This window comes from Amycolatopsis sp. NPDC033938 (assembly GCF_055575975.1).
In genome coordinates, this window is record NZ_JBVIRO010000004.1 from 55329 (window position 1) to 111712 (window position 56384).

Sequence of the window (56384 nt, forward strand, 5' to 3'; positions counted from 1 at the left end):
CGGGTGTGTTTGCGGGGGGGGGTCTGGGGCCGGGGGGTGGGGGGGGGGGGCGGGTTTGGTGGTGTGGGCTTATGGGTTTACCAACCCGAATCGCCACTCACGACCAACCCAGCCCACCCCTTACCGGCGCCCGATAACCCCGCGGCATACCCGCCCGGGACTATCCCGCGCCGCGCCACGAGAGAGATCGTCGACGCATGCTGCCCCTCCCGGCGCTGCTCGCGCTGACGACGACGGTCTTCCTCGGCTGCCTCACCGAGGTGCTGCCCGCCGGTCTGCTGCTGGGCATGTCGGCGGATCTCGGGGTGTCCCCGTCGGCGACCGGCCAGCTGGTGACGGTCTACGCGATCACCACCGCGCTCACCGCGATCCCGCTCACCACGGCCACTCTCCGGGTGCCGCGCAAACAGTTGCTCGTCGCGCTGATCATCGGCTTTCTGCTGACCAATCTGGTGATCGCCGTGTCCTCGTCGTATCCGCTGATCCTGGCCGCGCGGATCGTCTCCGGCGCGTTGACCGGCGTGATGTGGTCTCTCGTCGCCGGATACGCGATGCGGCTCGTGCCGCCGGGACTCACCGGACGCGCGCTGGCCGTTGCCATGTCCGGCACCCCCATCGGTTTCGCCCTCGGCGTGCCAGCGGGTACCGCGCTCGGCGAACTGGCCGATTGGCGCTGGGCGTTCGCCGCGATGGGACTGATCTCCGTGCCGCTCTTGGCATGGGTGCTCGTCGCGGTGCCCACCGTGCCCGCGGATCCGGCGCGCCCCACCCGCCCGCTGGCCGCGTCACGGCTGCCGGGGATGCGTCCGGTGCTGGCGACGGTGGCGCTGTTCTCGTTGGGGCACAACGTCGCCTACACCTACATCGGCCCGGTCCTCGCCGGACTGGGCTCGCCGCGGATGCTGGGCGCGGCACTGCTGGTGTTCGGCTGCGGCACGGTCGGCGGGCTGGTCGCCGTCGGTGCCGCGCTGGACCACCGTCCGCGCGCGGTCTTGCTGATCTGCACTGGCGTGACAGCCGCCGCCATCGTCCTCATCGGACTCAGTGACGGCGTCCCCGGACTGGTGCTGGCCGCGGCCTGCCTCTGGGGCCTGGCCTTCGGCGGTGCCCCGACCGCTTTCCAGGCCGTCACCGCCCTGATCGCGGGCACCACCGCCGACGCCGCCCAGTCGCTCACGATCGCGGCCTGGAACGGCGCCGTCGCCGGTGGAGCGCTCATCGGCGGCCTGCTGCTGCCACTGGGAACGTTCCTGCTCCCTTGGTGCGCCGCCTTCGTGATCCTCTCGTCGTTGCCGTTCAGCCGGCGAGTTGTGCTTTCAGCGCCCGCGGATCGGTCCCGGGTCGCGTGAGCAGCGGCCAGACGTCGGAGCCGAGGAACCCGGTCTCGTCGGTCGCCGCGGTCGCGCCGCAGGCGTCGCGCTCGAGTCCGTGCCGGGCGGCGACCGCGGCGACGGCGTCCTTTGTGGACTGTCCGAACACGCCGTCGACGGGAACGCCGAAACCTCGCGCCCGCAGGAGTTCCTGGGCCGTCCGCACCCGTGGTCCGGAGTCGCCGGGTTTGAGCAACGGCCATTCGAGCAGGTCCACTTTCGGCGACGCCGAGCCCAGCAGCTTCCCGACCTCGGTCCGCAGTTCCGGAAGCCGGTTGTACAGCACGGTTCCCGGGCATTCGGTCGAGTTGAAGTCCCGGTGCCCCTTGATGAATTCCGGCTTGATCCCGTACTGCGACGCGATGTAGGCGACCATCTTCACCAGCGAGTCCCACAGCGCCGGCGTGACGTCTTCCTTGCTGTAAAGGCCCTCGTTCTCGATCCCGATGCACGTGCTGTTGTGGTTTCCCACGTTCGCGCCCAGTACGTGCCGCGTTCCGCCGCGAAGCACCTCCAGGCTGCGATGCCGTCCTTCGGTGATGTGCCCGCCGCGGCTGTTCGTGAACTGCTGGCCGCTGTCGACCCAGCCACGGGTGTCCATGTGGAAGTTCTGGATCGAGCGCGACGCCCAGAAGGCGTGTTCGAGCGTGTAGTCGGTGACATTGCCCGGATCGACCGTATGGTGCACGACGATGTACGTCGGTTTGTGGTCCTGCACCTCGATCGTTCCGTTCGGCGGACGGGCGCCCCACGCGGCCGTGCCGTAGATCTGCGGTTCCTGTACCCCGGTCGCCGCGGAAGCGGCGGAAGTCGTTGCTGTCCCCAGTAGCCCGACGGCGCTTACCGTCAGGCCTCCCTTGAGCGCGGTACGTCGGTCGAAGTCGGCCACGGGCGAGCTCCCATCATGCGCTTTGGCCGGAAAGCTAACCCGCCATCGCGCCGATGACAACCATTGACCAACTTTTGTCGTAATGCGTTAGTGTTCGCCAGGGAGCGCGAACAGGCCGTCCCCGGTCTGTTCGAGCAGACCGTCGACCAGCAGGGAGTCGAGACAGCGGTCGCGCTGCCCGGATTCGTGCCAGACGAGGTCGAGCCGCGCCTTCTCGACCGGACCTTCGGTACCCCGCAGGACGTCGAGCAGCAGCCCGCGCACCTGCCGGTCGGTCCCGGCGAACTTCTGGACCTGCTTCGCGGGCCCGGCGTAGGCGGGTTTGCCCGCGTGCTGCCAGGCGCAGTCGTCGTAGATCGGGCAGTCCGCGCAGCGCGGCGACCGGGCGGTGCAGACGAGCGCGCCGAGTTCCATCAGCGCGGCCGAGAGCTTCGCCGCGGGAGCGTCTTCGAGCGGTAGCAACGCTTCCACGTCGGCCATGTCGCGGGTGTTCGACGGCGGTCCGGCGTCACCCGCGCCGTGTACCGCCCTGGCCACCACGCGCCGGACGTTCGTGTCCACCACCGGCGCCCGTTTGCCGTAGGCGAAGGCCGCGACCGCGCGGGCGGTGTACGCGCCGATGCCGGGCAACGCGAGCAGAGTGTCCACATCGGACGGAACGACGTCGCCGTGTTCGGCGGCGATGACGGCCGCCGCGGCATGCAGTCGCAGCGCGCGCCGCGGGTAACCGAGTTTGCCCCAGGCGCGGACGACCTCGCCCTGCGACGACGCCGCCAGCGCCGACGGGACCGGCCAGCGGGCCATCCAGTCGAGCCAGATCGGCTGGACGCGCGCGACCGGCGTCTGCTGCAACATGATCTCGCTGACGAGTACACCCCAGGCGGTGCAGTCGGGCTCCCGCCAGGGCAGGTCGCGTCCCACCTCGTCGAACCACTCGCTCAGCACAACCGCGTCGACGCCCACGCGGCCAAGCTTAAAACCCTTACGCGACTTCGCTGAGGCGCCCCGTCTTCACGTCGTAGACGAAGCCGCGCACGTTGTCCCTGTGCGGCAGGAAGTCGCTGCGCCGCACACGCTGCACCGACCGGCGCACGCTGTCCTCGACCTCGCGGAACGCCTCGACCGACCAGGTCGGGCGCAGCCCGCTGGCGGCTTCGAGTTCGTCCTTGAAATCGTCCTCGGTGACCATGGACAGGCCGCAGTCGGTGTGCTGGACGATGAGCACCTCGCGCGTGCCCAGCTTCCGCTGGCTGAGCGCGAGCGAACGGATCGTGTCGTCGGTGACGACACCACCGGCGTTGCGCAGGATGTGCGATTCGCCCTGGATCAGGCCGAAGATCTCGAACACCCGGATACGGGCGTCCATGCAGGTCAGAATCGTCACGTGGAGCGATGGCCTCGGGGAGGAGCGGTCACCAGGGGTGACATCGCCCAGCTCCTGATTGCGCTTGAGCAGTACGTCGATGGAGGTCACCGGCCCATTGGAACCGGCTGAGCCGGTCGAGGGCAACTCTTCGGGGCTCATGTCACGGCCCGAACCAGCGTTCCTCGGCCGTGCGTGGCGGTGCCGACGTACGGCCGACGCGCAGTTCGGTGGCGAGGGTGATCACCTTCGGCCCGACCCGGTCGGCTGAGCTGAGCAGCAGCTTGCCCGCCGCCTTCCCCTTTTCGAGCACCGGCTGATGGACCGTGGTGAGGCCGGAGCGTTCGGCCTCGGTGATGCCGTCGAAACCGGTGACCGTCAGATCCTGCGGCACCCGCAGCCCGCGGCGTTCGGCTTCGGCCAGCGCGCCGAGCGCGAGGATGTCCGAGGTGCAGATCACGGCGGTGACCTGCGGGTACGCGTCGAGCAGCTGCCGCGCGGCCGACGCGCCGTCGTCCACCGTGTGGTCGAAGCGCTCGACCACCGGCACGGTCGCCCAGTCGACTCCGGCCGAGGAGAACGCGGCGGCCAGCGCCTCCAGCCGGATCCGCTGGACGTGGAAATGCGCGGCGCTCTGCCGCTGGATGGAGACGAAGTCGTCGTTGCGCTCGCGGGCCAGCCGCATGCACAGCACGCCGATCTGCCGGTGTCCCAGCGAGATGAGGTGGTCGGCCATGGCGGTGACCGCGGCCGCGTCGTCCGGGCCGACCCGGTCGACGCCGTCGACCCTCGGCTGGTCGACGATCACCGTCGGCACCGGGCGCTCCAGGACGGCGCCGAGGTGCGGGTCGTCGTCGGGCACCGAGTAGACGACGAAGCCGTCGACACCGGCGCGATGCACGGCCGCGACGTCCTCGCGGCCCGGGCTCGCCGGGACGAGGTGCAGGCCGACGCCCGCGTCTTCGCAGGCCAGCGCGAGTCCTTCGAGTACGCCGATGGCGGCGGGGTCACGGAACGCGTAGGAGAGGTTCTCGGTGAGCAGAAGGCCGACAGCGCCGGCCTTGCGCGTCCGCAGCGAACGGGCCACCGGGTCCGGGCCCGGGTAGCCAAGGCGCCGTGCGGTCTCGAGGACGCGACGGCGCAGCTCAGGGGACAGCTGGTCCGGTCGGTTGTAGGCGTTCGAGACGGTGGTCCTCGACACACCGAGCTCTGCGGCCAGCGACGCCAGTGTCGCCTGCCTCCTGGTGCGGATAGGACGGCCCATTCGCAAACCGTAACGGTTCAGAACGTTTTCCAGAAGCATCACCCGACGTGTGGCAGGTCTCGATTCAGAGTGACCCTGGGTACAGCGGACAGTGATCGATGGAGTGGTATCAGCCAGATGGGGTACAGTTGAATCTGACAACGGTTTCCATTACCCGGCATCTGGGACACCTGGCCTGGGCATCCGCAGGAGTGCAGTAGATGAATTCCCGCCGTACCAAGAGTGTATTCGCGGCTGTGTCCGCCTTGGCCGTCCTCGCCGTGGGCGCGACGGCTTGCGCGTCGGGCGACAAGGCGTCGACCGGCTCCGGCGCGCAGAACGCGTCCGCCGCGAACCCCGGCGCCGGTGACAAGATCAAGGTCGTCGCCTCGACCGACGTCTGGGGCAGCGTCGTGACCGCCGTCGGCGGCGACAAGGTCGAGGTCACCTCGATCATCCACGACCCCTCGGCCGACCCGCACTCCTACGAGACCACCGCCAGCGACGCCATCGCCGCGAAGAACGCGAAGCTGACGCTGTCCAACGGCGGCGGCTACGACGACTTCTTCTCGAAGCTCGCCGACCAGGCCACCGACGCCCAGAAGTTGGTCGCCGTCGACATCGCCGCGACGGGCAACGAGAACGAGCACGTCTGGTACAGCCTGCCCGGTGTCGAAAAGATCGCCGACCAGGTCGCCGCGAAGCTCGGCGAGATCCAGCCCGCGTCGAAGGACGCCTTCACCGCCAACGCGACCGCGTTCAAGGGCAAGACCCAGGAACTGCTGAAGAAGGTCACCGGGCTGGGCGCTTCGAACGCCAAGGTCGTCGCGACCGAACCCGTCGCGCACTACCTGCTCGACAGCGCGAAGGTCACCGACGCGACTCCGCCCGCCTTCGCCGAGGCCGTGGAAGCGGAGCAGGACGTGCCCGCCGCCGCGCTCAACGAGGTCAAGCAGCTGATCTCCGGCAAGCAGGTCAAGGCCCTGATCAACAACGCGCAGACCACCACCCCGGTCACCCAGCAGGTCGTCGGTGACGCCAAGAACGCCGGGGTCGCGGTCGTCGACGTGACCGAAACGCTTCCCCAGGGTGTGACCGACTACATTGCATGGATGACCAAGGAAGTGGACTCGCTGGCGGGAGCACTGAAGTAGTGAGCTCCGTACCTGCCGAGGCGCGCCCCGCGGTCCGTGTCCGCGGGGCGAGTCTCGCGTTCGGCACCAGAACCCTCTGGTCCGGGCTCGATCTCGACGTCGAGCCCGGCGAGTTCCTCGCGATCCTCGGACCGAACGGTTCCGGCAAGAGCAGCCTGCTCAAGGTGCTGCTCGGTCAGCAGGGGCTGCCGGAGGGCACGGTCGAGATCGCGGGGCGGCAGCCCGGCGGGCAGAACCGGCGGATCGGCTACATCCCGCAGCAGCGCGCCCTCGACGAGGGCCTGACGATGCGCGGGGTGGACCTGGTCGGCCTCGGCCTGGACGGGCACCGGTGGGGAACGGGGCTCTTCGGCCTCGCGAAACGACGGCAGCTGGTTTCGCGGGCGATCGAGTCCGTCGGCGCGCAGGCCTACGCGAAGCAGCCTGTCGGGCGGCTTTCCGGCGGCGAGCAGCAGCGGCTTCGCGTCGCGCAGTCGCTGGTCGGCGACCCCGAGGTCCTGCTGTGCGACGAGCCGCTGCTCTCCCTCGACCTCGCCCATCAGCGCGCCGTCAGCGAACTGATCGACGAGCGGCGGCGTTCGGCGAACACCGCCGTCCTGTTCGTCACCCACGAGATCAATCCGATCCTGTCCTATGTGGACAGGATGCTGTACCTGGTGAACGGCCAGTTCCGGGTCGGTAAACCGGACGAGGTGATGAACTCGGAGACGTTGTCCGAGCTGTACGGCACGCGGATCGAGGTGCTCAAGGTCGGCGGCCAGATCCACGTCGCCGGGGCGCAGAGCGCGCTGTGCGAGGACGAACCCCACCACATCGACGAACAGGCCAGCTAGCACCGTGGACAAGATGTTCGACTTCGCCCTCACCGGCGAGCTTCTCGGCCTCGACTTCGTGCAGACCGCGCTTCTGGCGGCCGCCGTACTCGGGCTGGTCGCGGGCGTGCTCGGCCCGCTGGTGGTCATGCGGCGGATGTCGTTCGCCGTGCACGGCACCGCCGAACTGGCCTTCACCGGCGCGGCGGGCGCGCTGCTGCTCGGCGTCGGCGTCGAACTCGGCGGCCTCGCGGGCGCGGTGATCGCCGCCCTGCTGATCGGGATCCTCGGCGGCCGTGAGTCCGAACGCGACTCCGTGATCGGCGTGATCCTCGCCTTCGGACTCGGTATGGGCGTGCTGCTGCTCTCGTTCTACGAAGGCCGCAGCGCCAACAAGTTCGGCATCCTCGTCGGGCAGATCATCACCATCGACTCGACCAACCTGAACCTGCTCGTCGGCGCCTCCGTCGTCGTGCTGGTGGTGCTCGCGGTGATCTACCGGCCGCTGCTGTTCGCCACGGTCGACCCCGCGGTCGCCGCGGCCCGCGGCGTGCCGGTCCGGCTGCTGTCGCTGATCTTCGCGGTGCTCGTCGGGATTTCGAGCGCGCTCGGCGTGCAGATCGTCGGCGCGCTGCTCGTCGTCTCCCTGATGGTGACCCCGGCCGCGGCGGCCGCGCGGGTCACGGCCAGCCCGTGGAAGGCGACCGTGCTGTCGATCGTGTTCGCGGAGATCGCGGCGCTCGGCGGGATCATCCTTTCGCTCGCGCCGGGAAAGCCGGTGAGCGCGTTCGTCACGACGATCTCGTTCGTGATCTACCTGGTCTGCCGCCTCATTGCGTGGCTGCGCGGCCGGAGCACCCGCGTCCGCGTCGAACCGACCGCGACGGCGCAACCCGCGCAGCCCGCCCTGCGCTAGCGGATCGGGTTCTCGGCGAGCGCCTTCTTGACCGCTTCCATGAACCCGGGGTCGATGAACGCCAGCTGACCGCCGGCGACACTGCGTTCCACGGCTTCGAGGACGACCACGTTCGCGTTCACGAAAGCGTCGACGGCTTCGGCCTGCGACGTCTTCTGGGTGAAGTGCGCCAGCATCGTCAGGTTCGTGAACGCGCCGGAGAGGTAGCGCGAAGACGCCTTCGTGAACGAGTCCCCGTAGATCAGGATCTTGTCGTCCACGGTCCCGATCAGCGGGCTGGCCGTGCGGTACACCGGCCGGTCGATGTCGCCGTTGGGTTCACCCGCGCGCTCGACCACGCCGTCGGGGCGGAGGCTGTAGAGCGTGTTCGTCTTGGTGCCCTGTTTGTTGATCAGCGGCGGCAGATCCGCGACCGTGTCGTACTGGCCGACGGGCACGCTGACCCAGGTCTGCGTGACGCCCGGTTTGATCGCGTTCGCGATGGCGCGCGTCATCACCAGCGCGCCCTCGTCGGCCCAGTGCGTGTCGTTGGACGGGTAGATCGGATGCAGCACCCGGCCCTCGGACGCGCGTAGTTCGGGCCGCAGGTCGATCGCGCGGGCGTCCTTGATCATCCGGTGCCAGGTGCTCGCCTCGGCCGAACGCGAGCAGTCCTTGCCGGGGTAGCTGTCGGGCAGGAACTGCGGGACCATCGTCGACTTGTCCGGCGCGACGACGAGTTCGAACCGGCGCCCGGACTGCTCGACCGCGCGCCGCAGCTCGTTGATCTTGTCGATGGTCTCGGGCAGCGGACGGGACGGATCGCATTTCGCGTCGGCGTCGTAGCCGTAGTACAGCCAGCCGTCGCGGCCCTGTACGACACGGCGATAGCCGGACGCGGCGTTCGGCGTCGGACCCTGGGTCGGCGCGGTCTTGGTCGGCGATGGGGCGGGCGGGGCGGGGATCGGTCCCGCTTGCTGCTGCGGTGGCGGCTGGTCGAGCGGGGCACCTTCGCCGAAGATCCCGCGGCTGATCGCGTCGGCGGCGGCGATCGCGCCCGGCCGGAACGACAGCTGGTCGATGGCCCAGGCCGGCATGTCGGTGAAGAAGCCCCAGCCGCGGTCCAGTCCGGGGAAACCCGCGAGCTTGTGGTTCTCGATCTCACCCGGCCGCACGCCGAACACCCACAGCAGAGCCGGGGTCGTGAAGAACAGGAGCGCGCTGATGAGCGCGGTCAGCTGCCTGCCGCCGTGGCGGGGCCGGTGCAGCGCGTGCTCACGCGGAAGCCACGCCTCGTGCACGGCTGGCAGTTGCTGGGGTTCGGACGCCACCCCACCACCGTAATCAACCCGTGTCGCGACCACGTGAGAACGCCCCACTTCACGGCCCCCGGATCGCGTTTAGCCCGCTAAAGGCGATCAGTCAGTGCAGCATGAGCAGGACCTGCAGCTCACCGACCAGGAAGCCGATGGCGCCGCCGACGGCGATGAGCTTCCACTCGTCCTGCCGGAACGCCGGCCGCAAGAGGCCCTCGAATTCCAGCGGTGTCAGCCCGAGCATCCGCCGCTCGACGATCTTCGCGACGTCCATCGCCTCGGTCAGATAGCCCTCGGCGTAGCGGATCGTCGGGGGCAGGTGCTCCAGCGCCTTCCGCGCGGCCGCCTGCTTGATCTCCTGTAGCCGTTGCCCGCCGACGGCCAGCGCCACCATCGGTCTCGCGGCGCTCGCCTGCTCGTCGACGGCGTTCGCCACGAGCCGTTCGACCAGCGCGTACAGCCGGTCCGACCGCGGCCCGCGCAGCACCGCGTCGAGCAGGTTCGGCACGGTGAGGATCTCGTTCGCGATCATCTCGCCGTACTGGTGCGCGACCTCGGCCCGCCGTCGCTGGAACTTGCCCTGCAGGATCACCCGGCCGACGCGCACCGGCTCGCGCGGCACGAAGATCAGCTTGATCGCCAGCCAGTCGGTGAACAGCCCGATGCAACCGCCGAAGATCGGCAGCACCCACGGTTCCTTCGTCGCCGCCCAGACGATCGCCTGCACGACGCCGAGCCCGAAACCGAAGTAGATGCCGGTGCGCGCGATGAACGCCATCTCCGGTCGCGACGTCTCGCGGATCAGCCGGACGAGCAGCTTCCTGTCCCTGGTGAGCCGCTGGACGGTCATGTGCTGGAAGTCGAGCACCTCGTCGAGGTTCTCGGTCATCTCCGTCATGAACTCGCGCACCAGCCGGGGGGTGGCCGCCTGGATCTGCTTGATCAGCAGTTCCTGGGCCATCGTCGGCATGACCTCCCAAAGCCTGGGATGGTGCTTTTCGAGCACTTCGCGGGCGACCTCGTCCACTGCCCGCAGCAGCGGTTGCTCGATCTCACGCGTGATGATCGCCGGGTCGATCCGGCGGAAGACCTCTTTGACGTCCAGCAGGTTCGACGTCAGCAGTTCGGTCGCGACGGCGGCCATCCGCCCGCCGTGTTTGGGCACCACGCCCTGCCAGCCGAGGAACGGCTTGATGCCGACGAACTCGAGCGGTTTGAACATCATCTCGATGGCGACGCGTTTGGTGACGTAGCCGATCAACGCGGCGATGAACGGGATCGCGGCGTACAGCCACCAGTGCCGGGCGAGGTCGTCGAGGACGGCGTCCATGGGACCTCCTCGCTCGTGCTCCGGCGGATGGGAAACGGTATCGGGTACCCGTCAGTGAAGCAGCAGGAGCACCTGAAGTTCACCGACGAGGCCGCCGATCACCGCGCCGACGGCGATGAGCTTCCACTCGTCCTGCCGGAACGCCGGGCGCAGCAACTGCTCGAATTCGAGCGGGTTCAGCCGCCGCATTCTGTCCACAATGGTGTTCCGGACGTCGAGGGCGTTGACCGCGTAAGTCTCGGCGTGCCGGATCGTCTCCGGGATCCGCGCCGCCGCCTTCGCCGCCGCCGTCTGCTTCATCTCCTGGAACCGCCTGCTGCCGACCGCCATCGCGACGAACGGCTTGACGACACTGGCCTGCGCGTCGATGGTCCGCTGCACCTCGCGGGTGATCATCGTGAACAGTTTGTCCGACTTCGGCCCGCTCAGCACGGCTTCGAGCAGGTTCGGGATGGTGATGATCTCGCGCGCGATCATGTCGCCGTAGTCGGCGGCCACCTGATCCTTCCGTTTCTGGAACACGCCTTGCCAGGTGTAGAAGCCGAAGAACCGTTTCGGCTCACGCGGCAGGAAGATCATCTTCAGTGCGATCCAGTCGGTGAACCAGCCGATGCCGATACCGAACAGCGGCAGCACGATCGGCGACTTCGTCAGTGCCCACACGAGCAGTTGGACACAGCCGAGGGAGAAGCCGAACACGATCCCCGACCGCGCGATGAACCGCATCTCCGGCCGTGAGATGTCGCGGATCAGGCGGTTCAGCAAGGCCTTGTCGCGCACCAGGTTCGTCACGACCATGTGCTTGAGGTCGAGGACGTCCTCGATGTTCTCGGCGATCTCGCCCATGATCTTCGTGATCGCTCGCGGCGCTTCGGCCTGCACGCGTTTGAGCAGCAGCTGCTGGGCGGAGTTCGGCAGCACCTCCCACAGCCGGGGCTGGTACTGCTCCATCACCTCGCGGGTGACGTCTTCGACGACGCGGAGCAGCGGCTGTTCGATCTCCTTCGCCACCTGAGCGGGGTCGAGCCTGGCGAAGATCTCCTTCGGGTCGACGAGGTTGCTCGTCAGCATCTCGGTGGCGGTGGCAGCCATCCGCTCGGCGTTCGCCGGCAGGACTCCCTGCCAGCCGAGGAACGGTTTGACGCCGACGAATTCCACCGGTTTGAACATCATCTCGATGGCGACACGTTTGGTGACGTAGCCGATCAACGCCGCGATGAACGGCATGGTGACGTATACCTGCCAGTGCTCGCCGAGGTCGGCGATGACGGCGTTCACTCGCAGCCCCTCCCGCGTCTCGCTTGAGGGGAACCTAGCCGCCGGTCCTCAATGGAGTAGTAGCAGGACCTGAAGTTCACCCACGAGCCCGCCGATCACCGCGCCGACCGCGATCAGCTTCCATTCGTCCTGCTGGAAGGCGGGTCGCAGGATCCCTTCGAACTCGAGCGGGGTCAGTTGCTGCATCTTCACGACGATCGTGTTGCGCACGTCGAGCGCGTCTGTGGCGTAGCTCTCCACGTGTTTCACCGTTTCGGGGAGGTACGCGATCGCCTTCTCCGCCGCGGCCTGCTTCATCTCCTGGTACTGCTTGCCGCCGACGGTCAGCGCCACCAAGGGTTTCGCGATACTCGCCTGCGCGTCGATGGTCCGCCGCACCTCGCGGGTGATCATCGAGAACAGCTTGTCCGACTTCGGCCCGGTGAGCACGGCCTCCATCACGTTCCGCACGGTGAGGACCTCGTCCGCGATCAGCGCGCCGTAATCGCGGGCGACCGCCTGACGGCGTTTCTGGAACATGCCCTGCCAGCTGAAGAACAGGAACCGGCGTGGCTCACGCGGATAGAAGATCATCTTCAAGGCCAGCCAGTCTGTGACGAAACCCGTGACGAAACCGAAGATCGGCATGATCAACGGCTGCTTCGTCAGCGCCCACACGATGAACTGGACCAGGCCGATCACGAAGCCGAAGTAGATCCCGGACCGGGCGATGAACCGGAGTTCCGGGGTCGCGACCTCCTTGATCAGGCGGCAGGTCAGCGATTTGTCCCGGACCATCGCGTTGATCAGCATCTCGTTGACGTCGAGGACCTCGTCGATGTTCGTCGACACCTCGCGCATCAGCCGGGCGACGACCTTCGGCGCCTGCACCCGGACCTGGTCGACCAGCATCCGCTGCGCCCGTGTCGGCAGCAGCTCCCACAGCCGGGGCTGGTACTGCTCCATCACCTCACGGGTGACGTCCTCGACCGCCTTGAGAAGCGGTTCTTCCAGCTCCTTGACCACCTCGTCGGGATCGAGCCGCGAAAAGATCTCCTGCGGATCGACGAGGTTCTTGGTCAGCAGGTCGACGGCGGTGGTCGCCATCCGGCGAGAGTTGGCCGGGATGACCCCCTGCCAGCCGAGGAAGGGTTTGATCCCGACGAATTCGAGCGGGCGGAACATCATCTCGATGGCGACGCGTTTGGTGATGTAGCCGATGAGCGCGGCGATGAACGGCATCGTGGCGTAGACGTGCCAGTGCTCCCGGATGTCGTCGAGGATCGCCGAGATGTCCAACCTGGCCTCCCCTGCTTACGACCTGTCAACAATGCAGGATGCCATGTGATCGACCGGTCGCGCGCCGAGTGCAGCCGTTTGGCGGTACTACTCGACTGGCCCCCGCTCATTAAGGTGGCCGCCATGGTCGCTCCTGAGAAGTCGGCGCCTCAGGCGCCCTCAGCGAAATCGCCCCAGTTCGCGGGCTCTGTCCGCGGCTACGACAAGCGTCAGGTCGACGAGCGGCTCGCCGAACTGTCGACCGAACTCAAGCAGCTCTCGCGCAACCGCGACGAGGCCGTGGCGACCGCCGCCGAACTCACCAAGGCGCTCGGCCACGCTCAGAAGGAACTGGACGAGACCAAGGCCGCGCTGGTGCGGATGAGCTCGAGTCCGTCCGGCGCCGGCGCGATGGCCGAGCGCGTCCGCATGATGATGCAGCTCGCCGAGGAGGAGATCGCCGACCTCAAGGCCGCCGCGGAAGCGGACGCCAAGTCGACCCGGGCCGAAGCGGACAAGTACGCGCACGAGACCCAGCGCGCCATCGACAAAGCGGCCAAGGACGCCCAGGCGGAGCGCGAGAAGTTGCTCGCGGACGCCAAGGCCGAGATCGAGCGGCTGAACGCCGAGGCGGCGCAGAAGCGCAAGGATCTGGACATGGAGAGTGTCCGGACCCGCGCGGCCGCGGACAAGAAGGCCGAGGAGGCTTCGGCGGCTCGTCGCGCGGAGGCGGAGAAGGCCTCTGCGGACAAGATCGCGGAAGCAGACCGGGTCTCGGCGGAAAAGCGTGCCGAAGCCGAGCGGATTTCGGCGGAGAAGATCGCCAAATCGGAGAAGTCCTCGGCCGAGGACATCGCGGCGAAGCAGGAGCAGGTCGCGGAGGCTCTCGCCGACGCGAAGACCCAGCAGACCGAGGCTCAGCAGGCCCGGAAGCTCGCGATGGAACTCCGGACGAAGGTCGCCGAACGGCTTTCCGCCACGGACGTCGCCGTCCAGGAGGCCATCCGGCTGCTGGCGCCCGCCCCCGACGCCGAAGCCGCCAAACCGGAGGCCGCGCAGAAGCCGGCCCCTACCGAGAACAATGGCCCACGCCCTTCCTGATCAGCGGTTTTCGAGGGCTCAGTGCTGGACGGCGGCGAACAGTTCGTCGTCGATCCAGCCCCGGGTGTGCAGTTCGGCGCAGAACCGCTGGTAAGACTCGGCGAGCGCGCCGCTCTCCCGTTCGTCGGGCTCGACGAGTGTTCCCTCGGCGAGCCCTTCGGACGCTTCGGTGAGCCCGCCCGGCAGGATCCCGGCCGCGGCGAGCAGCGCGGCGCCATACCCCGTTTCGGCCCGCGGTGAGACCCGCAGACCGAGCCCGGTGACGGTCGCCCTGATCTGTGTCCACAAAGGACTCTTGCTGCCGCCGCCCGCCGCCAGCAGCGGCTCCGTGATCGTGACCCCGAGGCGGCGAAGGTGGTCCAGTGCCAGCCGTTCGAGGAAGGCGACCCCCTCCAGCCGGGCCCGGTGCAGCTCGACCGTGTCCGGCTCGCCGGAGACGAATCCCTCCGCCTCCGCTCTGGTGAACGGGAAGCGTTCGCCCTTACGTCGCAACGGATACGCGATCGCTTTGGCCGGGCCCAGCTCGGCTGCCGCGGCGTCGAGTTCGGCTAGCCGCTCCTCTCCGGCCACGGCCTCGCCGCCGGTGTTCGACGCGCCGCCCGGCAGCCACCAGCCGTCGGGATGACGGTGGCTGTACAGCACGCCGGTCGGATCCGGCACCAACGTCTCGGTGACCCCCTTGAGCACGTACGTCGTGCCGAGGATCCCGACGAATCTGCCCGGGGTGACCGCCCCGGCCGCGAGCTGACCCGCACAGCCATCGGTCATCCCGGCCACGACCGGGCAACCCGCCGGGAGCCCGGCGACCGGACGGGTCACCGTGCCGAGCACAGTGGCCGGGGCGACCACCGGCGGGAGCAGGTGCTCCGGCACGCCCAAGGCGTCGAAAACCTCGGAAGGCCATTCGAGGGCGAGCGGGTCGTAGCCGCTCTTCAACGCATGCGACCAATCGGTCGCCACCGGCCCGCCGGTGAGTTTCGCGGCGATCAGCTCCGGTGTGTGCCGGATCCCGGCGACGTCGGGGACGTGTGCGGACAGCCAGGCGATCCGGCCGAGCGCGGCCGTGGCCGACACCCCGGAACCGAGCCGTCGCCAGCGATCCTCGCCGAGTTCGGCGGCCTCGCGGTTGAGGGCCGCGCCGCGCCTGTCGTCGTACATCAGCGCGGGCGTGACCGGCGCGCCCGAGGCGTCGACCCCGACGATCGTCCCCGACGTCGCGGCGATGGCCACCGCGGCGACCTCGCCGCCCTTGCCCGGCAGCTCGCCGGTGACCTTCGCCAGCACCGTCTCCACCGTCGGCCACCAGGACCGGGCGTCCTGCTCGCTGTACCCGCGGGAGTCGCGGACCGGTGCGGGCAGGGGCTCGGCGGCCGAGGCGAGGACGGTGCCGCCGCGCACCGCGAGGGCGCGGACCCCCGCGGTGGCGACGTCGATGCCGATCGTGACGGGCTCGTTCACGTGGTGGCGACCTTCTCTCCGACTTGTTGCAGGCTCTTGTCTTCTTCGATCGCCTTCGCCGTCTCTTCCGGCAGCTTCAGGTACCGCACCATGACCGCCGCGACCAGGTACAGCGCCGCGAAGACGATCACCACCCCGGCCGCGCCCAGCGGCCCGAGGAAGACGCTGACGATCGCCGGGCCGACGAACGCCGCCGCGCCCGCGCCCAGGTTCAGCAGGGCCATCGCCCCGCCCTTGTTCTCCGGGGCGAGGGAGGGGAGCAGCGCCGAGATCGGCACGAACCCGGCGAGCGTGGCACCGTACAGCGCGCCGACGAGCAGCGCGAGCCAGTAGTACTCGGCGCCCATGGCGATCGGGACGAAGTACAGCAGCAGGATCGAGATCGCGCAGCCGATCGCGCCGAACCAGAAGATCGTGGTGCGCCAGCCGATCCGGTCGCTCAGCACGCCGAAGATCAGGTTGAAGAAGATGTTCGTGCCGTAGATGACCGAGACCAGCAGAAGCCAGCGGCTCTCCCCGAACCCGATGCCCTCGATGAAGATGGTCGGGAAGAACACCAGCATGCCGAACTCGGGCGCGGTGTTGATGACCCGGACGAGCATCCCGACGCCGACGCGCGGTTTCTTCCACGCGATCGACACGCTGGAGACCAGGCTCTGCACCGGTTTCACGTCCGGCGGCGCGAGCCGGGTGTATCCCGTCCGCTGCCGGACCCCGAAGATCGCCAGCAACCCGCCGACCGCGAGCAGCGCCACCGACACCCAGAGCGTGCCGTACTGGCCCAGCACCGGGTTGGTGAAGCTCGCCACCAGCGCGCCCAGCGTCGGCAGCCCGCCGGTGAAGGCGAAGTAGAACCAGCCCACCGCCGCGCCGAGCCGCGCGACCGGTGCCACCGCGGTGATCCAGACCAGGAAACCGAACGCGAACATCGGATAGCCGAACCCGCGGAGGCCGTAGAACACCAGCATCAGCGGGTAGTTCTCGCCGGATACCGCGACCGCGAGGAACAGCACGTCGAACACCAGCCAGATGGCCAGGCCGATCATCATCACGCGACGCGGTCCCCAGAGATCCGAGAGCGCGCCCGACAGCCACGACGCCAGCATCACGGCGACGCCGTACACGGTGATCACGTACGAAGCCTTGATCTCGCTGCCCGCGCCGTTGTTCGCCATGAACGGCGCGATGAAGCCCGACTCGACCCCGTCGCCGATCATGAACAGCAGCAGCCCGGCATAGCCGAGGAACAGCGGGGCGGGAAGGCCCCAACGGTCGAGCAAACGGGAGAACCCGCTCCCGGATCGCGATAACGGCGATGTCATCTGGTTCATGCACGCCTCCATGACGTCGTGTTCAGCGTATCATGGATCGTGTTAACTTAACTTTCAAGATGTTACATCGGTGGATTTCCGTGTTAGCCTCGCGCGCCGGGGCGGAGGCGGGGGGCTGAAGGGCCCTTTCCCCGCATGCGATGAGGGGAAAGCGCCCTTCGCTGCGTGGGATGTGGGGAAAGCGTCCTTCGCGGCGTGCGGTGAGGTGAGGGGAAGGCGCCCATCGCCGCATGCGATGTGAGGAAAGTGCCCTTCGCTGCGTGGGATGTGGGGAAGGCGCCCTTCGCCGCGTGAGATGTGAGGAAGGCGCCCTTCGCCGCGTGAGATGCGGGGAAAGCGCCCATCGGCCCGGTTATTGGGGCTGGGGCGGGGGCTCAGACTTCCGCGACGTCCACTTCCACCTGGCTCCGCATCTCCTCGGCCAGGTGGTCCTCCACCCCGTCGTCGACGATCAGCACGTCGAAGTCGCTCAGTGGCGCCAGCCGGTGCAACGCCGCGCGTTCGGTCTTGCTGTGGTCCATCAGCAGCACCTTCGTCCGCGCGCTCGCGAGCATCGCGCGCTTCAGCATCACGATCTCCGGCTCCTGGTGGAAGGTCATCCGCGTGTTCATCGCCGACGTCGAAACGAAGGTCGCGTCGACGTTGATCCGCTCGATCGCTTCGAGACTCTGCATGCCGAGGAACGAGTCGTGGGTCGCCGAGTAGTCGCCGCCGATGCAGATGAGCCGCAGATCGGGGACCCCCTTCAGCAGTTCGATGGCGCCGAGGTAGTTCGTCGCGACGGTCAGCGGGGTGACCCGGTGCAGCATCTTCGCCAGCGCGAGGGCACTCGTGGAATCGTCGAGCAGGATCGACATCCCCGGTTCGACGCGGGCGAGCGCGTGCGCGGCGATCGCCGCCTTCTCCTCCGAATGCACGTTCATCCGATAGTCGGCGTTGCTTTCGAAGACCGTCGACGGCATGGCGGACACCCCGCCCCGATACTTCCGGAGCAGGCCGCGGCGGACGAGCTCGTCGATGTCGCGGTGCACGGTCATGGTGCTGACACCGGTGAGTTCCACCAGGTCGGAGATGGTGGCTGAGCCGGTCTTGAAGACGTGTTCGGTGATCTGCTGCTGGCGCGTGTTACGGGAGTGTGCGCTCGCACCGGCCGTCTTCTCATCGCTCATGGTGTCCAGTATCGCGTGCGCGCCGGCTGGTTGAGGCGCAGCAGGCCGGTGCGCGTGCCGTCGATCGCGATCTCGGTGACTGCCGCGTTGTCGAGTCGCGGGAACACCGTGCGGTAGGTCTCGAGCGGAATGCCCAACAGTGCGCACAAGGTCAGCCTGATCAGCGTGTTGTGCGCGACGACGAGCACCGTCTCGCCCGGAACCTCGGCGGCGATCCCGCGTAGCGCCCGCGCGCCGCGCGCGGCCGCCTCCTCGGGAGGCTCCGAGCCGGGGAAGGCGCCGGTGACGGGATCCGCGAGAAACCTCGTGACCGCCTCGGGATCCGTCGCCGCCAGCTCCTCCCTGGTGCGACCCTCCATCAGTCCGAAGTGGACTTCACGCAGCTCGTCCACCACTCGCGGCGTCACCCCCAGCGCCTTGGCGGACGGCTCCGCGGTGCGACGCGCGCGGCTCTGCGGTGAGCAGAACACCGCCGACGGCCCGGCCGCCGCGGCGAATCCGGCGAGCTCGTCCGCCTGCCTGAGTCCTTCTTCGGTCAGCGCCACGTCGCTGCTGCCCGCGTACCGGTTCTCGGCATGCCATTCGGTCTGGCCGTGCCGGGCCAGTAACAACCGTGCGCCCACGTGATCCCTCCTCGGACCTTGTCAACATCACATCATCGATGTTAACTTAACAGCATCGATGTGAAAGGAGATGCCGGATGGCACTCGCCGCGGTGGTGTTCGACCTGGACGGTGTCCTCGTCGACAGTGAACACCTCTGGGAAGAGAACTGGGTGGCGTACGCCGCCCGGCACCGGACCGAATGGACCGCTGAGGACACCGCGTCCGTGCAGGGGATGAGCGCGCCCGAATGGGCGGCCTACCTCGCGAAGCGCTCCGGGACACCGGAAAGCGCGGTCGAGGTCGAGCGTGCCGTGGTGGACGGCATGATCGCCGCGATCGAGGCGGGGGAGGCGCCCTTGCTGCCCGGCGCCGGCGAGATGGTCCGCGAGGTGAGCGCGAAGGTGCCGGTCGCGCTGGCGTCCTCGGCCGCCCGCCGGGTGATCGACGCGGTGCTCGACAAGCACGGGCTCATGGGCGAGTTCGCCGCGACCGTCTCCAGTGCCGAGGTCGCCAGGGGGAAACCCAGTCCGGACGTCTATCTCGAAGCCGCCGCCAGGCTCGGCCGCTCCGGTGAGGAATGCCTCGGCGTCGAGGACTCCAGCAACGGTATCCGCGCGGCGGCCGCCGCCGGGCTCACCGTGATCGCGCTGCCGAATCCGGTGTACCCGCCGAAGCCGGACGCGTTGGAACTGGCCGCCGAGGTGGCCGAGAACAACGACGACGTACGGCGCAAGCTGCTCGCGTACCTGTCCGGCGAGTTCGCGGAAGCGAGCGGGCGATGACGGTCCTGGGTACCGCGGAGACGTTCAAACGCGATTGGCTGGACGGATTCGTCACCGCCTACGGACGTTCGGTGCGCAAGGTTCCCGGCGCCTATGGCGTACTGCGGCGGGAAGAGTCCGAACGCAAGGTCGCGGTGGTGATCGGCGGCGGCTGCGGGCACTATCCCGCGTTCGCCGGACTGGTCGGCCCCGGCCTCGCCGACGGCGCGGTGGTCGGCGACGTGTTCACCAGCCCGAGCGCCGAGCAGGTCTACCGCACGGCGCTGGCCGCGGAGAGCGGTGCCGGCGTGCTCTTCGGTTACGGCAACTACCAGGGCGACGTGCTGCATTTCGGCCTCGCCGCCCGCAGGCTGGCGGCCGAAGGCGTCGAAAGCCGCACGATCCTGGTCACCGACGACATCGCGAGCGGGCCTGCCGACGCGCCGGAACGACGCCGTGGCGTCGCGGGCGATTTCCTGGTCTTCAAGATCGCGGGTGCCGCCGCCGAACGCGGTGACGACCTGGCCGCCGTCCACGCGGTGGCGGAGAAGGCGAACGCGCGCACCCGGACCTTCGGGGTGGCGTTCGGCGGATGCACGCTCCCCGGCGCCTCCGCGCCGCTGTTCACCGTCGGTGAGAGCGAAATGGAACTGGGGCTCGGTATCCACGGCGAGCCCGGTGTGCGCACCGTCGGCAGGCTGAGCGCCAGTGAATTGGCCGACGAGCTGGTCGACGGCCTCCTCCCGGAACTGCCGGAAGGCGACGGGCGAGTGGTGGTCCTGCTGAACGGGCTGGGCCGCACCAAATACGAAGAGATGTTCGCGACCTACACCCGAGTGCACGAGAGGCTCGCCGCGGCGGGGCTGAGTCCGCTGCACACCGAGGTCGGCGAATTCGTCACCTCGCTCGACATGGCAGGCGTCTCGCTGTCGATCCTGGTGCTCGACGACGAACTCGCCGAGCTGTACGCCGCGCCCTGCGACACCCCGGGCTACCGGAGCACCGGTGCCGCGCTGGCACAGGTCCCGCTGGAGTCCACAGTGGACTCACTGCTCGCGGAGACCGAGCCGGGGCGGGGCGTGGTGGACCGCGCCTTGACGGCGGCACTGCACGACATCGAGGCCAACGAAGCCGAACTCGGCAGGTTGGACGCCGTCGCGGCCGACGGCGACCACGGGCTGGGCATGACCAGGGGAATGCGGGCAGCGGTCGCCGCCCGGCGCGACGGCGATTCACTCTCCTCCGCGCTTCTGGCCGCCGGGACGGCGTTCGCCGACGCCGCGGGCGGAGCGTCCGGCGCGCTGTACGGGGTCCTGCTGGCGGAAACCGGCGCGGGGTTGCGAGGCCGGTCCGAAGGCGACGTCACCGTGGAAGCCCTCGCGGACGCCGTGGACGGTGCCGTGACGGCGTTCGTCGAACTGGGCAAGGCGGAGCCCGGCGAGAAGACGATGCTCGACGCCATCGAGCCGTTCCGGCTGGCGTTGCGCGAACAGGCCGTGGCGGGTGCGGACGTCCCGCAGGCCTGGCAGAAGGCGGCCCAGGTCGCGGTGAGCGCGGCCGAGGCCACGGCGGACCTGCTACCGGCCAAGGGAAGGGCGGCGCGGCTGGCGCGGCGGAGCAAGGGGCACCCGGATCCGGGGGCGACCTCGTTCGCGCTGCTCGTCACCGCGGTCGGCCAGGCTCTGGGAAAGGACGACTGAATGCGGATCGTGGTGGCGGCGGACAACGCCGGGGTGGCGCTCAAGGACCAGTTGCGTGACCTGCTCCTCGCCGACGAACGGGTGGACGAGGTCACCGACCTCGGCGTCGCCGACGGTTCGGACGACAGGGCGTACCCGTTGCTCGGCCTCGCGGCGGCGGAGTCGATCGCGCGGGGCGAGGCGGATCGCGGCGTACTGGTCTGCGGGACCGGGATCGGCATGGCCATTTCGGCGAACAAGGTCCCGGGGGTCCGGGCCACGGTGGCGCACGACTCGTACTCGGCCGAGCGGTCGGTCAAATCGAACGACTGCCAGGTGATCACCTTCGGCGCCCGCGCGATCGGCCCGGAACTGGCGAAGAAGATCGTCGCCGAATGGGTCGGCTACCGCTTCGACCCGGCCTCGGCCAGTGCGAGCAAGGTCGCGCACATCACCGAATACGAGAAAGCCCACTGAACCTGGCGGCGTAGCCGCGATCCGTCTCGATTGCGGTGGCGGGTTCACCAACAGACACTGAGAAGCGCCCGATGCGGGCACGGAGAGAGGACGCAGAGTTGCGGATACTCGCTGCGGGAGACCATTTCGTCGGCACCGGCCTGCTGGCCGACGCCGTCCGTGCCGAAATCGGCGCCGGGCACGAGTTCTCGGAGCTGACGCTGCCGTGGCCGGTGGAGCCGTTCGGCCCGATCGCGAACGTGCACGAGGCCAGTGGCACCGAGGAGCAGGTGATCGAGGCCGTGGCGGGTGCCGAGGTCGCGGTGACCCAGATGGCACCCTTCACCAAGCAGGTGTTCGCCGCCGCACCGGACCTCAAGCTCCTCTCGGTGTGCCGGGGCGGTCCGGTCAACGTCGATCTCGCCGCGGCCACCGAGGCCGGGGTCGCGGTGACGTACGCGCCCGGCCGCAACGCCGGCGCTGCCGCCGAATTCGCGGTCGGGATGATCCTCGCCGCGATGCGCCGGATCTCGACGTCTTCGGCCGAACTGCTGGGCGGGACCTGGCGCGGCGACTACTACGCCTACGACCAGACCGGCCTCGAACTCGACGGGACCACCGTCGGACTGGTCGGCTACGGCGCGATCGGTTCGCGGGTGGCCAAGGTGCTCATCGCGTTCGGCTCGAAGGTGCTGGTCGCGGATCCGTTCGCCGATCCGGCCGGTATCGCCGCCGACGGTGCCGAACTCGTCGAACTGGACGACCTGCTGCGCCGCAGTTCCGTGGTGAGCCTGCACGCCCGGCTCACCGAGGAGACCCGGCATCTGATCGACGCCGGCAAACTCGCGCTGCTGCCGGAAGGAGCGGTGCTGGTCAACACCGCGCGCGGCGGGCTCCTGGACTATTCGCCGCTTCCGGAAGCCTTGCGTTCGGGGCGGCTCGGCGCGCTGGCGCTCGACGTGTACGACATCGAGCCACCGCCCGCGGACTGGGCGTTGCGAGACGCGCCGAACGTGATCGCCACACCGCACCTCGCCGGAGCGAGCAGGCAGACGGCGGAGCGGGCGGCGAGCATCGTCGCCGCCGAAGTCGGCCGGTACGTCCGTGGGGAAGCGCTCGCGAACCTGGCGAACCCCGAGGTCCGGCGGCCATGATCATCGGCGTCGACATCGGCACGTCACTGACCAAGGCGGTCGTCTTCGACAAGGCCGGGATGTCGGTGGCGAGCGCGTGCACCACGTCGGAGGTGCACCATCTGCCGGGTGGGCTGGTCGAGCAGGACCTCGACCAGGTACTCGGCACCGTGGCGACGGTGGTGCGGGAGGTCGCCGCCGGGCTCGACGGTCCGGTCACCGCGCTGGCCCTCACCGGCCAGGGCGACGGGCTGTGGCTGCGCGACGGATCCGGGGAGGCCGTCCGGCCCGCGATCTCCTGGCTCGACGGGCGGGCGAACTCGCTGGTCGCCAAATGGCAGGCCGACGGGGTGTCCCGCGAAGTGTTCCGACGCACCGCGTCGGGCATGTTCCCCGGCAGTGCCGCGGCGATCATGTCCTTTTTGGACACTCATGAACCGGAGTCACTCGACAGGGCGGTGGTGGCGGGTTACTGCGTCGACGCGGTGGTCCAGCGGCTGACCGGCGAGATCACCGTCGATGCGTCGGACGCTTCGCTGCCGTTCCTGAATCCGTCCACCCGGCACTACGACGAAGCCGCCATCGCGGCCGTCGGCCTCTCCCACCGCCGGAACCTGTTCGCGGAACCGGCGGCGCCGAAGACCGTGTTCCGCTTGGACGAACGCGGGGCCGGATTGCTCGGTCTTCCCGTCGGGTTGCCGGTCACGGCGGGTCCGTTCGATCTGCCCGCGAGCGCCATCGGCGCCGGCGTGCGGCGGCCGGGCGACGGCATCCTCACGGCCGGAACCACCCTCGCCTGCCAGGTACTGACCGACTCGGCGATGTTCGATCCGGAGGGCGAGCCGGCGGGGATGTTCCTCTGCACCCCGGAGGAAGGTGAGTTCCTGCGAGCGATGCCGGCGATGGTCGGCACCGCGGGTATCGACTGGGTGTGCCGTCTGTTCGGCATCGCGGTCGAGGAGATCGGCCCGCTGCTCGACGCGAGCAAACCCGGCGCGGGCGGGGTCCGGGCGCTGCCGTTCCTTTCCGCGTCCGGTGAACGAGCGCCGTTCGTCGACGCGTCGGCGAGGGCGCAGTTCGCCGGGCTGAGCCTGGAGAGCGAGCGTGGCGACATCGTCCGCGCCCTGTGCGAGTCGATCGCTTACGCGGCAAGGCATTGCTTCGAGGCGGCCGGGCTCACCGGCACCTTGTACGCCTGCGGCGGTGGGGTCCGCTCGCTCGCGTGGACCCGCATTTTCGCCGACGTGCTCGGACGACCCATCGTGATCCCCGGCGATCCCGGCGTCGGCGCGCGGGGTGCGGTGATCGTCGCCGCGGACGCCCTCGGCGAACCGGTCGACAGGGACCTGTGGGCGGAAAGCGCGCGTGTCGTCGAGGTCCGTCCCGAAAACGTAGGGTTCTACGAGCAGGGCTACGCCGACTATCAGGCCTCGCTGGCCGCGGCCCGTGGACTGTGGAGGTTGTGACGGTGATCCTGGCCGAAGAACGCGCGGCGGTCTGTGAATTCGCCCGCCGGATGACCACGGACGGACTCGTGGTCGGCACGTCCGGCAACGTCTCCGCGAGGCAGGGCGATCTGGTAGCGGTGACCCCGACCGGGGTCGACTACGCCGGGCTCCGGCCGGAAGACGTGCCGGTGGTCCGCCTCGACGGCGAGGTCGTCGACGGCTCGCTCAAACCGACCAGCGAACTCCCGATGCACCTCACCGTGTACCGGGAAGCGGCGGATCCGGAGGGTAAGGCGGTCTCCGCCGTGGTCCACACCCATTCCGTGCACGCCACGGCCGTCTCCACCCTCGTCGACGAGGTGCCGCCGATCCACTACATGCTCGCCGCGATCGGCCCGACGGCCCGCGTCGCGTCCTACGCGACCTACGGCACCGAAGAGCTCGCCAAGGCCATGCTGGAGGCCTTGGCGGGCCGCCGAGGCTGCCTGCTGGCCAACCACGGCACGATCACCTTCGGCGACGGCCTCGGCTCCGCGTACAGCCGGGCCCAGCAGCTCGAATGGGTCTGCCAGGTCTGGCTGATGGCGCGGGCGGCGGGAACACCGAACCTGCTCCCGCCTGCCGAGATCGAGCACGTCGTGGAGAAACTCCGCGGCTACGGACAGCGTTAGGAGGCCGCCGGTTCCGCTTCGAAGTCCATGTCGTCCACGGCGTGCACCGCGTCAAGGAGTTCGACGACCGTCGGATCGTCGACGGCTTCCTTGATGCACTGCCACAGCTGAAGATTCGCCAGCGCCCACCGGGAGTAGGTCTCCGCGGCCTTCGGGTTGTAGAAGTAGTAGCCACTGTCGTGGATGTCCCGCTGTTCGCCGACGATCTTGTGCGCCAGCTCGCGCAGGCTCAGCCCGTTCTCCCGTAGATAGCGATGGGCGAGCACGACGGGCGTCACCGGCAGCGCCTTGAACAGCGTGTCGGCGTCGCTCAACGCCTGCGCCTCCAGCGAGATGTGACGGCCGCGGGTGGCCATTTCGGCTTCGTCGACGATGTCGTCGATCCACCGCGCCACGGTGTCCTCGACACCGCACTCCCGCAGGATGCCCATCCGGAGGTCTCGCCCGGCGGCCGCGGGGGAGTTCCGGAGCACGATGTAGTTCACGTCGTGCACCAGTGCCGCCACCTCGACGACGGTGCGATCAGCACCGTTGTGTTCGGCGAATCCCGCGGCCTTCGCCCGGACGAAACTCACGTGGTGCCAGCCGTGGAACTGCAGTTTGTCCGCATATCTCCAGCACAGTTGCCGGACGCGTTGCTCGACGGCGTCAATGGTCTGGGAAGGAATCGTGCTCTTTCGCGCGCGCATACACCTCTCCGATCCCGCTTACGGGTGGAGTAATGGTATGCGCCTTCGACGGCGGTGTGTAGTTAGATGCGGGCGGCCAGGTCCCCCAATCGGACCTCCACCGGAACGTGACGATGCCCGATTCCGGTCTTCGGGTCATAGGAAAGACTGAACTCGCTTACTGGGCGTGATTTCACCAAAAACGTCATAGTCCCTTCGGTGGCTTCGGGAATCCGATGGAACTCGTCCGCGTACATGACGCCTACCGACCCCGCCTGACACAGCGTGCTACGTCGTAACCGAACCGATGTGATCAATCCGGAAAGTTGATCTCGCAGGGTCGAGTAACGCTCGTGGACATAGTTACCGCGGAGGAGCGTGGTGCAGAAGTGATATCTGTGGTTGTGCACGGAGTCGGCGTAACCTTCGCGCCAGTCCTCCGGTGCCTTGTACTCGTGAAGCCAGATCGAAAAGGGATCCGTCGGGGAGTCGAGCAGGCACCAGGCGAAGTGGGTGGTCGTTTCGCGGGATCGTTCGAGTACCGCGCTCGCCTCGTCCGGGCTCAGCGAATCCAGATGCCGCCGGAGATCGGTGCGCAGATCCGGTCTCGAGGTCCAGTCCCGGAAGATCTCGTCGACGACTTGCCAATGCTGCGCCAGCGGAAGATCCGTGGTGCGGAGCAACGCGGCCAGCTGGGTGAGGGGGGACAAACGAGTGAGCAACTTCAGCTCCTCAGTTCTAGTGCTCTTCGGTGCCGAGAAGTCAGGGGTTCAGCTCGGCGAGTGTGGTGAACTCCTTCCGGAAGGCATGGAATTTCGCCTCCAGTTCGAGGAAGTTCTCTTCGGGCAGGGGAGAACCGGTGATCTTTTCGTACAGTGCCAGGAAATCCGCCCTCGTCGTCGAGGTGGAGATGCGGAAGTGCCGTCCGGACCGGGACTGGGAAACCCGGAGGAATTCCGAGCGTTCCTTGTTGTACAGAAAGGATCCTTCGCTGAATCGCAACGTTCGCGGATACAGCGTGGTCGCACCGCGGATGTCGCTGTACAAGGTCACCCAAACGCTCTCGTCGAACACTTCGAGCCGGTCCAGCGGCGGATCGGCGACGACGGTGATGTCCACCAGCGAGCACCGGCTGCGGGCCAGGAACAGCCCGACCAGGCCGATGCTGATCTCGTCGTAGAGCCGCTTTTGGATCGTCTCGTAGTCCATGCCCGCTTCCTCGCTGCGCAGGAGATACCGCGCCCTGCCGCTGATGGCGCCCTCGTCGCGCGGGTCGGCGATGACCACGCGCAGCTCCCTTTCGGTGCGGGACAACAGCAACCGGGCCGCGGCATGCCTGCCGGAAAACCCGCGGAAGAAGTAGTGCCGGGCCACGTCGAGGTCTTCGGTCATGACCCGGTTGAACAACGGATCCGGATCGGTGGTCGCCTCGAAGACGTGGGTGGGGAAGAATTCCTTGTTGAGCGAACGGTATTCGGCGCTGAGCGCTTCCAGCGCGCGGCGGCTTTCCTCGATCACCGGGGTCACCATCGCGCGTTGTGACGCGGTGGCGGTGATCAGGGTCTGGCCGAAGCCGACCACCGCGGAGATCAGCGTGCCGGTGCCCAGTGAAGTGAGCAGCGTTCTACCGGCGCCGGGATCCATCATGCTGGAGATCCACAGGCTGAGGCCCGCGACGACGACCAGTACGGTGAGCAGCAGACTCGTCCTGGTCCAGAAGATCTCTTGCAGTGGGGTACGGCGGAGCCGGTCGGCTTCCGCGGGCACGGGGGTCACCTCCTTGATCCGCACTCGAACGGCCGAACGCATTGCGTATCGGTTCGAGTGCGGGGAGTTACTCTACGCGCCTCGTGACAATGTCGAAATAAGAAATTCGGGGGAAAGGTCCCAACAGCGAGTGTGACGCTCGGCGATACCGCTTTCGCATCCGAGGTTTCGCCGGATCACGGAAAAACCACTCACGGAGCGTGCGGAAGGATTCCTTCGTACCACGCGGGGCCGGGTGTCGCCGACGAGAGTGTTTCGACGACGGCCGAAGACGGTGCGGTGTACACCGTGGGGAAGTCGATCTCGCCTCGGGTGGGGTCCAGTGTCCACGCGAGTCGCTCATCTTCCAGGCAAAAATGGGCGTCCGCACCATTTTTGTTGCCTCTCGGGTCGAGCCGGATCCACCGGTCCAGACCAGCGAGGTAGACGCCGTTGAGCCCGTGCAGGACACCGATCCGCTGATAGCAGAACCCGGCCGGGATGCCCTGGCTGCGAAGCAAAGCGGCCAGCAGATGGGCCTTCGCGTAGCAGAGGCCCACCCGCTCGCGCAGAACCTCCGAGGCCATAAGAGTGACGCGAGAATCGGCGGCGTCCACCGTATGGGCGATGTCGTCGCGCACGAAGTGAAACATCGAACGAATCACGTCGACCTCGGTGCCGCCGGACGGTGCCAGCCGGTCAGCCATTTCGCGGATCAGCGGATGCTCGTGATCGACCACCGCGTCGGCGGCGAGATAATCTTCGAGCCGCTCGGATTCGATCTCCAGCGCGATTTTCACGAGGCTCCGTTCAGTACGGTGTCGACGGCTTCTTCGAGGAATTTCGGATCGGCTTCGTCGCCGCGCAGCAGCAGCCGGAACCAGATGGCCCCGGCGAGCAGATCCATCACGACGACCGGATCGACGTCGGCGCGCAGTTCGCCTCTCGCGGTGGCGCGTTCGAAGATCGGCTCTTCTCGCGTCATGCGGTCCGCGAAGAAACTCCGTGCCACTTCACCGAGTTCCGGTCGGCGCGGGCCCGCGGTCAGCGTCGCGGTGACGACGGGCGCGGTATGCGCCGAAGTCAGTAACCGGAGGATCTGCGTCGCCACGGCGAGGAGATCGCCGCGGAGGCTGCCGGTGTCCGGGACGTCGAGGGCGAAGAGCCCCGAATCGCGCAGCGCCGCGGCCAGGAGCGCGTCCTTCGACGGCCACCACCGGTAGAGCGTCGTCTTGTTGACGCCGGACCGGGCGGCGACGGCTTCGATCGCGAGCTTGTCGTATCCATGCTCGGCCAGCAGTTCGAGAGTGGCGGCGAAGATCGCCTCGGCCTTGCGGGGACCGCCCTGGATGCTCACCCGCGAAGAATACAACGCACCGTTGCGTTGTATCGACGGCACGCGTACTTTGCAACGCAACGGTGCGTTGCATTCAGGAGGTAGTCCATGGTCCCCCTCGTCTTCGTTCACGGCATCCGGCTCAGCGGAGCCGCCTGGGCCGAGCAGCTGGAACGCGCCAACCCGCCCGCTACGGCGGTCGACCTACCCGGACACGGCGCCCGGCGCGGCGAACGGTTCACCCTCGCCGGCGCGGTGGACGCCGTCGTCGAAGCCATCGACGAGCCCGCTCTGGTCGTCGGGCACTCCCTCGGGGGCTACGTCGCGATCGCCGCGGCGGCACGGCATCCGGATCGCGTCGCGGGCCTCCTCGTCGCGGGTTCGACCTGCGTACCGGGCAAGACGCTGGAGACGCCGTTCCGCCTCGCGCACCGGCTGCTCATGCGGCTCCCCGATCGCGGGGAGCGACTCAGCCGATGGCAGTTCGAAAGCGTCCTTCCGCCGAAACTCGCCCAAGCCGTGATCGACGGCGGCATCGCGACAGAGGTGATCCCGGAGGTCGCCAAGGCCTTCGCCGGCTTCGACGTGCTCGCCCAACTCAGGACTTACCCGGGCCCGACGTGGCTCGTCAACGGCTCACGCGACCACTTCAGGCGCCACGAGCGCCGGTTCCTCGACGTCTGCGCCGACGGGCGGCTCATCACCGTGCCGAAGGCGGGGCATTACCTGCCGATGGTGCGCGGTCAGGAGTTCTCGCGTCTGGTGCTCGACGCGGCACGCAGCCTGTCGATCTCCACGGTCAGCTCGGAACGCAGCGAGTCGTGCTCAGGGCCCAGCGAGGCCGTCGCCCAGTTGCCCACCGGATAGAGCCAGACCGGCCGCCCGACCACGTCCGCCGGTTCCCAGTCATAGCGCGGCCAGACATGGGCGTGCAGAAAGGGATCCGTATTGCCGAGGATCTCCAGGTTCACGCGACGGAAGCCGGAATCGCGCCGGGCGCACACCTTTTCGACTGCTTCACCGAGCGAATCCATGTCCGCCAAGAACTCCAGCCGTCGCGTCCGCGGCAGATCGGTCAACCGGCCGACGCCGGGAGTGTCGGTCAGCAGGACGCAGTAACCCGGCAGGAACTGCGTATCGCCGATCACCGCGAAGCCCGCGTCCAGCCGGCGTAGCACGGTCGGATTTTCGCCCCGGAGCGCCGAACCGATCCGGTCCCGCTTCCAGCCGTCGGTCATGAGGCCAACCTAGCCGACCGGCAGAAGCGCGCCCTCCGCGTCGGTGAACCGAGTGGCCAGCCTGACCGGAGACGGGTGCGGCGCCAGGACGATCGAGGCGTACGGGGTCGACGTCAGCCCGGAGGCGTAGTTGGTCTGCAGATGCACGCTGACATGCACGTTCCGGTCGGCGGGGATCTCGAAGGTGACCGAACCCCACGACACCACGTACTGCCTGCCATCGATGCTCGTGAACGGCACGTAGTGGCGCACCGCGTTCATGCTGACGGGCGGTACGTCGATGGTCAGCAGCCGTCGCGGGCCGTCGTGGTTGTCGACGTACGGGATCACACCCGGCAGCTTGGCCAGATCGGTCGGTTCGGTCACGGGCGGGGCTCCCTCAGAACTGGTAGTACAGGAACGGGCTGAACGTGCCGGTCGCGATCAGGATGGCCGCGTACACCAGGCCCACGGTCATCACCCCGATCCGCAGCGCGGTGGCCGGGCGGCTTCGTGAGGACTCCAGCAGCGGGCCGGTCACCGGATGCGCGGGCAGGAACACGATCGCCAGCGCGCACAGCAGGATGAGGAGCCGCTGGTTGGTCACCGCGCCTTCGACGACGTCGGTGAGGCCGGTGAAGTCCGGCAGCACCATGTGCCCGATCATGCCGAGCGCGTGCGGCAGGTCCTTGGCGCGGAAGAACACCCAGCCGAAGACGACGAGGACGAGGGTCAGCACCCGGCGCCCGATGCGGGCGGCCTGGGTCTTCGGGGTGACGTCGTAGCCGAAAGCACGTTCCACGATCAGCAGCGCGCCGTGGTAGATGCCCCAGATCAGGAACGTCCACTGCGCGCCGTGCCAGAAGCCGGTCAGCACGAACACGATGCACAGGTTCCGGTAGGTGTGCCCGGCGCCGGTGCGGTTGCCGCCCAGCGGGATGTAGACGTAGTCGCGGAACCAGCGGGACAGCGACATATGCCAGCGTCGCCAGAACTCGGTGATGGTCACCGACGAGTACGGCCGCGCGAAGTTCTCCGGGAGCCGGAAGCCGAGCATCCGGCCGAGCCCGATCGCCATGTCGGAATAGCCGGAGAAGTCGAAGAACAGCTGAAGGGTGTATCCGATCGCGCCGAGCCAGGCGATCGCGAAGGTCATCTGATCCGAAGGCGTGTTGAAACACGCGTCCACCATCGGGCTGAGCGAGTCCGCGATGATCGTCTTCTTGCACAGTCCGAGCGCGAACCGCGGGAAACCGGCGGCGATGTCGTCGAGGCGGTGCGAACGCTGCTGCGGCAGCTGGTCGGCGATCTCCCGGTACCGCACGATCGGCCCGGCGACCAGCTGCGGGAACATCGCGATGTAGGCGGCGAACGACACGGGATTGCGCAGCGCGCGGCGTTCACCGCGGTAGATGTCCACCACGTAGGAGATGTGGTGGAAGGTGTAGAACGAGATGCCGATCGGGATGACCAGGTCGGCCACCGGGAAGCCGCCGCCGAACCAATGCGTCACGGCCGCGATCTGCTGCGTCGCGAACCCCGCGTACTTCCAGATCAGCAGCATGCCGACGTTGAGGCCGATGACGCCGAGCAGCAGCCGCTTGCGCCGTTTGTTCTGCAGGTCCCAGGCGTTCGGTTCCAGCGCGGGCCCGGCCAGGAAGTTGACCACCATGCAGCCGATCAGCACCAGCGTGTACGGTCCGGCGCCGGTGGCGTAGAAGATCAGGCTGCCGACCGCGACGATGCCGTTCCGCCAGCTGCGCGGGCACACCAGGACGGCGAGCAGCACCGCCGGCATGAAGTACCACAGGAACAGCGGCGAAATGAACGACATCGGTGCGGGGTCCCCCAGGGCGGTTACGCGTTATCCGCTGGTGACCTTAGCCTGAGGGCCCCGCACCGTGTGACGAAGTGCGGGGTCAGACACGTCCCGCGAGCCGACGGCGGCGCGCCACCTCGGCAAGGAGCACGCCCGCCGCGACCGACGCGTTGAGCGACTCGACACCGGCCGCCATCGGGATCGACACGGTCGCGTCGCAGGTCTCGCGCACCAGCCGGGAAAGGCCGCGGCCCTCCGAGCCGAGCACGATGACCAGCGGATCCGCCGCGACGTCCAGTTCGTCGATGTCGACCGAGCCGTCCGCGTCGAGACCGACGACCATCAGGCCGTCTTCCTTCCACGCCTTGAGCTGGCGGGTGAGGTTGGTCGCGACGGCGATCGGCAGCTTGGCGGCGGTGCCGGCACTGGTCCGCCACGCCACCGCGGTCATCCCCGCGCTGCGCCGCTCCGGCAGGAGGACGCCGTGCGCGCCGAACGCGGCGGCCGAGCGGATCACCGCGCCGAGGTTGCGCGGGTCGGTGACGCCGTCGAGCGCGACGAACAGCGGCGTGTTGCCGGAGTCCCTCGCCGCCGTCATCAGGTCGCCGGGGTGCGCGTACTCGAACGGCGGGACCTGCAGGCCGAGGCCCTGGTGCATGGCCCGGTTGGTCTTGCGGTCGAGTTCCTCGCGCGGGATCTCCAGAATCGAGATGCCCTTGTCACCGGCGAGCCGGACGGCCTCGTTGACGCGGTCGTCGATCTCGATGTTCACCGCGACGTACAGCGCGGTGGCCGGCACGTCGGCACGCAATGCCTCGACGACCGGGTTGCGGCCGGCGATCAGTTCCGGCTTGTCCGCCTTCTTCTGCCGCGCCTGTTCCTTGCGGTCGCGCGCGTTGGAGACGCGGTACGCCTTGTGCCCAGGCCGGTCCTCGGCCTTGGGGGTCGGGCCCTTGCCTTCGAGGCCCTTCCGGCGCTGGCCGCCGGAACCGACGACCTGACCCTTCTTCGTGCCGGGCTTGCGAATAGCGCCCTGGCGCCGGGAGTTGCCTGCCATCAGTGAGAATCCTTGAGCTAGAAACCGAGTAAGTGTCAGACGTCCTTGACGGTCCACTGTGGACCGTTCGGGGTGTCTTCCACCACGATGCCCGCCTGCTGGAGGCGGTCACGCGCGGCGTCCGCACGGGCGAAGTCCTTCTCGGCGCGGGCCTGCTGCCGTTCGGCGAGCAGGCTTTCCACGAGTTCGGACAGCGCCTGCCGGGTGGGCGTTTCGTTACCGCCCGCCTCGGACCAGCGCGCGGAGAGCGGGTCGAGGCCGAGCACGTCGACCATCGCGCGCACGGTGGCGGCGATTTCGAGTGCCTTGGAATTGTCGGCCGCGTCGAGGGCGGCGTTACCGTCGCGGACCGTGTTGTGCAGCACTGCGAACGCGTGCGGGGTGGCGAGATCGTCGTCGAGCGCGGCGGCGAAGTCCGCCGGGACCGCGCCGAGGCCGACCGCGCCGGCGCTGCCGGCGGTGCGCCGCAGGAACTGCTCGATCCTCCGGTAGCCCTGCGCGGCTTCGGCGAGTGCTCCGTCGGAGTACTCGATCGTCGACCGGTAATGCGGCTGGACCAGGTAGTACCGCAGTTCGGGCGCCCGGTAGTTCTTGAGCATCTCCGGAATCGAGACCGTGTTGCCCAGCGATTTCGACATCTTCTCGCCGGACAGGGTCACCCAGGCGTTGTGCAGCCAGAACCGCGCGAACGGGTCGCCGGCGGCGTTGGACTGCGCTCGTTCGTTCTCGTGGTGCGGGAACACCAGGTCGACGCCGCCGCCGTGGATGTCGAACTCCGCGCCGAGGTACGTGGTCGCCATCGCCGAGCATTCGAGGTGCCAGCCGGGACGGCCGGGACCCCACGGCGTCGGCCACGACGGCTCGCCCGGCTTCGCGCTCTTCCACAGCGTGAAGTCGCGCGGGTCGCGCTTGCCCTCGCCGAGGCTCTCACCCTGCTGGACCTCGTCGAGCTTCTGGCCGGACAGGTCGCCGTAGCCGTCGAACGCCTTGACCGAGAAGTACACGTCGCCGCCCGAGGCGTACGCGTGCCCGCCGTCGATCAGCCGCTGCATCAGCTCGACCATCTGCGTGACATGCCCTGTCGCCCGCGGGGCGATCGAAGGCGGCAGGCAGCCCAGCGACTCGTACGCCGACTCGAAGGCGCGCTCGTGCGTGGCCGCCCACTCCCACCAGGGGCGATCCGCGTCGGCGGCCTTGGTGAGGATCTTGTCGTCGATGTCGGTGACGTTGCGGACCATCAGCACGTCGAGTCCACTGTGGACGAGCCAGCGGCGCAGGACGTCGTAGTTCAGCGCGCCGCGGACGTGGCCGATATGGGGTACGCCCTGGACGGTGGCACCACACACGTACATGGACGCCGTTCCGCTACGGGCGGGGTGGAATTCCCGCACGCTCCGGGTCGCGGTGTCATAGAGGTGTAGTGCCACCCTAAAAGGGTACGGGGTCCGCGTGAGCGGCGTCGCAGTGACCGTATTACAGCACGTTATGGGCCCGCAGTGCGCTGAGGAGAGCGTCCGGCCGGGCCTGCGTCGGCAGCGGCTCTACCAGGGCGAACGCGCAACCGATCTCGCGTGCGGCGCCGTCCGCTTCCTCGCTGTCGCCGACCATGAGCGTTTCCGCCGGGTCGACGCCGAGCCGCTCGACGGCGTGCCGGAAGATCTCCGGCTCCGGCTTCACCGCTCCGACCTCGAAGGACAGGACGAACTCGTCGACGAAGGCGTCCCAGCCCCGTCGGCTGAAGGCGGGCCGGATGTCGAAGGCGATGTTGCTCAGCACCCCGAGCTTCACGCCCTTGCCGGAGACGCCCTTGAGGACGGCTTCGGTGTCCGGGTACGGCGTCCACTGAGTGGGATCGATCAGTCGCGTGTAGAGCGCGACGGCCTGGTCGGCGTGCGGGACGCCGGACTGCTTGAGGACCTCGAGGTACACCTTGCGGTGCAGCACCGGGTCGCGGTCGCGGTTGTGCCAGGCGTGCAGATGTTCCTCGTCGAGATCGACGACCTGGCCGACCGGCGCGGTCATCCGGCGCATCAGTTCGGTCTGTGCCTCGACGTCGAGGGCCTCGCCCTCGTGGTCGGTGAGGTCGGCGAGCCAGGTCTCGTCCTGCTCGAGCCGGAAGATCGTGCCGGAGAAGTCGAACAACACAGCGCGAAAGGTCACGTAGTCCACATTAGCGACGATCGGGGGACCCTCGCCTCTCTCCGCGTGTGAGATGAAAGGTCCTTTCCTTGCAAATTTTGCAAGGAAAGGTCCTTTCATGGCGCGCGCCCCAGGGGTCAGGCGGCGTTGCCGGTGATCTTGGTGGGCGTGATCCGGACCAGCACGCGGACGACCTCCGCGGGCTCCTCCGGGTAGTCCTTGCCGAGGTACTTGTGCGAGAGCTCGTTGATCAGCTCGCGCCCGCCCTCGTCGGTCATCTCCACGGTCCCGCGGATCTCGACGTAGTTGTACGGGTTCTCCTGGTCGAACACCGACACGGACACCCGCGGGTCCCTGGCCATGTTCCGCTCCTTGAGACGGCCGCGGACGGTCGCGAAGATCACCGTGTCGCCGTCCCGCTTCGCCCACAGCACGGACGTCTGCGCGGAGCCGTCGGCGTTGATCGTGGCGAGGACGGGAAAATTGTTGCCGTCGAGGAGTTTCTTGGTCGCGTCGTTGAAAGTCACACCCATGGCGAGAGCCTAATCAACGAACGTTCCCGGCGATCCTGTCGACCCGCAGGCGGACGATCACCCGCTCGACCTCCGGGCCCTCCGGCGGCGGATCCTGGCCGAGGTACTTGTGGCTCAACGCCTTCGGGAGCTCCTTGCCGGGGTCTGGGGTGATCGTCACCGTGCCGCGCAGCTGCGTGTGCCGGTACGGGTTTTCGGCGTCGGTGATGGACACGCTCGCGCGCGGATCGCGGCGCAGGTTCCGCACCTTCAGCCGGTCTTCGGTGGCGCTGAAGACCAGATCGCCGTCGTCGAGGCCCACCCAGACGACCGAGGTCTGCGGGCCGCCGTCGGCGTCCAGCGTGGCGACGGTCGCGAAGTTCTTGCCGTCCACCAGTTCGCGGACCGGTTCGGGAAGTGTGACTGCCATGACAGCCCGAACCGGCGCCCGGCGCGGCCTATTCCTGCGAGGGCAGCAGCAACGCCGTCGCGAAAGCCGCGATGCCTTCACCGCGTCCGGTCAGGCCGAGTCCGTCGGTCGTCGTCCCGGAGACGCTCACCGGTCCGCCGACGGCCTCGCTCAGCACCTTCTGCGCCTCTTCGCGGCGCTTCCCGACGCGCGGCGCGTTGCCCACGATCTGGACGGTCGCGTTACCGACGGTCCAGCCGCCCGCCTCGACCAGCCGTCGCGCCTCGGCGAGGAACTCGACGCCGTGCTTGCCCGCCCACTTCGGATCACCGGTGCCGAACACCGCGCCGAGGTCACCGAGCCCGGCCGCGGACAGCAGCGCGTCGCACAGCGCGTGCGCGGCGACGTCGCCGTCGGAATGTCCGGCGCAGCCGTCGACGCCGGGCCAGAGGAGACCGGCGATCCAGCATTCGCGGCCGGCTTCGATGGGGTGGACGTCGACGCCGTTCCCGATCCTCACAGCACTTCCTCTTTCCTCGCCTGTTTGCGCGCTCTTCGGCCCACTCGGATGTCGCGGCGCGAGTGGATCACAGGGTCTCTTCTTGGTCCCCGGCCCGCGCTATCGCCTCGGCCAGTTTCAGTTCGAACGAGTTGGTGACCCGCATCGCGTCGGGGTGTCCGGCGATGGTGTGCGCGCCGTCGAGGGACGGTTTGTCGACATAAGAGAGAAAAGTCTCACGGGTGAAGCCGAGCGGGGTTTGCGCCGTGCGCAGATAGGCGCGGTCTTCCGTGCCCGTGATCACTTTTGTCGCGTCGGTCACTTTCACGGTGTCAGCCATCGGCAGTACGGGAACAACCGAAGGCGAACCCGCACGGACCGCGTCCGCGACGGCACGGACCGTATCCACCGGCGTGAAAGCCCGCAAAGCGTCGTGTACGAGAAAGACGGGATTTCCGGCGATGTCATTTTCGACGGAGTCGAAAACACGGCGGAGTGATGAGCCGGGTACTATCCGGCAACGCTCCGGGAAGTCGATCAGAGCGGCCGAAAACAACTGAGCACACCGCTCGGGGGCCGCCACGACGACCAGATCGAGATCCGGCAGCGTGAGCAGCCCCCGCACGGTGTGCGTGAGTAGTGCTTCACCATTGACCGGCGCCAGAGCGAGCTCCGCGTCGGAGGCATGGTGATGAACGGCAGTGACGAACACGATCGTGCTCATAGGGACGGTGCTCATATGTGCGCGATCGTAGAGGTATCCCCCGCAGCCTCACCTGGCGTGGGACACCCGCAGGTTCAGACTGCCGCGGTTTCCAGAACTTCGTCGAGGAGGACTTCAGCCTTGTCCTCGTCGGTGCCCTCCGCGAGCGCGAGCTCGCTGACCAGAATTTGCCGCGCCTTCGCCAGCATGCGCTTCTCACCGGCTGAAAGTCCGCGGTCCTTCTCTCGCCGCCAGAGGTCGCGCACCACTTCGGCCACCTTGTTCACATCGCCGGAGGCGAGCTTCTCGAGGTTGGCCTTGTACCGACGAGACCAGTTAGTGGGCTCTTCGGTGTGCGGAGCACGCAGAACGTCGAAAACCTTGTCCAGTCCTTCTTGCCCGACGACATCGCGAACGCCGACGATCTCGGCGTTGTCAGCGGGCACGCGAACCGTAAGATCCCCTTGCGCGACTTTGAGGACGAGGTACTTCTTCTCCTCGCCCTTGATCACGCGGGTCTCGATGGCTTCGATGAGTGCGGCACCGTGGTGCGGGTAGACGACGGTCTCTCCGACCTTGAAAACCATGTGTCCTCTGCCCCTTTCGCTGAATTCATCTTAGCACGTGCCGACGAGGCCCACCTAGCGGCCCGCGATCGTCGTCGCAGGTCAGCGGCCTGACGGTGGTCCGCCCGGGGGTTGACAAACTCAATTCGCCCATGCTCATGCAGGTGAGAAGCGAACGATTTCCAAATCCTTTGTGGACGGTTGATCTTGGGCATGTCACCGCATTGGTGGCGTGTCAACACGCACCGGGTTCTCCGCCCCGGAAGTCGCCCGGCTAGTCTTCGCGGTGAAGAGGCCGTGAGATGGAAGGACTCCGACGTGAGGCTGCAGAATCGTCGCGTGTTCGGCGCAGGTGTGCTGGCGCTCGGCGCCGCGCTCGTGCTCGCCGGCTGCGGTGCTGGTCAGATCACCCAGACCGACTCGCAGCAGCCCGCGGTCAACGGGACGTACGGGCAGGCGAAGGACCTGGTGCTGCGGAACGCCGCGCTCCAGTTCCCGGAGGAAGGCCAGGCGTACCCGGCCGGAGCCGCCGCGCCGCTGACGCTGACCATCGTCAACCAGGGCAAGCAGGACGACGAGCTCGTCTCGGTCACCTCCGACATCGCCACCGGTGACGCCAAGATCTCGGGGGCCAAGGCCATCGTCTCGAGCCACGCGCTCGTGATCGGCCCGTCCGACGCGGTCGAGTCGACCACGGAGGCCGCTCCGACGAGCGCCCCCTCCTCGGCGCCCCCGTCCTCGGGTGCCCCGTCCTCCTCAGGAGCCCCCTCTTCCTCGGGCGCACCGTCGAGCGCCGCCGGAACGGTCACGCCGTCGGTCGGCCCGGAGCCGTCCAACACGCCGGACCAGGTGGGCAAGGCCACGGTCGTGCTGCAGGGCCTGAAGCAGCCGGTGTGGGCCGGCCAGACCATCAAGGTCACCTTCGTCTTCAAGAACTCCGGTTCGATCACGCTGGAACTCCCGGTCGCGGCGCCGTCGCACCCGGGCAGCCGCGCGCCCGCGCCGGAGAAGCCCAAGGCCGAGGGCGGCGGGCACTAGTCCTCCAAAGCTGAGCCGAAAGGGCCCTTCGCCGCATCTGACGCGGTGAAGGGCCCTTTCGCTGCGTCAGATGCGGTGAAGGGCCCCTTCAGCCCGTCGGTGCCGGGGTTTGTCGGTGGTGGCCGATAGCCTCGCGGGGTGGTCAAGAAAGGCAGCACCTACCGCTGCGGTGAATGCGGGTACGAGGCGCCGAAGTGGGTCGGGCGCTGCCCGGAATGCCAGGCATGGGGAACGATCGAGGAACGTGGTGCCGCCCGTCCCGCGATAGCCAGGGTCGCGGCGGGGGCGCCCAGTGCTCCGGCGCGCCCGATCGGCGAGGTCGACGTCGAGACGGCCCGCGCCAAACCCACCGGCGTCTCCGAACTGGACCGGGTGCTCGGTGGCGGATTCGTGCCGGGCGCGGTCATCCTGCTCGCCGGAGAGCCCGGTGTCGGCAAGTCAACTCTCCTGTTGGAGGTCGCCTACCAATGGGCGGCCACCGCCGGCCGCGCGCTGTATGTCACCGGTGAGGAGTCGGCGGGGCAGGTCCGGTTGCGGGCCGAGCGCACCGGCAACGTCCACGACGAGATGTTCCTCGCCGCCGAGAGTGATCTTTCCGCCATCCTCGGCCACGTCGACGCCGTCAAACCCGGCGTCCTGATCGTCGACTCGGTCCAGACCATGGCGTCGCCCCAGGTGGAGGGCTCGCCGGGCGGGGTCACGCAGGTCCGGGCGGTCACCTCCGGACTGGTCGCGCTGGCCAAGGAGCGCGGGCTGCCGATCGTGCTGGTCGGTCACGTGACGAAGGACGGCTCGGTCGCCGGGCCACGGGTGCTGGAGCATCTGGTCGACGTCGTCCTGCAGTTCGAGGGCGACAAACATTCGACGCTGCGGATGCTGCGCGGGATCAAGAACCGCTTCGGCGCCGCCGACGAGATCGGCTGTTTCGAACTGGTCGAAGAGGGCATCGTGGGCGTGCCCGACCCGTCCGGGCTGTTCCTGAGCCACACCGCCGAGCCGGTCGCGGGCACCGCCGTCACGGTCACCATGGAGGGCAAGCGGCCACTGCTGGGGGAGGTGCAGGCGCTCGTGTCGGCGACCCAGTCACCGCAGCCCCGGCGCGCGGTGAGCGGCCTCGATTCGGCGCGGGTCGCGATGGTGCTGGCCGTGGTCGAGAAGCGGGCCAACATCAAGGTCGGCGACAAGGACGTCTATGTCGCGACGGTCGGCGGCATGAAGATCACCGAGCCGGGGATCGACCTGGCGGTGGTGCTCGCGCTGATCTCGTCGGCGCGGGACACCCCGCTCTCGCCCAAACTCGTCGCGATGGGTGAGGTCGGGCTCTCCGGTGAGGTCCGGCGGGTGCCGAGCGTCACGCGGCGGCTCGCGGAAGCCGCCCGGCTCGGCTACACCTACGCGCTGGTGCCGCCGGACTCCGGCAAGATCCCGCCGGGGATCCGGGTACTCGAAGTGGCCGACGTCGGAAGTGCGCTCAACGCCGCCAAACACGCCCGCTAAGGACCGCCCGGCGGGCCGCCCGCGTCGGTGATCACGACCGAGAGCGTCGTGTCGAACAAGGTCAGCCCCGGCCAGTCCTTGTCGGTGCGGGCCCGGACGGCACGGTTGCGGACGACGGCCGCCGTCGCCATGTCGACGATGAAGGTGCGGGTCTGGTCCGGCGACAGGACCGAGAAGGACAACGCGGGCCGTCCGTCGGTGACCGTGCTCTCCGTGGCGATGCCCGGCATACGCGCGAGCGCCTTGCACAGCGCCACCCGCTGGGCGCCGAAGCCCTGGGAGGAGCGGAGGACGGTGAAGGCCATCCGGAACATCTCGTGTGCCGCGTCCAGCCGCTCCGGCGTCCGGTCGTCCCGGCGGGTGCTGTCCCGGACGAGCCGCTCGGCCATCTTCGCCGGGTCGGTGGGCAGGTCCGCGAGGAACTCCACGGTGGGGTTCGTCCACCCGCTTTCGGGTCGCAGGTGCGCCTTGGACGGGTTGGGCGGCGGTGGCCCGGTCGTCGTCGTCGGGGGCGCCTGTGAGGTCGTGGTGGTCGGCGCCGGGATCTCGTCCACGCCGATCGAAGTCGACGGGCCCGGCAGCGCCTCTCCCAGTCTCTGCGCCGACTCGTAGTCGCCCTTGATCCAGCGGATCTCGCCGGTCGTGGTGACCCGTTTCTTGGCGAGGTTCAAGGTATGCGGCGAAAGCCAGCGTTCAAGGATCTCGTGGGTCTGGTACACCAGCCCGGATTCGGTGACGTGCGTCGTCCAAGTGGACTCCGTGAGGAGCCGGTACTGGTTCACGCGAAGGGGGAAGTCGTCGCCGCGGAGGGCGTCGAGCACGTCATCGCCCGGGGCGGTGATCGAGTGGGCCGCGGGGTCCGGGCCGTCGCCGCCGGTGAAGGCGTTCGTCGCCACGATCCCCCCGCCGGACACCAGTGCCGCCGCGGCCGCGGCTGCGATCCATCGCCACGAGCCCGGCCGTTTTTTTGCCGGGGACACCGCCACCGGGACGAGTTCGGCCTCGGCCTCGCCTGCGGCGCGCAGGAGCGCGGCCCTGGCGCCGGACAGTTCGTCGTGCCGGACTTCGGGTTCGGCGTGGAGATCGGCCAGCGCCTCGTCGAGCTCGGCCTCGGACCACACCTTCCTGACGCTACCGTCGTCCACTTTCGCGCACCTCTTCTCCACTTGCCTTGTCCTCTGTGGACTCCGACTTCAGCTCCGGCGCGTTGGCGCGCAACCATCTTCGGATCCGGTGCAGCCGGGACCGGACCGTTCCGGGCGGAATTCCCAGCGCCTCGGCGACTTCGCCCGGTTCCAGTCCCGCCCAGGAGACCAGCAGCAGGGTGTCACGGTCGGCCACACTCAGTTCGGCCAGTGCGCCCGCCAGCTGGGCCGCGCGGAGCTGCGCGTCGACCCGCTCGGCGACGCGGCCGTCGTGCCCGGCCGAGACCACCTGGTCGGCGGCCGCGAGCCGCGCCGTCGCGTTGAGCGCGCGGGTCTCGGTGCGGACATGGTGCCGGAGCAGGTTCGTCGCGATGCCGTAGAGCCACGCCCGCGCCGTCCCGGCCTCGGGGCGGTACGTCTCCCGCCGCCGGAGCGCCACCAGGAACGTCTCGGCGACGAGGTCGTGCGCGGTATCGGTGCCGACGCGGCGCGCGAGATAACGCTGCAGCGGGGCCGCGTGGGCGTCGAAGAGCATGCCGAAGACGGGCGCGGGGTCGGGACCGCCGAGATCCGGCCGGTCCGGCCCCCGTGAACCGGGCTGGCCGAGATCTTTGTTCATCACCTGCACGATCCCTCTTGCCCGATGTCCCCTCGAGCGTTCATCCGACCCTACTTTCGTCGTGGGCCGAACGGTGAAAGCCCAGGTGGAGGTCAAGACAAAAGCCGTGAAGAACGCGAATATCGGTCTATTCGATATTCACCAACGAGTATCGGAACTGGGGAAGGATTACCATGCGTCGACTCAGGACCGCGGTCGTCACCGCGCTCGCGGCGTCCGCACTGATCACCGCCCCGGCGGTGGCCGTCGCTCAAGCAGACCATGTCGTGCCCGCGCCCGACTTCGTGAAATCGATGCCCGCGCCCGCCAAGGTCGAAGGCGTCAGGGCGGCCGCGGAGCTCAACATCCAGTATCAGATCCAGGAGACCGGCTACTGGTGCGGCCCGGCGGCCACCCGGATCGCGATCTCGGCGAAGAACGGCAACCCGCCGAGCCAGCAGCAGCTCGCGAACGAGCTGCCGACCAGCACCAACGGCACCGACTGGATCGGACAGGTCACCCGCGTCCTCAACAACCACATCGGGGGCGGCTGGTACGAGACCAAGGAGATGCCGAACGATCCGCCGACCCAGGCGCAGCGTGACCTCCTGTGGCGCGACATCGTGCTGGACGTCAACAACGGCTACGCGATCGTCGCGAACATCGTCGCCCCGGCGAACAACCACCCGCCGGGCTACCCGAACTACACGATCTACCACTACTTCACGGTCATCGGCTACAACGCCGACAACATGACCGTGAAGATCGCCGACCCGGCCAACTTCGGCGGTAACCAGATCTACTGGCTCACCTTCAACCAGCTCGCCACCCTGATCCCGCCGAAGGGCTACTCGGCCTGATCCCCGGACGCATTCAGTCCTCTGGTCGCGTAACTTGCACGCGCGATGTCGCGACCAGAGGGCTGAATGGGTGGGGTTGTACGAATCTTGTACGGGAAGGCTGGATCCTGGCGGGTATGCGCATCAAGACGCTCGGTCTGCTGGCCGCCACGATGCTGGCCCTCATCGCCGCGCCGGCTCAGGCCGCCGACGGCAACCCCCTTGAGAAGACCAACGGCTTCTACGTCGACCCGAACTCCAACCCCGCCGTCTGGGTGAGGGATCACCCGGGCAGCACCGCCGACAAGATCAAGGCCGCCATCTCCACCAAGGCGGGCGCGCGCTGGTTCGGCAACTGGAGCGGGAACATCAAGACCGCGGTCGACGGCTACACCTACGCCGCCGACGTCGCGGACAAGCTGCCGATCCTGGTCGCCTACAACATCCCCGGCCGCGACTGCGGCGGTCATTCCGGCGGCGGCGCCGGCAGCCCGGACGCGTACCGGACCTGGATCTCGAACTTCGCCGACGGCATCGGCGGCAAGCCCGCGGTCGTCGTCATCGAGCCGGACGCCCTCGCGCAGCTGGACTGCCTGCCGACCGGCGAGCGCCAGACCCGCCTCGACCTGCTCAAGTTCGCCGCGGAGCAGTTCGCCGCGAAGGCCCCGAACACCTGGGCCTACATGGACGGCGGCAACTCGACCTGGATCCCCGCCGCCACCATGGCCGACCGGCTCAACGCCGTCGGCGTGAAGTCGATCCGCGGTCTCGCGATCAACGTGTCGAACTACAAGACCACCACCGACTCGGCGAACTACGGCAAGGCCGTCAGCGCGGCGCTGTCGAGCAAGTACGGCTACACCAAGCCGTTCGTCATCGACACGAGCCGCAACGGCAACGGCCCGCTCGGCTCGGAGTGGTGCAACCCGGCCGGGCGCAAGCTCGGGGCGACCTCGCAGACCGGCGGCGGCGCCGAGATGCTGCTCTGGGTCAAGGTGCCCGGCGACTCCGACGGCAAATGCGGCATCGCGCCGAACGTCGAAGCCGGAACGTTCAGCCCCGATCTGGCCCTGCGCCTGATCAGCGGGACCTGACCCCACCACAAGCCCGTCGCGCCGGCTGTTCGTCTGTGGCCTCGTTCTCCCGAGAAGGCGAGTGTCACGACCCCTTGGACAGCAGCCGGCGCGACGCCTTCACGGACCCCGCAGGCGCCAGACGCAGTGAAAGGGGCCGTCACGCGCTTCCGAGGGTACGGTGCTGGGTGACCTGAGTCACAGTACCGACCGAGGAGGACGGCGTCGTGGAGTTCCAGCTGGGGATCGGAACCAGGAAAGGTTTGTTCCTCGCCACAAGCGAGGACAGGGAGAACTGGGAACTCTCCACCCCGAAGTTCCCGATGGAGGCCGTCCGGGCGCTCGCCCTGACGCCGTCCCGGATCTACGCCGCGGCGGTCAACGAGCATTTCGGTCCGACGATCGCGACGTCCGACGACTTCGGTGAGACCTGGTCGGAACCCGAGCACGCCCCGGTGGCCTTTCCCGCCGACACCGACACCGCGCTCGAAGGCATCTGGCAGATCGTGATCGCCGGCGACGTCATCTACGCGGGTGTCGAACCCTCCGCCCTGTTCCGGTCCGAAGACGGCGGCGAGACCTTCGAACTGGTACGGGGACTGTGGGAGCACGAGCACCGTCCACACTGGACTCCCGGTGGCGGCGGCCAGATGATCCACACGATCCTGCCGCATCCCACCGATCCGGAACGTGTCACCGTCGCCATGTCGACAGGCGGTGTCTACCGCACCGAGGACGGCGGCAAGAGCTGGACGGCGTCGAATCGCGGGATCAGCGCGGGTTTCCTGCCGGACGAGGAGCCCGAATTCGGCCAGTGCGTGCACAAGGTCGCGATGCATCCGGCCCGGCCGGAACGGTTCTTCCTGCAGAACCACGGCGGCGTCTATCGAAGCGACGACGACACGAGGACGTGGACGTCCATCGCCGACGGCCTGCCGAACGACTTCGGGTTCGCCATGGTCGTCCATCCGTCCAAACCGGACACGATCTACAACTTCCCTTTGGTGGCCGACGTCCTCCGCTTCCCGCCGGACGGCCGCTGCCGGGTCTACCGCAGCGACGACGCGGGCGAGACCTGGACAGGGCTCGGAAACGGCTTGCCGGACAAGGGTTTCTACGCTGGCGTGCTCCGGGACGGGATGTGCGTCGACCAAGAGGCGGGCATCTACTTCGGCACGCGGTCCGGTGAAGTGTGGGCCAGCCCGGACGAGGGCGACACATGGCATCAGGTGGCCGCGCATCTGCCGGACGTGCTGTGCGTGCGGGCCCAGGTGGTCTAGGTGGTCCGCGTCCTGCTGCCCGCGATGTTGCGGCCGCTCGCCGGTGGGGCGGGGAGCTTCGACGTCGACGCCCCGACGCTCAGCGCCGTACTGGACTCACTGGGCGCCGAGTTCCCCGCGCTGGAACGCCGTCTGCGTAACGAAACCGGTGCGCTGCGGCGCTACGTGAACTTCTATGTGGACGGTGAGGAGTGCCGTCGGCTCGACGGCGCCAAGACCTCGCTCGCCGACGCGAAGGAGGTCCAGATCATCCCGTCCGTCGCCGGTGGCTGATCCGCTGCAGGTCGTGAAGCGACCCCGCTCTTAGGTGCCTACTCATGTACTGGGGAGCGCGTGAAGGCCCCCTTCCCTCGGCTCAGCCGAGGGAAGGGGGCCTTCACGCGCAGCCGGCGTGACCAGTGCTGCCCTTCCGCCGTAGGTATCCAAAACACCCTTGGCCAGAACGACACTTACCACGCACGACCAGGTTTCGTCCTAGCGGGAAAGCAGGTTCGCGCAGCGGATCAGCCCGATGTGCGAGTACGCCTGGGGGTGGTTGCCCAGCGAGCGCTCCGCGATCGGATCGAACTGCTCGGGCAGCAGGCCGGTCGGGCCGGCGGCGTCGACGATCTGCGTGAACAGTTCCTCGGCCTCCGTGCGCCGCCCGGTGAGCAGGTACGCCTCGATGAGCCAAGCCGCGCAGATGTGGAAGCCGCCTTCGCCGCCGGGGAGACCGTCGTCGCGGCGGTAGCGGTACACAGTGGACCCACTGCGCAGCTCCGCCTCGATCGCGGTCACCGTCGACTGGAACCGCGGGTCGGCCGGGTCGATCAACCCGGTCAGCCCGACGAACAGCGACGCGGCGTCGAGGTCGGTGCCGTCGTAGGCGGTGGTGAAGGCCTGGACCTCTTCGTTCCAGCCCTTCTCCAGCACGTCCGCCGCGATCTCGTCACGCAACGACGGCCACGCGCCCGGCACCTCGCGGCCGTAGACCTCGCCCAGCTTGATCGCCCTGTCGATGGTCACCCAGCACATCACCCGCGAGTACACCCGGTGGCGCGGCACGTGCCGCTCCTCCCAGATGCCGTGGTCCGGCTCGTTCCAGCGCCGCGTGACGGCCTCGGCCATCGCGCGCACCATCTGCCAGTCCTCGTCGCGGAGTTCGCCGCGTGCCTCGGCCAGCGTCTGCACGAGTTCGACGACCGGGCCGAAGACGTCCAGCTGCACCTGGTGGTTCGCCAGGTTGCCGACGCGGACCGGTCGCGAACCGGCGTATCCGGGCAGCGACTCGATGACCGCCTCGGCGCCGATCACGCTGCCCGCCAAGGTGTAGAGCGGGTGCAGCCGTTCCGGACCGGCCAAAGTGGACAGCACGCCGTGCAGCCAGCGGAGGTAGCCCTCCGCCTCTTCGGTCGAGCCGAGGTGGACCAGCTCACGCACGGTCATGGCCGCGTCACGGATCCAGCAGTAGCGGTAGTCCCAGTTGCGGACGCCGCCGATCTCCTCCGGCAGCGACGACGTCGCCGCCGCGAGCACGCCGCCGGTGTCGGTGTTGACCAGGCCGCGCAACGTCAGCGCCGAGCGGCCGACCAGGTCGGTCTGCACGCTGGGCAGCTTGAGCGTCTGCGCCCAGGTGCTCCAGTAGTCGCCCGCGCGGGCCCGTCGCTCCACTTCGGACAGTTCGTGCGGTCCGAGATCCGTGGTGCCGCAGCGCAGTTCGAGCACCACCGGCTTCTCCAGGCTGGGGGTCACCAGCGCCGTCGCGGTGTCGTTCATACCGTCGGAGGTGATCTCCCACTCCACACCCGGCGAACGCAGCGCGAACGGTTCGGAAGTGCCCTGCACCAGGAGTCCGTCGCCCTGCGCGACCAGCTTCACCGGCACGCCGCCGAATTCGGGCCGCGGCGCGAACACGATCTCCGCCGCCGCCTCACCCGAGATCACCCGGACGAGGTCCGTGCGGTGCGCGGGGCTCTCCGGCTCGATGTAGTCGGTGACGAGCAGCCGCGACCAGCGGGTCTCGACCGTCATGGTGTTCGGCAGGTAGCGCTGCCCGAGCGGAAGGCCGTTGCGGTGCGGTTTGATCGAGAAGTGGCCGGCGGCGGCACCGCCGAGCAGATCCGCGAAGATCGCGGGCGCGTCGGGGCCGGGGTGGCACAGCCAGGTCAGCCGGGCGTCCGGCGTGACCAGCGCGACCGAACGCTCGTTGGCCAGCATCGACAGCCGCTCGATCGGCGGGGCCTGCTCGCCGTAGAGCCAGTTCCGCCGCTCTTCGAGCAGGAAGGCGAGTACCAGCGCGACGTCGACGGTGTCGGGAACCCGGTACTGCGCGAGGCTTTCGCCGTCGCCGACCTTCACGCCCAGGTCCGGGCCGGTGATCCGGGCGAACGCCTTCTCGTCGGTGACGTCGTCGCCGACGAAGACCGCCGCGGTCGCGCCGACCTGATGACGCAGGGTGTCCAGCGCGCGGCCCTTGTCCGTCTGGACGACCGCCAGCTCGACGACCTCCTTGCCGTCGGTCGTGGACACGCCCTCCCACCGCGAAGGTCCATTGTGGACATCGCGCAGCACGCGGCGGCCTGCCTCGTGCTCGGCACGGCGGACGTGCACCGCGATACTCGCGGGCTTGACCTCGAGCGAGACGCCCGGCACGTCGAGTACCAGGTTCTCCAGCTCGGCCTCAAGCCGTCTGTGCAGCTCGCGGGCCTTGTCGTCGAGCGCGTGGATGAAGCCGATGTCGAACTCGGACCCGTGGCTGCCGACCAGGTTCACCTCGGCCGGGAGACGGGACAGGGTGGCGAGATCGCGCAAGGCGCGGCCGGAGATGACCGCGGTGGTCGTCTCGTGCAGGCCGGCCAGCGACCTGAGCGCGCCTACCGATTCGGGCAGCGGCCGGGCTTCGTCCGGATTGGCCGTGATCGGAGCCAGGGTGCCGTCGTAGTCGCAGGCGACCAGCAGCCGCGGCGTGCGCGCGACCTGGACAATCGCGCGCCTCAGCTCGGCGGGCAGTGCCTCGGCGGTCAACGATTTCTCCTCGGGGACTATGCGGGGTATGGGGGAAGAGTCAGTCGGCCGGTTCGGTGCCGAGCGCCTGGAGGAACGAGCGCGCCCAGCGGTCGACGTCGTGCGTGAGGACTTGGCGACGCATGGCGCGCATACGGCGGCGTCCCTCTGCGGGGTCGAGCGTAATGGCAGTCTCCAAGGCGTTCTTCACCCCGTCCAGGTCATGCGGGTTGACCAGGAGAGCACTGGTCAGCTCCGCCGCGGCGCCGGCGAACTCGGACAGCACGAGCGCGCCGCCGAGGTCGTGGCGGCAGGCGACGTACTCCTTGCAGACGAGGTTCATCCCGTCACGCAAAGGAGTGACCACCATGACGTCGGCCGCCGAAAAGAACGCGGCCAGTTCCGTCCGGTTGACCGATTGGTGCAGATAGTGCACGACCGGGCGACCCACCCGGGCGAATTCGCCGTTGATCCGCCCGACCATCTGCTCGATGTCGCCGCGCATCCGCTGGTAGTGCTCGACGCGCTCGCGGCTCGGCGTGGCCAGCTGGACGAACGTGACGTCCTCCGGGCGGACGCGGCCTTCGTGCAGGAGCTCGTGCAGCGCCTGCAGCCGCAGGTCGATGCCCTTCGTGTAGTCGAGCCTGTCGACGCCGAGCAGGACCTTCTTCGGATTGCCGAGGTCACGCCGCAGCTGGGCGGCGCGTTCGGCGACGCCCTTGGTCTTGGCGAGTTTGTCGAGGCCGATGGCGTCGATGGAGATCGGGAACGCGCCGACCCGCACCGTGCGGTCGCCGACCTGCATCAGACCGGGTCGGGTGCGGATACCGACCGCGCCCCGGCTGGATTCGAGACCGGCCAGCTGCCGCGCCAGCCAGAGGAAGTTCTGCGCGCCACCCGGTCGGTGGAAGCCGACGAGGTCGGCGCCGACCAGGCCGCGGACGATTTCGGTCCGCCACGGCATCTGCATGAACAACTCGACCGGGGGAAACGGGATGTGCAGGAAGAAGCCGATCCGGAGGTCGGGCCGCAGTTCGCGGAGCATCGCCGGGACCAGCTGCAACTGGTAGTCCTGGATCCACACGGTCGCGCCCTCGGCGGCGACCTTCGCACTCGCCTCGGCGAAGCGCCGGTTCACCCGGACGTAGGACTCCCACCAGCTCCGGTCGAACACCGGCCGGGCCACCACATCGTGGTACAGCGGCCACAGCGTCGCGTTCGAGAAGCCCTCGTAGTAGTCGCGGACGTCGTCCGAGGTCAGGGAGACCGGATGCAGCACCAAGCCGTCGTCGTCGAATTCCTCGACCTCGACGTCGGGCACGCCCGGCCAGCCGACCCAGGCGCCCTTGCGGGACCGCAGGAACGGCTCGAGCGCCGACACCAGCCCTCCGGGACTCGCCGTCCAGCGCCTGCTCCCGTCGGCGGTCCGTTCGAGGTCCACCGGGAGCCGGTTCGCCACCACGACGAAGTCCGCGGAAGCCGCTCTGCCCGTCTCCGCCGGAGTTGATTCAAGAATGCCGTCGTCCACCAGCCGCTCCCTCAAAATCGCGGGTCGCTGCCCTAGGGAAGAACCCTATCGCGCGCTCGCGCGACGGCCGGTCGTCGCGCGATCACTCCAAGCGTCGTTCGGCGGGTTCCATGGGACCCGCCATCCGCGGCCCGGCGAATTTGCGTTCGAGCCTGCCGAGGCCCGTGCGCACCGGCTGCGCCAGGTATTCGCCGAGTACCACACCCGCTGCCAGGGCAAGCCCGATCGCGACCGCGGTCATCAACGTGGAGATGTTGCCGCCCTGTTCCACCCCTAATTGGTATAGACCACGATAGGTGGACAGGCCCGGGAGCAGTGGCGTGATGCCTGACACAGCCACGACGAGCGGCGTCACTTTGAGCCGCCTGGCGAGCACGCCGCCGCAGAAGCCGACCAGTGTGGCGGCCGCCGCGGACGAGCTGACGGCCTCGAAATCGGTCAGCATCAGCGCGCCGTACACCGCGCCGCCGATGGCACCCGCCGCTCCCGCGACGATCATCGCGCGCAGCGTCGAATACGAGGCGAGCGCGAAGCAGGCGGACGCGCCGACGCTGCCGATGACGATGATCGGAAGTTGTTGCGGCGTCGAGGAGATCACCTCGGGCAGCGGCGTGAGCGGCATCTTGAGCAGCAGTGCGATCTTCAGCGCGAGTACCACGCCGGCGATCAGCCCGGCACTCATCAACGCGGTTTCCATCGTGCGCCCGGCGGCGGTGACGTAATAGCCGGTGATGGCGTCCTGCACGGCGGACACCGTGGAAAGGCCCGACAGCAGCACGGTCACCGCCGCCGCGACGACCAGTGTCGGTTTGTTCGTGGTCAGCAGGTCGCTGCTGACTATCGCCATCGCGGACAGGGTCGCGACCAGGCCGCCGATCACCTGCTGGAAGAAGAACGGCAGCGCGAAGCGGTTGAGGAACCGGCCGAGCCGGTCGATGACCGCGCTGATCACCATCGCGACCAGCGCGACGTCGAGGCTGCCACCGAGGATCAGGGTGATGAACGCGGCCAACCCGCCCCAGGCGGCCGTGGCCACCCAGCGGGGGTACGGGTGCGGCGCGGTCGTGATCCGCTGGAGTTCCTGCTGTGCCTCTTCGGCGCCGATGTTCCCGCGGACCATCTTGCGGACCAGCATCTCCGTCTGGGTGAGCCGCGTGTAGTCGAGGCTGCGCGAGCGGACCACGCGGAGTGCCGTCACGGGCGCCATGTCGGTGCCGCGGTGGCAGGTCACCGTGATCGACGTGAAGATCACGTCGACCTCACAGTGCGGGAGGCCGAGCGCGGAGGTCAGCGCGATGATCGTCGCCGTGACGTCGGAGGCGCCGGCGCCGCTCGACATCTGGACCTCGCCGACGCGCAGGACGAGGTCGAGGACGAAGTTGACCGTCGAGTCGTCCGGTGGCTTCGGGCCCATCGCCTCGCCGCCCTCGACGACCGGCTGTTCGGCGGTCGGGGCTTCGAGGATCTGCCACGCGCGACGGCGCAGCAGGTTGGGCCGGTGCGAGCGGGCCTGGTGGGTCGATCGCTCACCGTCACGCTGGCGCGGCGCTTCCAGCAGCCATTCGCCACGTTCGGGTGTTTCGTCCTGGTTCTTCTCGACACCGCGTTTGCCGTGCTGGGCCCCCTTGGTGCGCTCGTTGATCTTCATGATCGATCCACCTCCTCACTCTTCTAGTCGCCTGCTTGCCGGGACTTTCCCGAGGACCATCGGGGCCGGCGCCCCGACCGTTGCAGGTAACCCGAAGTGGCGTCCACCACGTTTGAGCAAGATCATCGCGACGAAGTCGATCTGAGGCACACTGCAAGCCATGGGGTCTTCTTTGACCAGGCGTTCGATGCTTCGCGCGGCCGGGGTCACCGCGGTCGGCACAGCGGCGACATTCACCCTTTCGGGTGCATCTACCGGGGCGGAGGCTCCGGTTTTCGCGCATGGCGTGGCTTCGGGCGACCCGATGCCCGATTCGGTGCTCCTCTGGACCCGGGTCACCCCATCGGCCGATGCCGCTCCGGGCTCCGGCAAGGGGCCGTCGGTGGACGTCCGGTGGGAGGTGGCGAAGGACGCCGGATTCGCGGACGTCGTCGCTCGCGGTCACACCGCGACCGGGCCGGAACGCGACCACGCGGTGAAGGTGACGGCAGCCGGGCTGTGCGCCTCGACGGCGTACTTCTACCGGTTCACCTCGCGCGGGAAGGTCTCGCCGATCGGGCGGACGCGCACCGCGCCCGCCCACGAGGAGGACGTCGCGCGGCTGCGCTTCGGCGTGGTCTCGTGCGCGAACTGGGCTGTCGGTCACTTCGCCCCCTACGGCTACCTGGCCGGTCGCGACGATCTGGACGCCTTCATTCACCTGGGTGACTACCTCTACGAGGGGAATCCCAACCCTGCCGCTGATCTTCGGCCCTCCTTGCCGCCCAACGAGCTCATCACACTGTCGGACTACCGGCAGCGTCACGCGATGTACAAAACCGACGACCACCTCCGGCGGCTTCATGCCCGCCATCCCATGATCGCCACCTGGGACGACCACGAGGCAGCCGACAACGCCTGGTCCGGCGGGTCGCCGTCACACGATCCGGCGACCGAGGGCAGCTGGCTCGATCGGATGCGGGCGGCGCACCAGGCGTACTTCGAATGGATGCCGGTGCGGCATCGCGGGGACAGGCTGTACCGGCGGCTGAAGTTCGGGAAACTGGCCGACCTCACCATGCTGGACCTGCGGACCTACCGGACCCGGCAGCCCGCGCCCGGCTCCGCCGAAGACCCGGCGGGCACGATCCTCGGCGCCGACCAGCGGCAGTGGTTCCTCGAAGGCCTCGCGCACGGCACGGCGTCGTGGCAGGTGATCGGGAATTCCGTGATGGTCACGCCGCTCAAGGTCCCCCAGCTGCCCGCCCGCGAACGGCTCGCGCTCGGCGACCTGCTCGACGGCCAGCCGACCACGGTGAACACCGACCAATGGGACGGCTACACCGCCGACCGCCGCCGGGTACTGGACGCCATCGCCGCACGAGGACGGGGCAACACGGTGTTCCTGACCGGCGACGTCCACTCGTCGTGGGCGAACGACGTGCCGCGCGACGGGACGAGCGTCGCGGTGGAGTTCGTCTGCCCGTCGGTCACCTCGGACAACATCGACGAGCAGCTCGGCGTCCCGCCGCGGACCGGCTCGCTCAAGGTCGAGGCGGCGATCCGCGCGCTGAACCCGCACGTGCGCTTCGTGGAACTCGACTCGCACGGCCCCGGCGTCCTCGAAGTGACGCCGGACGCCGTCCAGATGAACTGGTACTACGTCGCCGACCGGCGCGACCCGGCGACCGCCGTCACCTTCGCGCACGCCTTCCGGACGGTTGCCGGGGAACCCTGGGTGCGCCCTGCGAACGGCTGAGCGGGCGCCGATATACTGGCCTTGCCCGGGCTGCCCTGGGCGAGGCCGCTATAGCTCAGCTGGTAGAGCATCTGTCTTGTAAACAGAAGGTCAGGGGTTCGAGCCCCCTTGGCGGCTCAACATCAAAATAGCCTTTGACCTGCCTGAACCTGGCACAGCGGCGAACGTCGGCGGCGGAGCGCGATCCCGGCGCCCGCTACGCCGACGGTCGTGGGCATGTTCGTGACCAGGTCAGCAAGATCATCCCCAGGTCGCGCCAAGCGGGAAACTGCTCAACCACTGCGATTGCCTCAATCCGAGCTTGCGGAAATTGTCCGAGCGACCTTTCGTCTTCGCCCATGAACTGGCAACGGTCGTGGCGGGAATGTGAGTGCCGCAGCCGCCGCGGAGCGGTTTGCCGGAACTGATCGCCGAGCTGTTGAAGGCAGGCTGGGATATCCCCGTGGTCCTGGCGGATGCGGCAAGCCCACGGAATTCGTGTTGCCCTCTCTCCGCGCCATCGAGGCCCCGCAAGAAGACGACGTAGATGACGCGACAACGAGATCGGATCCAAGCATCCTTCAAAACGAGATTTGCCGCATTTTGTGTCTGCCGACACAAATTGTTTTGTTGCTCATGGGGATTCCGTGGCTGTGTCTTACGCTCCTCTCCGCTGAACAGGAGTCGAAGGGGGACAGGTGCGTTTTCGTGCTCGGGCCACACGTCGAGGGGGCGTCGTCGGCCTCGTCGCCGCGATCGTCACGATGCTTCTGGCGATACCTGCTCCCGCCCAGGCCGCCGGCATCTGCGACCGGCATCCGGAGCTGGCGGTGTGCAAGGCCGCCGACCGGGCCAAGGCGGCGCTTGCCGTGGGCAAGTCGCTCGCCCGCACCGAACTGGGCGGCCTGGTGCTCGGACACCTGCGCCAGGGCATCGGGCAGGTCACCGGGCACGCGCTCGAGCAGGCCACCCAGACCCTGGACACGATCAGCAAGGCGATCGACTCCGGAGACCCTGATCAGGTGGATCAGGCCCTCGCCCAGCTCGACGAGTCACTGCAGCAGCTGCGCGACACGGTGGTCGCGACGACGGTGGTGGTGAAGTCGCTGCCCACGCTGGTCGCGATCGCCAAAGACGCCATGGCGCAGGTCAAAGCGTTCCCGGAGCTGGACATCCACGTCGACGTGGCCGCGCTGGAAGCCAACAACCGCGGCCTGGAAGCCACCGCGGCCGGTATCGCGCTGGCCGCGGCCCAGCTGAACGAGAGCGCCGTCCAGATCCGCGCCGGCATGGCCAAAGCCGATCGCGATTTCGCTGGAGCCAAGCGTGATCTGGACTCGGCGAACAAGATCCTCGCCGAGGCGAACCGGACCCTGGACAAGTTCAAGTCCACGCCGTGGATGCCGGTGGGCGGGTTGTCGCTGAAGGGCATCACGTTCGACTTCGACGAAGCCTTCGGCCACCCGACTCGTTCGGGCTCGCTCAATCCGGACGTCGCGGCGGTCCTGTCAGCGGTGACGGACTTCATTCCCGGGGTCGGCAGCATCAAGAGCGCCGTCGAGGCCATCGTGGGGAAGGACGCGTTCACCCAGCAGGAACTCGACGGCTTCGAACGCGCCCTCTATGGCATGGCCGCCGTCCCGGTGGCCGGCGGAGCCCTCAAGAAGCTTGTCGCGGTCGAACGGGCGGCCAAGGTCTCGCGCGGGATCGAACTCGCGGCCAAGAACGGCGCCAAAGGTTGGCGTTCTTCGTTCGACGCACTGCCCCAGGGCAAGAACAGCGGCGTCAAAACCGTGTCGAAAGTCGCCGACCTGCGGACACTGTTCGACCATTGGACCGCAGGCGCGCAGAGGCTTCCACCACGAGGAGACAAGATTCCCGACGTGTTCAAGCTGCAGGACGGCACGACCATCCAGTGGCGCCAGACGTCGAAGACGGGTGGCGAAACAATCGACATCGCCACGTCGGACGACAAGAGGTTGAAGGTGCATGTCGATGAATGAGCCGCGGGCGCGGGAATTGCGCGAGATCGAACTGGTCGTGGCCCCGACGATCGAGGAAGGACTCGACGATTGGGTCCCGGTCGATTCACTGATCTGGAACACCTTTCAGGTCGTCCCCAGGGACAGCGACCGCTTCGCGGGATTCTTCACCTCCGTGCTCGACTATCTGCTTCGCGAAGACCTGATGGTCGTCGGAGACATCGGCGACACGGGGTTCGAGCCGTGGACGTCATCCATCGAGGACACCGTGGAGCGGGTCGTCCGCGACTGCCAGGCAGTCGACTGGTCCGCCGGACTGGGTTTGTGCTGGCTGTCGAACACCCCAAAAGGAGACCAACAGGCCCAACGAACGTCAGGAGAGGGCTGACCGGCACGGCGGCCAAGACACCCGGCTCTCTCTGACCGGCCTCGCTGTGGACTGGCGATGATCGGAATTCCGAGATCGACGGGGCGCAGCTTTCGCTGCCGTGCCGAAAGTTGTGGGTTCAGCGGATTCGTGCGGCGGACGGTGAGCGCCAGGGCGTTCCGCGGCGTTCGTGGACGAAGAGTCGTTCGATGGCGTGAGCGACCTGTGAGCCGTATTCGCGGTCGAGCAGGTAGAGGCCGAGATCCAGCCCTGATGTCACGCCGCCGGCGGAGACCAGGTCGCCGTCGTCGACGATTCGCGCGTGGACGGCATGCACACCCGTGGCTTCGAGTGCTTCCATGCCGAGCGGATGGGTCACGGCGTGGCGGCCTTCGATGAGTCCGGCCATGGCCAAGGCGAGCGAGCCTCCGCACACGGTCGCCACGGTCACGTCGGGATTGGCCAGTGCCTGCTTGATCAGCGGCGTGGCGGCGCTCTCGACGAACCTTCCCAGCAGGGCGGGGATCGTTTCCTCGTCGTCGGGGTCGCCGTCCACCGGCCCGGAGGCACCCGGGACGACGAGGTAGCCCGGCCTGTCCGGGTCGAGGGCGCCGGTCGCTTCCAAGGCCATGCCGCGGGTTCCCGACACGACCCGGCGGGCGCCCTCCGCGGAGACGAACTCGACGTGCAGTGTTCGGCCGGCCTCGTCGCTGCCGGCGGCCAGGACTTCGAACGGCGCGATCGCGTCCAGCGGGTCGAACCCGTCGAACAACACGATTTGCGCGGCTTGGGTCGTCAACGGGACTCCTTGTGCTGGTGCCGGTGGTTCAGTTCGGGTGGACGTTCAGGCTTTGGAGATCGGTGCCGACGATGAGGCGGCCGGAATATCCCCGCTGCGCCTGCCTCCACCGCGTCACGGGATTGTTCGCCGGGACGAGGTGGGTGAGCACCAGGGTTCTCGCGCCGGCGGGTTCGGCGACTTGGGCCCCGACCTGCTCGATCGTCGTATGCGACGAAAGCAGGTGCTCGCGCAACGCTTTGGCTGTCTCGGGTGGCAGGACGGAGACGATCCGTTCGACGAATTGCACGTCGATGACCTCGTGGACGAGATAGTCGGCGTCGCGGGCGAGGTCGATGAGGTTCTCGCTGACCGTCGTGTCCCCTGAGACGACGATCGACCCGTCGGGAGTGTCGAAACGGTAGGCGAAAGCCGGTGCCGTGGGGTGATGGTCGACGAGGGTCGCCGTGATCTTGACGTCGCCGTCCTGCCAGATGTGGATGGGGGCGGGGAGTCGCGGTG

55 protein-coding genes and 1 tRNA gene (1 of these 56 only partly in view) are annotated in these 56384 nt (G+C 68.4%); 22 read left to right on the top strand and 34 right to left on the bottom strand.

All coding sequences use genetic code 11. The annotated features are described in order from the left end of the window. The first annotated feature begins 197 nt into the window (after positions 1 to 197). Positions 198 to 1349, top strand: coding sequence for an MFS transporter (locus ACZ5ZX_RS13070; RefSeq protein WP_465502214.1), 1152 nt, complete (start codon positions 198 to 200; stop codon positions 1347 to 1349). On the opposite strand, the gene ACZ5ZX_RS13075 is transcribed toward ACZ5ZX_RS13070, so the two are convergent. The 4 genes from ACZ5ZX_RS13075 to ACZ5ZX_RS13090 form a co-directional block, all read right to left on the bottom strand. After that, the gene (locus ACZ5ZX_RS13075) at positions 1297 to 2259 is read right to left on the bottom strand and encodes a peptidoglycan recognition protein family protein (RefSeq protein WP_465502215.1); all 963 of its coding nucleotides are present in this window, start codon (positions 2257 to 2259) and stop codon (positions 1297 to 1299) included. The genes ACZ5ZX_RS13070 and ACZ5ZX_RS13075 overlap by 53 nt on opposite strands. Positions 2260 to 2346: 87 nt before the next feature. Further along, a complete protein-coding gene (locus ACZ5ZX_RS13080) occupies positions 2347 to 3222 on the bottom strand; it encodes an HhH-GPD family protein (protein ID WP_044853751.1) in 876 nt (291 codons plus the stop codon). Between the two features lie 19 nt (positions 3223 to 3241). Further along, positions 3242 to 3733, bottom strand: a complete 492-nt coding sequence (locus ACZ5ZX_RS13085; RefSeq protein ID WP_037318925.1) for a beta-class carbonic anhydrase — start codon at positions 3731 to 3733, stop codon at positions 3242 to 3244. A 52-nt stretch (positions 3734 to 3785) separates the two neighbouring features. Next, positions 3786 to 4886: a LacI family DNA-binding transcriptional regulator gene (locus tag ACZ5ZX_RS13090; protein WP_465502216.1), complete on the bottom strand. Its 1101-nt coding sequence runs from the start codon at positions 4884 to 4886 to the stop codon at positions 3786 to 3788. Between the two features lie 200 nt (positions 4887 to 5086). Here ACZ5ZX_RS13090 and ACZ5ZX_RS13095 point away from each other — a divergent pair, with 200 nt between their 5' ends. Genes ACZ5ZX_RS13095 through ACZ5ZX_RS13105 form a run of 3 tightly spaced genes read left to right on the top strand, consistent with a single transcriptional unit; the run spans position 5087 to position 7747 of the window. Then, the gene (locus ACZ5ZX_RS13095; protein ID WP_465502217.1) at positions 5087 to 6019 is read left to right on the top strand and encodes a metal ABC transporter solute-binding protein, Zn/Mn family; all 933 of its coding nucleotides are present in this window, start codon (positions 5087 to 5089) and stop codon (positions 6017 to 6019) included. After that, positions 6019 to 6852, top strand: coding sequence for a metal ABC transporter ATP-binding protein (locus ACZ5ZX_RS13100; protein ID WP_465502218.1), 834 nt, complete (start codon positions 6019 to 6021; stop codon positions 6850 to 6852). The genes ACZ5ZX_RS13095 and ACZ5ZX_RS13100 overlap by 1 nt, the downstream gene beginning before the upstream one ends. Before the next feature lie 4 nt (positions 6853 to 6856). Next, entirely contained in the window at positions 6857 to 7747 is an 891-nt protein-coding gene (locus ACZ5ZX_RS13105) for a metal ABC transporter permease (protein WP_465502219.1), read from the top strand. On the opposite strand, the gene ACZ5ZX_RS13110 is transcribed toward ACZ5ZX_RS13105, so the two are convergent. From ACZ5ZX_RS13110 to ACZ5ZX_RS13125, 4 genes are all read right to left on the bottom strand, one after another. Next, positions 7744 to 9057 (bottom strand): alginate O-acetyltransferase AlgX-related protein, encoded by a 1314-nt coding sequence (locus ACZ5ZX_RS13110; protein WP_465502220.1) that lies wholly within the window; start codon positions 9055 to 9057, stop codon positions 7744 to 7746. The two genes, ACZ5ZX_RS13105 and ACZ5ZX_RS13110, sit on opposite strands and share 4 nt — an antisense overlap. A 91-nt stretch (positions 9058 to 9148) precedes the next feature. Next, positions 9149 to 10372 carry a DUF445 domain-containing protein gene (locus ACZ5ZX_RS13115; protein WP_465502221.1) on the bottom strand — a complete coding sequence of 408 codons (1224 nt, stop codon included), beginning with the start codon at positions 10370 to 10372 and terminating at the stop codon, positions 9149 to 9151. 51 nt (positions 10373 to 10423) lie between these two features. Beyond that, positions 10424 to 11650, bottom strand: a complete 1227-nt coding sequence (locus ACZ5ZX_RS13120; protein WP_465502222.1) for a DUF445 domain-containing protein — start codon at positions 11648 to 11650, stop codon at positions 10424 to 10426. 48 nt (positions 11651 to 11698) lie between these two features. Further along, a complete protein-coding gene (locus ACZ5ZX_RS13125) occupies positions 11699 to 12928 on the bottom strand; it encodes a DUF445 domain-containing protein (protein ID WP_465502223.1) in 1230 nt (409 codons plus the stop codon). 123 nt (positions 12929 to 13051) lie between these two features. Between ACZ5ZX_RS13125 and ACZ5ZX_RS13130 the strand changes: the two genes are divergently transcribed. Continuing rightward, entirely contained in the window at positions 13052 to 14008 is a 957-nt protein-coding gene (locus ACZ5ZX_RS13130; RefSeq protein ID WP_465502224.1) for a coiled-coil domain-containing protein, read from the top strand. An 18-nt stretch (positions 14009 to 14026) separates the two neighbouring features. On the opposite strand, the gene ACZ5ZX_RS13135 is transcribed toward ACZ5ZX_RS13130, so the two are convergent. The 4 genes from ACZ5ZX_RS13135 to ACZ5ZX_RS13150 form a co-directional block, all read right to left on the bottom strand. Then, the gene (locus ACZ5ZX_RS13135) at positions 14027 to 15466 is read right to left on the bottom strand and encodes an FGGY-family carbohydrate kinase (RefSeq protein WP_465502225.1); all 1440 of its coding nucleotides are present in this window, start codon (positions 15464 to 15466) and stop codon (positions 14027 to 14029) included. Then, positions 15463 to 16788, bottom strand: coding sequence for an MFS transporter (locus ACZ5ZX_RS13140; RefSeq protein ID WP_465502226.1), 1326 nt, complete (start codon positions 16786 to 16788; stop codon positions 15463 to 15465). The genes ACZ5ZX_RS13135 and ACZ5ZX_RS13140 overlap by 4 nt, the downstream gene beginning before the upstream one ends. Before the next feature lie 383 nt (positions 16789 to 17171). Continuing rightward, positions 17172 to 17966, bottom strand: coding sequence for a DeoR/GlpR family DNA-binding transcription regulator (locus ACZ5ZX_RS13145; RefSeq protein WP_465502227.1), 795 nt, complete (start codon positions 17964 to 17966; stop codon positions 17172 to 17174). Further along, positions 17963 to 18589 carry a histidine phosphatase family protein gene (locus ACZ5ZX_RS13150; protein WP_465502228.1) on the bottom strand — a complete coding sequence of 209 codons (627 nt, stop codon included), beginning with the start codon at positions 18587 to 18589 and terminating at the stop codon, positions 17963 to 17965. Before ACZ5ZX_RS13150 ends, ACZ5ZX_RS13145 begins: the two co-directional genes overlap by 4 nt. Positions 18590 to 18666: 77 nt before the next feature. Between ACZ5ZX_RS13150 and ACZ5ZX_RS13155 the strand changes: the two genes are divergently transcribed. From ACZ5ZX_RS13155 to ACZ5ZX_RS13180, 6 genes are all read left to right on the top strand, one after another. Beyond that, positions 18667 to 19353 (top strand): HAD family hydrolase, encoded by a 687-nt coding sequence (locus ACZ5ZX_RS13155; protein WP_465502229.1) that lies wholly within the window; start codon positions 18667 to 18669, stop codon positions 19351 to 19353. Beyond that, the gene (locus ACZ5ZX_RS13160; protein ID WP_465502230.1) at positions 19350 to 21032 is read left to right on the top strand and encodes a dihydroxyacetone kinase family protein; all 1683 of its coding nucleotides are present in this window, start codon (positions 19350 to 19352) and stop codon (positions 21030 to 21032) included. The genes ACZ5ZX_RS13155 and ACZ5ZX_RS13160 overlap by 4 nt, the downstream gene beginning before the upstream one ends. Next, entirely contained in the window at positions 21033 to 21488 is a 456-nt protein-coding gene (locus tag ACZ5ZX_RS13165) for a ribose-5-phosphate isomerase (protein ID WP_465502231.1), read from the top strand. It abuts the gene before it with no gap. Between the two features lie 98 nt (positions 21489 to 21586). Continuing rightward, a complete protein-coding gene (locus ACZ5ZX_RS13170) occupies positions 21587 to 22621 on the top strand; it encodes a 2-hydroxyacid dehydrogenase (RefSeq protein ID WP_465502232.1) in 1035 nt (344 codons plus the stop codon). Continuing rightward, positions 22618 to 24066, top strand: a complete 1449-nt coding sequence (locus ACZ5ZX_RS13175) for an FGGY family carbohydrate kinase (RefSeq protein ID WP_465502233.1) — start codon at positions 22618 to 22620, stop codon at positions 24064 to 24066. The genes ACZ5ZX_RS13170 and ACZ5ZX_RS13175 overlap by 4 nt, the downstream gene beginning before the upstream one ends. A gap of 2 nt (positions 24067 to 24068) precedes the next feature. Then, positions 24069 to 24719 carry a class II aldolase/adducin family protein gene (locus ACZ5ZX_RS13180; protein ID WP_465502720.1) on the top strand — a complete coding sequence of 217 codons (651 nt, stop codon included), beginning with the start codon at positions 24069 to 24071 and terminating at the stop codon, positions 24717 to 24719. Here the strand turns inward: ACZ5ZX_RS13180 and ACZ5ZX_RS13185 are convergent. The 5 genes from ACZ5ZX_RS13185 to ACZ5ZX_RS13205 form a co-directional block, all read right to left on the bottom strand. Continuing rightward, positions 24716 to 25408, bottom strand: a complete 693-nt coding sequence (locus tag ACZ5ZX_RS13185; protein ID WP_465502234.1) for an HD domain-containing protein — start codon at positions 25406 to 25408, stop codon at positions 24716 to 24718. The genes ACZ5ZX_RS13180 and ACZ5ZX_RS13185 overlap by 4 nt on opposite strands. 62 nt (positions 25409 to 25470) lie before the next feature. Next, a complete protein-coding gene (locus ACZ5ZX_RS13190; RefSeq protein ID WP_465502235.1) occupies positions 25471 to 26109 on the bottom strand; it encodes a hypothetical protein in 639 nt (212 codons plus the stop codon). Positions 26110 to 26149: 40 nt separating this feature from the next. Beyond that, positions 26150 to 27196, bottom strand: coding sequence for a hypothetical protein (locus tag ACZ5ZX_RS13195; RefSeq protein WP_465502236.1), 1047 nt, complete (start codon positions 27194 to 27196; stop codon positions 26150 to 26152). Between the two features lie 149 nt (positions 27197 to 27345). Next, positions 27346 to 27933 (bottom strand): transglutaminase-like domain-containing protein, encoded by a 588-nt coding sequence (locus ACZ5ZX_RS13200; RefSeq protein ID WP_465502237.1) that lies wholly within the window; start codon positions 27931 to 27933, stop codon positions 27346 to 27348. Beyond that, positions 27930 to 28490, bottom strand: a complete 561-nt coding sequence (locus tag ACZ5ZX_RS13205) for a TetR/AcrR family transcriptional regulator (protein WP_465502238.1) — start codon at positions 28488 to 28490, stop codon at positions 27930 to 27932. The genes ACZ5ZX_RS13200 and ACZ5ZX_RS13205 overlap by 4 nt, the downstream gene beginning before the upstream one ends. Positions 28491 to 28577: 87 nt before the next feature. On the opposite strand from ACZ5ZX_RS13205, the gene ACZ5ZX_RS13210 reads away from it, so the two are divergent. Further along, positions 28578 to 29336 carry an alpha/beta fold hydrolase gene (locus ACZ5ZX_RS13210; RefSeq protein WP_465502239.1) on the top strand — a complete coding sequence of 253 codons (759 nt, stop codon included), beginning with the start codon at positions 28578 to 28580 and terminating at the stop codon, positions 29334 to 29336. A 380-nt stretch (positions 29337 to 29716) separates the two neighbouring features. Here ACZ5ZX_RS13210 and ACZ5ZX_RS13215 read toward each other — a convergent pair whose 3' ends face one another. The 10 genes from ACZ5ZX_RS13215 to ACZ5ZX_RS13260 all read right to left on the bottom strand — a co-directional run bounded on the left by ACZ5ZX_RS13215 (position 29717) and on the right by ACZ5ZX_RS13260 (position 37411). After that, complete coding sequence (locus ACZ5ZX_RS13215) at positions 29717 to 30073, bottom strand: hypothetical protein (protein ID WP_465502240.1); 357 nt, start codon at positions 30071 to 30073, stop codon at positions 29717 to 29719. A gap of 13 nt (positions 30074 to 30086) precedes the next feature. Beyond that, positions 30087 to 31520: an MBOAT family O-acyltransferase gene (locus tag ACZ5ZX_RS13220; protein ID WP_465502241.1), complete on the bottom strand. Its 1434-nt coding sequence runs from the start codon at positions 31518 to 31520 to the stop codon at positions 30087 to 30089. Positions 31521 to 31605: 85 nt separating this feature from the next. Next, complete coding sequence (gene rlmB / locus ACZ5ZX_RS13225; RefSeq protein WP_465502242.1) at positions 31606 to 32562, bottom strand: 23S rRNA (guanosine(2251)-2'-O)-methyltransferase RlmB; 957 nt, start codon at positions 32560 to 32562, stop codon at positions 31606 to 31608. A 35-nt stretch (positions 32563 to 32597) separates the two neighbouring features. Then, positions 32598 to 33989, bottom strand: coding sequence for a cysteine--tRNA ligase (cysS, locus tag ACZ5ZX_RS13230; protein WP_465502243.1), 1392 nt, complete (start codon positions 33987 to 33989; stop codon positions 32598 to 32600). Between the two features lie 46 nt (positions 33990 to 34035). After that, positions 34036 to 34722, bottom strand: coding sequence for an HAD family hydrolase (locus ACZ5ZX_RS13235; RefSeq protein WP_465502244.1), 687 nt, complete (start codon positions 34720 to 34722; stop codon positions 34036 to 34038). Positions 34723 to 34838: 116 nt separating this feature from the next. Beyond that, entirely contained in the window at positions 34839 to 35234 is a 396-nt protein-coding gene (locus ACZ5ZX_RS13240; protein WP_240599316.1) for a PPOX class F420-dependent oxidoreductase, read from the bottom strand. Positions 35235 to 35247: 13 nt separating this feature from the next. Next, on the bottom strand, positions 35248 to 35643 hold the full coding sequence (locus ACZ5ZX_RS13245; RefSeq protein ID WP_465494767.1) for a PPOX class F420-dependent oxidoreductase: 396 nt from the start codon (positions 35641 to 35643) through the stop codon (positions 35248 to 35250). A gap of 28 nt (positions 35644 to 35671) precedes the next feature. After that, the gene (gene ispF / locus ACZ5ZX_RS13250; protein ID WP_037318231.1) at positions 35672 to 36142 is read right to left on the bottom strand and encodes a 2-C-methyl-D-erythritol 2,4-cyclodiphosphate synthase; all 471 of its coding nucleotides are present in this window, start codon (positions 36140 to 36142) and stop codon (positions 35672 to 35674) included. 67 nt (positions 36143 to 36209) lie between these two features. Further along, positions 36210 to 36845 carry an IspD/TarI family cytidylyltransferase gene (locus ACZ5ZX_RS13255; protein WP_465502245.1) on the bottom strand — a complete coding sequence of 212 codons (636 nt, stop codon included), beginning with the start codon at positions 36843 to 36845 and terminating at the stop codon, positions 36210 to 36212. Positions 36846 to 36919: 74 nt separating this feature from the next. Next, positions 36920 to 37411 (bottom strand): CarD family transcriptional regulator, encoded by a 492-nt coding sequence (locus ACZ5ZX_RS13260; protein WP_005165253.1) that lies wholly within the window; start codon positions 37409 to 37411, stop codon positions 36920 to 36922. A 297-nt stretch (positions 37412 to 37708) separates the two neighbouring features. On the opposite strand from ACZ5ZX_RS13260, the gene ACZ5ZX_RS13265 reads away from it, so the two are divergent. Further along, a complete protein-coding gene (locus ACZ5ZX_RS13265; RefSeq protein WP_465502246.1) occupies positions 37709 to 38428 on the top strand; it encodes a copper chaperone PCu(A)C domain-containing protein in 720 nt (239 codons plus the stop codon). A 138-nt stretch (positions 38429 to 38566) separates the two neighbouring features. Beyond that, a complete protein-coding gene (gene radA, locus ACZ5ZX_RS13270; RefSeq protein ID WP_061989270.1) occupies positions 38567 to 39925 on the top strand; it encodes a DNA repair protein RadA in 1359 nt (452 codons plus the stop codon). Here the strand turns inward: radA and ACZ5ZX_RS13275 are convergent. Both ACZ5ZX_RS13275 and ACZ5ZX_RS13280 read right to left on the bottom strand, forming a co-directional pair. Then, positions 39922 to 41070: a CU044_5270 family protein gene (locus ACZ5ZX_RS13275; RefSeq protein ID WP_465502247.1), complete on the bottom strand. Its 1149-nt coding sequence runs from the start codon at positions 41068 to 41070 to the stop codon at positions 39922 to 39924. The genes radA and ACZ5ZX_RS13275 overlap by 4 nt on opposite strands. After that, complete coding sequence (locus ACZ5ZX_RS13280; RefSeq protein WP_037318227.1) at positions 41057 to 41698, bottom strand: RNA polymerase sigma factor; 642 nt, start codon at positions 41696 to 41698, stop codon at positions 41057 to 41059. The genes ACZ5ZX_RS13275 and ACZ5ZX_RS13280 overlap by 14 nt, the downstream gene beginning before the upstream one ends. A 164-nt stretch (positions 41699 to 41862) precedes the next feature. Between ACZ5ZX_RS13280 and ACZ5ZX_RS13285 the strand changes: the two genes are divergently transcribed. The 4 genes from ACZ5ZX_RS13285 to ACZ5ZX_RS13300 all read left to right on the top strand — a co-directional run bounded on the left by ACZ5ZX_RS13285 (position 41863) and on the right by ACZ5ZX_RS13300 (position 45133). Next, positions 41863 to 42528: a C39 family peptidase gene (locus ACZ5ZX_RS13285; RefSeq protein ID WP_465502248.1), complete on the top strand. Its 666-nt coding sequence runs from the start codon at positions 41863 to 41865 to the stop codon at positions 42526 to 42528. 116 nt (positions 42529 to 42644) lie between these two features. Continuing rightward, a complete protein-coding gene (locus ACZ5ZX_RS13290) occupies positions 42645 to 43601 on the top strand; it encodes a glycoside hydrolase family 6 protein (protein ID WP_465502249.1) in 957 nt (318 codons plus the stop codon). A 206-nt stretch (positions 43602 to 43807) separates the two neighbouring features. Beyond that, a complete protein-coding gene (locus ACZ5ZX_RS13295) occupies positions 43808 to 44860 on the top strand; it encodes a WD40/YVTN/BNR-like repeat-containing protein (RefSeq protein WP_465502250.1) in 1053 nt (350 codons plus the stop codon). After that, entirely contained in the window at positions 44861 to 45133 is a 273-nt protein-coding gene (locus ACZ5ZX_RS13300; protein ID WP_465502251.1) for a MoaD/ThiS family protein, read from the top strand. A gap of 201 nt (positions 45134 to 45334) precedes the next feature. Here ACZ5ZX_RS13300 and otsB read toward each other — a convergent pair whose 3' ends face one another. The 3 genes from otsB to ACZ5ZX_RS13315 form a co-directional block, all read right to left on the bottom strand. Beyond that, on the bottom strand, positions 45335 to 47863 hold the full coding sequence (gene otsB, locus ACZ5ZX_RS13305) for a trehalose-phosphatase (RefSeq protein ID WP_465502252.1): 2529 nt from the start codon (positions 47861 to 47863) through the stop codon (positions 45335 to 45337). Between the two features lie 40 nt (positions 47864 to 47903). After that, on the bottom strand, positions 47904 to 49370 hold the full coding sequence (locus tag ACZ5ZX_RS13310) for an alpha,alpha-trehalose-phosphate synthase (UDP-forming) (RefSeq protein ID WP_465502253.1): 1467 nt from the start codon (positions 49368 to 49370) through the stop codon (positions 47904 to 47906). Positions 49371 to 49452: 82 nt separating this feature from the next. Continuing rightward, complete coding sequence (locus ACZ5ZX_RS13315) at positions 49453 to 51018, bottom strand: threonine/serine exporter family protein (RefSeq protein ID WP_465502254.1); 1566 nt, start codon at positions 51016 to 51018, stop codon at positions 49453 to 49455. Positions 51019 to 51178: 160 nt separating this feature from the next. Between ACZ5ZX_RS13315 and ACZ5ZX_RS13320 the strand changes: the two genes are divergently transcribed. From ACZ5ZX_RS13320 to ACZ5ZX_RS13335, 4 genes are all read left to right on the top strand, one after another. Next, positions 51179 to 52756, top strand: coding sequence for an alkaline phosphatase D family protein (locus ACZ5ZX_RS13320; protein ID WP_465502255.1), 1578 nt, complete (start codon positions 51179 to 51181; stop codon positions 52754 to 52756). Positions 52757 to 52800: 44 nt separating this feature from the next. Continuing rightward, positions 52801 to 52873 (top strand) — tRNA-Thr (locus ACZ5ZX_RS13325). 560 nt (positions 52874 to 53433) lie between these two features. Next, the gene (locus ACZ5ZX_RS13330) at positions 53434 to 54738 is read left to right on the top strand and encodes a pre-toxin TG domain-containing protein (RefSeq protein ID WP_465502256.1); all 1305 of its coding nucleotides are present in this window, start codon (positions 53434 to 53436) and stop codon (positions 54736 to 54738) included. Continuing rightward, positions 54731 to 55105, top strand: coding sequence for a hypothetical protein (locus ACZ5ZX_RS13335; RefSeq protein WP_465502257.1), 375 nt, complete (start codon positions 54731 to 54733; stop codon positions 55103 to 55105). The genes ACZ5ZX_RS13330 and ACZ5ZX_RS13335 overlap by 8 nt, the downstream gene beginning before the upstream one ends. A gap of 118 nt (positions 55106 to 55223) precedes the next feature. On the opposite strand, the gene ACZ5ZX_RS13340 is transcribed toward ACZ5ZX_RS13335, so the two are convergent. After that, entirely contained in the window at positions 55224 to 55883 is a 660-nt protein-coding gene (locus tag ACZ5ZX_RS13340) for a DJ-1/PfpI family protein (RefSeq protein WP_465502258.1), read from the bottom strand. Positions 55884 to 55911: 28 nt separating this feature from the next. Further along, on the bottom strand, positions 55912 to 56384 hold the 3' end of the coding sequence (locus ACZ5ZX_RS13345; RefSeq protein ID WP_465502259.1) for an MBL fold metallo-hydrolase. Its footprint extends 637 nt past the window's final position; 473 of the gene's 1110 nt are visible here — the last part of the coding sequence; its start codon lies off the right edge, out of view; its stop codon occupies positions 55912 to 55914.

What these genes read in the sequence shown, in the direction of transcription:
- ACZ5ZX_RS13070 (WP_465502214.1), top strand. Translation starts at nt 198, where the DNA reads ATGCTGCCCCTCCCGGCGCTGCTCGCGCTGACGACGACGGTCTTCCTC.
- ACZ5ZX_RS13090 (WP_465502216.1), bottom strand. Translation starts at nt 4,886, where the DNA reads ATGGGCCGTCCTATCCGCACCAGGAGGCAGGCGACACTGGCGTCGCTG.
- ACZ5ZX_RS13095 (WP_465502217.1), top strand. Translation starts at nt 5,087, where the DNA reads ATGAATTCCCGCCGTACCAAGAGTGTATTCGCGGCTGTGTCCGCCTTG.
- ACZ5ZX_RS13115 (WP_465502221.1), bottom strand. Translation starts at nt 10,372, where the DNA reads ATGGACGCCGTCCTCGACGACCTCGCCCGGCACTGGTGGCTGTACGCC.
- ACZ5ZX_RS13130 (WP_465502224.1), top strand. Translation starts at nt 13,052, where the DNA reads ATGGTCGCTCCTGAGAAGTCGGCGCCTCAGGCGCCCTCAGCGAAATCG.
- ACZ5ZX_RS13140 (WP_465502226.1), bottom strand. Translation starts at nt 16,788, where the DNA reads ATGACATCGCCGTTATCGCGATCCGGGAGCGGGTTCTCCCGTTTGCTC.
- ACZ5ZX_RS13145 (WP_465502227.1), bottom strand. Translation starts at nt 17,966, where the DNA reads ATGAGCGATGAGAAGACGGCCGGTGCGAGCGCACACTCCCGTAACACG.
- ACZ5ZX_RS13155 (WP_465502229.1), top strand. Translation starts at nt 18,667, where the DNA reads ATGGCACTCGCCGCGGTGGTGTTCGACCTGGACGGTGTCCTCGTCGAC.
- ACZ5ZX_RS13160 (WP_465502230.1), top strand. Translation starts at nt 19,350, where the DNA reads ATGACGGTCCTGGGTACCGCGGAGACGTTCAAACGCGATTGGCTGGAC.
- ACZ5ZX_RS13165 (WP_465502231.1), top strand. Translation starts at nt 21,033, where the DNA reads ATGCGGATCGTGGTGGCGGCGGACAACGCCGGGGTGGCGCTCAAGGAC.
- ACZ5ZX_RS13175 (WP_465502233.1), top strand. Translation starts at nt 22,618, where the DNA reads ATGATCATCGGCGTCGACATCGGCACGTCACTGACCAAGGCGGTCGTC.
- ACZ5ZX_RS13185 (WP_465502234.1), bottom strand. Translation starts at nt 25,408, where the DNA reads ATGCGCGCGCGAAAGAGCACGATTCCTTCCCAGACCATTGACGCCGTC.
- ACZ5ZX_RS13195 (WP_465502236.1), bottom strand. Translation starts at nt 27,196, where the DNA reads ATGCGTTCGGCCGTTCGAGTGCGGATCAAGGAGGTGACCCCCGTGCCC.
- ACZ5ZX_RS13210 (WP_465502239.1), top strand. Translation starts at nt 28,578, where the DNA reads ATGGTCCCCCTCGTCTTCGTTCACGGCATCCGGCTCAGCGGAGCCGCC.
- ACZ5ZX_RS13220 (WP_465502241.1), bottom strand. Translation starts at nt 31,520, where the DNA reads ATGTCGTTCATTTCGCCGCTGTTCCTGTGGTACTTCATGCCGGCGGTG.
- rlmB (WP_465502242.1), bottom strand. Translation starts at nt 32,562, where the DNA reads ATGGCAGGCAACTCCCGGCGCCAGGGCGCTATTCGCAAGCCCGGCACG.
- ACZ5ZX_RS13240 (WP_240599316.1), bottom strand. Translation starts at nt 35,234, where the DNA reads ATGGGTGTGACTTTCAACGACGCGACCAAGAAACTCCTCGACGGCAAC.
- ACZ5ZX_RS13245 (WP_465494767.1), bottom strand. Translation starts at nt 35,643, where the DNA reads ATGGCAGTCACACTTCCCGAACCGGTCCGCGAACTGGTGGACGGCAAG.
- ACZ5ZX_RS13255 (WP_465502245.1), bottom strand. Translation starts at nt 36,845, where the DNA reads ATGAGCACGATCGTGTTCGTCACTGCCGTTCATCACCATGCCTCCGAC.
- ACZ5ZX_RS13260 (WP_005165253.1), bottom strand. Translation starts at nt 37,411, where the DNA reads ATGGTTTTCAAGGTCGGAGAGACCGTCGTCTACCCGCACCACGGTGCC.
- ACZ5ZX_RS13285 (WP_465502248.1), top strand. Translation starts at nt 41,863, where the DNA reads ATGCGTCGACTCAGGACCGCGGTCGTCACCGCGCTCGCGGCGTCCGCA.
- ACZ5ZX_RS13290 (WP_465502249.1), top strand. Translation starts at nt 42,645, where the DNA reads ATGCGCATCAAGACGCTCGGTCTGCTGGCCGCCACGATGCTGGCCCTC.
- ACZ5ZX_RS13315 (WP_465502254.1), bottom strand. Translation starts at nt 51,018, where the DNA reads ATGAAGATCAACGAGCGCACCAAGGGGGCCCAGCACGGCAAACGCGGT.
- ACZ5ZX_RS13320 (WP_465502255.1), top strand. Translation starts at nt 51,179, where the DNA reads ATGGGGTCTTCTTTGACCAGGCGTTCGATGCTTCGCGCGGCCGGGGTC.
- ACZ5ZX_RS13335 (WP_465502257.1), top strand. Translation starts at nt 54,731, where the DNA reads ATGAATGAGCCGCGGGCGCGGGAATTGCGCGAGATCGAACTGGTCGTG.